Genomic DNA, 55,281 nt, shown 5'->3' with positions numbered 1-55,281 from the left:
CTGCAGGGGCTGGGAGATCTGGTCGGGGTGGCTCCAGCCGGCGTTGCCCGCGTCCAGGTAGACCTTGGTGGACTTCAGTGACTTGAGCTTGGTGACGGCGTAGTCGAGGAGGGCGTAGCGCTCCTCCTGGAAGTCGGGCTGGGTGCAGCCGTCCACCAGGTGCAGTACGGCGTCCGGTTCGAGGATGACCATCGTGGGGCGGTCGGCGATGCCCTGGGCCACCGCGTCGATCCAGGCGCGGTAGGTGTCGCCGTCGGCGGCGCCGCCCTGGGAGTACTGGCCGCAGTCGCGGTGCGGGATGTTGTAGAGGACGAGCAGGGCCGTGCGGCCGGCCTTGTCGGCGGCCTCGGTGAAGCCCTGGGCCTCCTGCTCGGGGTTCTCCGGGCCGATCCACTCGCCGGTCGGATGCTCGGCGATCTTGCGGATCTGCTCGGCGTCGGAGTCCTTGCCGGACTTGGCGTACGCGGCGACCTGGCGGGCCGCGTTGCCGTCCGGGTTGACCCAGAACGGGTCGGCCTCCTTGGGCTGCTGGGTGATCCTCGCGCCGGCGTCCTTGTCCTTGTCGCCCGACGAGGAACATCCCGCGACCAGCAGTGCCGCCCCCAGCACCGCCGCGGAAGCCCTCACCACTGCTGAAGGGGCGCGCCGGCCTCGGGAAGCCGAATGCGCGGAGGCCCTCATGCCGTACATCCAACTCCCCCTTGGGTGCCACGGTCTCAAGTCTCAATCCTGACATACGCCCCGCACCGCCCACGAGGCCGCCCGAGCCTTGTCGGCGAGCTGTTACAGCACGGATGGTGGGGGTACGCGCGCGTCTGCACAGGGGGCGGGCGGTGGCGAAGGGGGGCGCGCGGTCATGCACCACTCCACCCGGGAACTCCGGTTGGCGGCGGCACTGGTGGAGGCGGGAGACACCGTCGTGGACGGCTTCGACCCGGAGCGGTATCTACGGCGGCTCGCGGACCGGTGCGTGGAGTTGCTGACCGCGCGGGCGGCCGGGGTGATGTACGTCGACGGAGGCCGGAGCGTCTCGCTCACGGGGTCCAGCGGCCATGAGGAGATGGCGCTGGAGCTGTTGCGGGCCCAGCACGACGGCGGCCCCTGCCTCGACAGCTACGCCTCCGGCCGGCCGGTCGCGCCGGTCTCCATCCGGGCGGCCCGGTCGGCCTCCCGCTGGCCGGAGTTCACGGAACGCGCCCTCAGGCACGACGTCGTCACCACCTACGCCGTCCCCCTGCGCCGGCACGACCAACTGCTGGGCGCGCTCAATGTGTTCGTGCCCACCCTGCCCGAGGACGAGCCGTCCGACGGCGGCACCGACCTCCAGCTCGCCCAGCTGCTCGCCGACGCCGGCGCCCTCGGCCTGCGCAATCACCTCACCTACGTCGGCTGCCGCACCGTGACGGGCCAGCTGCAGCAGGCCCTGGCCAGCAGGGTCCGGATCGAGCAGGCGAAGGGCATGCTCGCCGAGCGCTGGCGCGTCCCCGCGGACCACGCCTTCGTCGCGCTGCGCTCCTACGCCCGCCGGCGCCAACTGCCCCTGGACCAGGTCGTGCAGTCGGTGATCGCGCGGGTCGCGGACGACGCGGAACTGCGCCGGGAGGCGCCGGGGCCCGTGTGAAGGCCCGCACGGGCCGCTTTCAGCAGGGCGTATGACGGAGAGCCACCGCGGGGGAACCTGGCGTCGAACGGCCTCTAGGCTCAAGCGCTCATCCGTTCTAGGGTGGGCTCAGACGACCCCAGCCCCCGGTCGGAGACCACCTCACCGTGTACAGGCCTCCCGCGCCGGTCGCCGGGTTACTCCCGCAGCCCGTGCGCGCGCGGTTGAGGACCAGCCCGGTCGACGGCTTCCGGGGGAGCGGGCCGTCGACCGGGCCAGGTGCCCTCGGTCCATGGATCCCGTTCCCGGAGCGGTCGGCTCTCACCGCCCGGTGCCGGTCAGATACGCCGACACGACCACGTTCGCCGTGTAGCTGCGGCTGGCCCGGTCGAAGGTGCCGCCGCAGGTGATCAGCCGCAGCTCGGCACGGCCCGGCCTGCGCTGTCCGTAGGCGTGCCGGGCGTCGAAGTGGTCGCGGCGGAGGACCTCGACGTCGTCGACCGTGAACTCGGCGACCTTGCCGTCGTCCCGGATCACCCGGATCGTCTCGCCCGGCCTGAGGACGCTGAGCTTGTAGAAGACGGCGGGCCGGGTCTCGGTGTCGACGTGCCCCACCATGAGCGCGGGCCCGGCGGCTCCGGGCTTCGCGCCGGACGCGTACCACCCCACCACCCCCGCCTGGTCGAACGGCGGCGGATCGATCGCGCCCTGCCGGTCCAGACCCCGCCCCACCACCGGCGCCTGCACCCCGAGCTCGGGAATGTCCAGCCGCAGCGGCGACGCGTCCCCCAACGGCCGTGCCGCGGGCGGAAGTCGGGGCGGCCGACCGACGGCCGCCATGTCCCCGGTGGCCGGGCCGGATATCCCCTGCCGCCCATCGGTGACCTCCCGCCCCCACAACCACAGCCCGAGCAGCAACACGGCCCAGGCGAGCCCTGTCAGCAGCCGGCCGGAGAGCGCGGGGCGCCCCTGATCAGGAAGACGGTCCTCCACGGTCAGCCCCCCACCGGAGGCAGAGAGCACCGAGGCAGAGCGCACCGCCCCACACCGCCACGATCGACACCCACCCCAGCAGCCGGCTCGCCCCCTCCACCGAAGCGCCCCAGCCCCGGACGGAAGACAGGACCGGGAGACCGGCACACCTCACCCTCGTCGAACCCCTGCCGAAGCCCGCCAACCACCCCGAAAACCCGCCCCGCGCCCCCGCCACCCCGCCCAGAACGCCCAACCAGACCACAAGCCCGACCCGCCCCTCCCCCATCGGCGCCCGCCCAAAGACGGACACCCGGTCTACGGCACCACGAGCGAGACAGCACGCCCCAGCCGCCCGGCCGAAGGCAAACGGCCCTTGCACGGCACCCCGAGCCGACCGCCACCACCCGGCCGACCCGCCGAAGGCAGACAGCCCCTCCACGGCACCGCGAGCCGACCGACATCGCCCGGCCGCCCGGCCGAAGGCAAACGGCCCGCGCACGGCACCCCGAGCCGACCGCCACCACCCGGTCAACCCGCCGAAGGCAGACAGCCCCTCCACGGCACCGCGAGCCGACTGCCATCCCCCGGCCGCCCGGCCGAAGGCAAACGGCCCGCGCACGGCACCGCGAGCCGACCGTCACCACCCGGCCGACCCGCCGAAGGCAGGCAGACCCTTCACGGCACCCCGAGGCGGCCGGTGTCACCCGGTCGGCTCGGCGGAGGTGCTGGGGGGTGGTCGGTGTGGTGGGGATCATTTGGGGTCGCGTCTGCGGCGGCCGCCCAGGAGGGCCACGGCGACCGCGGCGACTCCGGCTAGGACCAGGCCCGTCACCGCGTGTGCCGTGCCGGGGGCGGCGGAGCGGGTGTCCACGGACGCGAAGTGGGCGGTGCCGCCGCCACCCGCGTGGACGGGGGCGACGGGGGAGGCGGCCGGGGTGACGGGGGCGGCGGACTGCGTGCCCTGGGCCACCACCGTGATCCGGCCCTTGATCTCGAAGTCGGCGCAGGTGATCTTCACGTCGTAGGAGCCCGGCTCGGCGGTGGAACGGACCCGGGTCTCCCCGGCGAGCGTGCCGCCGGTGCCCGCGAGATGCGCGTCCGCGACGAACGCCGAGGAGACGGCGGTGGCGGTCCTGCCGGAGCAGCCGGCCACCCGCAGGGCGACATCGGCGCCGGCGGCGGGGGACGTCGGGGTCACCGAGACACTGCCGCCGCCTCCATCCGCCGCGTGAGCCGTCGGGGTGAGCGCGCAGGCGCCCAGGAGCCCTGCGCAGAGAGTGAGGCGTAGTGAGCCCATCGTGAAACCTCCAGTCACCTGGAGACTCCCCCGGCGGCCCGGACCCCGCATCCCCAGCGGGGCCCGCACTGCTCCAAACGGGTCCGGAAAGGTTTCGCCGCGATCCGTCCCGCTCGCGTACCCGCGGGGACGGCCCCGCTCAGACGAGGTCGACCAGATCCGCGATCGAGTCGACGATGTGGGACGGGCGGTAGGGGAAGTCCTCGACCTGGTCCGGCCGGGTGAGCCCGGTCAGGACCAGGAAGGTCTGCATCCCGGCCTCCATGCCCGCCAGTACGTCGGTGTCCATACGGTCACCGATCATCGCGCTGGTCTCGGAGTGCGCCCCGATGGCGTTCAGCCCCGTCCGCATCATCAGCGGGTTGGGCTTGCCCGCGAAGTACGGCTTCTTGCCGGTCGCCTTGGTGATCAGCGCGGCCACCGCGCCGGTCGCCGGGAGCGGACCCTCGTGGGAGGGGCCGGTCTCGTCCGGGTTGGTGGCGATGAAACGGGCACCGTTCTGGATCAGCCGTACCGCCTGGGTCATGGCCTCGAAGGAGTACGTCCGGGTCTCGCCGAGGACGACATAGTCCGGCTCGTGGTCGGTGAGGATGTACCCGATGTCGTGCAGGGCGGTGGTGAGACCCGCCTCGCCGATGACATAGGCGCTGCCTCCCGGCCGCTGGTCGTCCAGGAACTGCGCGGTCGCGAGCGCCGAGGTCCAGATGGACTCGACCGGCACGTCCAGGCCCATACGGCGCAGCCGGGCGTGCAGATCACGGGGGGTGTAGATCGAGTTGTTGGTGAGGACCAGGAAGGGCCGCCCCGACTCGCGCAGCTTCTTCAGGAAGGCGTCGGCGCCGGGGATCGGTACGCCCTCGTGGATGAGCACACCGTCCATGTCGGTGAGCCACGACTCGATGGGCCTGCGTTCTGCCATGTGCGGGATCTCCTGCCGTACGCATGTACGCGGTGCTGCGTCGCCCCCAGCCTAGACAGTGCCGGAATCCTGGGGGAATGGCCGTCTCAGCGGCGCCCGCGCGAGCGCCGGACGAGCAGCAGCGCGCCGCCGGTGGCGAGGAGGACGGCGGCGGTGGCGGCGAGGGCCGCGCGCGGGGTGTCGAGGCCGGTCCTGGCGAGTTCGTCCGCGAAGGGCAGGGTGTCACGGCCGCGACGGGGCGGTGCCGTGCCGGTGCCGGGCTCGGCGGACGGCTCGTCGCCGATGGTGAAGCGGTAGTCGCCGGACTGGCCGACCCAGTCGCCGTCGTCGTCGTGCCGCTGGACGACGGCCGCGTTGGCGGTGACCTCGTTCGGTACGGCGTCCGGGGTGAAGGCGAGACGGACCTTGACGGTGAGGGTGGTGCCGGGGCGGACGGTGAATCCCGGGAAGCCGTCGTCGAAGGGGCCGACGAGTTCGGCCTCGTCCGTCGTCCGGAACCGTACGGGGTGGGCGCGTCCGTCGCCGCCGCCCCGGCCGTCGTAGAACTCCAGGCGTGGCTGGGCGGGTTTCAGCGCGCGCTTGCCGTCGACGAGGACGACGACGGGGTGGATGGCCGTGCAGGTGCGGGTGGTGGTGTTGGTGAGGTCGAGATACCAGGTGCGGTATCCGCCGCCGGACTCGTAGCTGTCGGGGGCGTCGTGGATGCGGGTGGTGAGGGGGAAGCGGGGGCCTTCGGAGCAGTCGGGTGCGGCGGACGCCGGGCTCGCGGTGGGAAGGAGGGCGGCTGCTGCGAGGCAGAGGGACAGGGGCGTGGGCAGTAGTCGCATGAACACATGACCATGCCGGGTGCGGGCGCGGGCGCGGGGACGCCCCTCCGTACGGCTCCCGAAGTCCCCTCGATCAGCGCACGCGCGTGGGGCCGGCTCAGCCGTCGGTACGTCCGAACACCGGTCCGAGCACCAGCTGTGCCGCCCCTTCGGCGATCTCGCCCGAGGCGACCCGCACGGGGACGGGTTCCTGGCCCGCGCGCCGGGCCCATTCGTCGAGTACGGCGGCCACGCCCCGTACGAACGTCTCCGGCGCGGTGGCGACGGTACGGCCGCCGAGCAGGACGAGGTCCACGTCGAGCAGCGCGACGAGGTTGCCGGCGCCGACGCCGAGCACCCGGGCGGCCTCGGCGAGATCGCCCCGGGCGACGGCCGCCAGGCACAGCGCCTCCACGCACCCCCGGTTCCCGCAGCCGCACGGCGGCCCGTCCAACCGCACGACCTGATGCCCGAACTCCCCGGCCCCCGTCCGGGCTCCCCGATGCACGGCGCCCCCGATGACGAGCCCGGCGCCGAGGCCCGTACCGACGTGCAGATAGGCGAAGGAACCTCCCTCGCCGCCGACCGCCAGCCCCAGCGCCGCCGCGTTGGTGTCCTTGTCGACGACCACCGGGACACCCAGGCGATCGGCGAGGGCGTCCCGCAGCGGGAAGCCCTCCCACTCGGGGAAGCGGGTGACGCGGTGCAGGACGCCGTGGGTGTGGTCGAGGGGGCCGGGGAGGGCGACACCGACGCCGAGGAGGGACGGCACGGAGGCGAGCGGGGCGACGGGGGACGGGGTGGGCGCGAGGTCCGCGGAGGGAGGGGCCTCGGCGGTGGGGCCGGCCGTCACCGACGCTCCGGCGCCCGGCCGGTCGGGTCCGCCGGCCGACGGTCCCGCGGGTCCGCCCAGCCCGGCGCCCACCAGCCCCGCCACCTCCTCGGCGACCGCCTCCACCACCGCCGCCACGCCCAGATCCGCCGACGCCCGCTGCTCCCCCACGACGGCTCCGGTCAGGTCCACGAGCACCGTCCGCAGTCCGTCGCGGTCCAGGTGGACGCCGATCGCGTGGCCCGCCTCCGGGACCAGCCGCAGGACCGTGCGGGGCTTGCCGCCCGTCGACGCCCGGTGGCCCGCCTCCGTCGCGAGGCCGTCGGCGCGCAGGCGGGCGGTGATCTTGCTGACCGCCTGCGGGGTGAGTCCGGTGCGCTCGGCGATTTCCAGGCGGCTGATTCCGTCCGCTCCGGCCGTGCGCAGCAGGTCGAGGACGAGTGCGGTGTTGTGGCTGCGGAGGGCGAGGAGGTTCACGCCTCAATTCTCTCTCCGGCGCTTGCACTTTGGCAACGGTGTTGCGAAAGTGGGAGGTATGACTGGTACGACTGCCACTCCTCGCCGTGTCGGGCTCGTCGGGTACGGGCTCGCCGGGTCCGTCTTCCACGCGCCGCTGATCGCCGCCACCGAGGGCCTGGTCCTCGACACCGTGGTCACCTCGAACCCCGAGCGCCAGGAGCAGGCCCGCGCCGAGTTCCCGGACGTACGGCTCGCCGCCACCCCCGACGAGCTGTTCGCCCGCGCCGACGGCCTCGACCTCGTCGTCATCGCGTCGCCCAACAGGACGCATGTCCCGCTCGCCACCACCGCCCTCGAGGCCGGTCTCCCGGTCGTCGTCGACAAGCCGGTCGCCGGCACCGCCGCCGAGGCCCGCGAGCTCGCCGCCCTCGCCGAGAGCCGCGGCCTGCTCCTGTCCGTCTTCCAGAACCGCCGCTGGGACAACGACTTCCTGACTCTGCGCAAACTGCTCGCCGAGGGCGAGTTGGGTGACGTATGGCGCTTCGAATCACGGTTCGAGCGGTGGCGGCCAGAGCTCAAGGGCGGCTGGCGCGAGTCCGGCGATCCGGCAGAGATCGGAGGTCTCCTCTACGACCTCGGCAGCCATGTCGTCGACCAGGCCCTGACCCTGTTCGGCCCGGTCACCACCGTCTACGCGGAGTCGGTCGTGCGCCGCCCCGGCGCCGAGACCGACGACGACACCTTCATCGCCCTGGCCCACGCCAACGGCGTCCGCTCCCATCTCTACGCCTCCGCGACGGCCGCCCAACTCGGCCCGCGCTTCCGGGTGCTGGGCTCGAAGGCCGGTTATGTGAAGTACGGCCTCGACCCTCAGGAGGCGGCCCTGCGGGAGGGCGGGCGCCCGGGCGAGGGGTGGGGAGGGGAGGCCGAGTCGGAGTGGGGCCGTATCGGCGCCGGAGAGTCTCCCCTCACGGGCGGCGGCACCGCCGTCCCCACCCTGCCCGGGGACTACCCCGCGTACTATGCGGCCGTGACCAGGGCCCTCAACGACGACGGTCCCAACCCGGTGACCGCTCTCGAAGCGGCCGCCGCCCTCGACGTGCTCGAGGCGGCCGGCCGTTCGGCCCGCGACGGAGTGGCGGTGACGCTGTGACACACAACACCGGGATCACCCCGAAGTTCCACCCGGAGATCACTCCCCCGCTGGAGGAACTGGAGGCACAGGAACGGCGCCTGGTCTTCCGCCAGTTCACCCACGAGGACGCCTGGGCGCTGGGCTCGCTGCTGGTGGAGCTGGCGCGGGAGCGTCAGGCCCCGGTCGCCGTCGACATCCGCCGCGCCGGACAGCAGCTCTTCCACGCCGCGCTGCCCGGCTCCACCCCCGACAACGATGCCTGGATCGACCGCAAGCGCCGGGTCGTCGAGCGCTACGGCGAGGCCTCCTATCTGGTCGGCGCCCGCTTCCGCGCCAAGGGCACGACCTTCGAGGACTCCTCCCGTCTCGACCCCGACGTGTACGCGGCCCACGGCGGCTCCTTCCCGATCACCGTGGAGGGCGTCGGCGTGATCGGCACGGTCACCGTGAGCGGGCTGCCGCAGCTCCAGGACCACCGGTTCGTGGTGGAGGCGCTGGAGGAGTTCCTCGCGAAGGGCTGAGCCACGCTCACGGTATTCACACGTTTCCGGGGACTATCCCGAGGCGCCCTCCGGTTGGCACCGCTGTACACCGCACAGCATCCGACCGGAGGGACCGAACCCGTGAGTGACGCCATGAAACAGTCCGTCGGCCGCTACGGCATCTGGAGCGCCGGTCTGCGCGCGGAGGACCCCGCGCGCCGCACCGAACTCGCCGAGGCCGCCGCCGAGCTGGAACAGCTCGGCTACGGCGCCGTCTGGCTGGGCGGCAGCAGCGCGGCGCGGCACGCCGTGCCCCTCGTCGAGGCGACCTCGAAGCTCACCGTCGGCACCAGCATCCAGTCCATCTGGCAGTACGAGGCGGCCGAGAGCGCGGCGGCCTACGCCGAGGTGGAGGCCGCCCACCCCGGGCGCTTCGTCCTGGGGCTCGGCGTCAGCCACGCCAAGATCGCGGAGCAGTACCGCCGCCCGTACTCGGCGCTGGTCGCCTATCTCGACGCCCTCGACGCGGCCGGTGTCCCCGCGGACCGCCGGGTACTGGCCGCCCTGGGCCCGCGGAGCCTGGAGCTGGCCCGCGACCGCTCGGCGGGCTCGGTCCCGTATCTGGTCACCGCCGAGCAGACGGCCGCGGCCCGCGAGATCCTGGGCGAATCCCCGCTCCTGGCCCCCGAGTTGAAGGTGGTCCTGGAGACGGACCCGGCCAGGGCGCGCGCGGTGGCCCGGGACACCCTGGCCATCTATCTCACCCTGCCGAACTACACCAACAACTTCCTCCGCAACGGCTTCACCGAGGAGGACCTGGCCGACGGGGGCAGTGACCGGCTCGTGGACGCGGTCTTCGCGTGGGGCACCGAGGACACGGTCCGGGCCCGGGTCACGGAGTTCCTGGACGCGGGCGCGGACCATGTGGCCCTGCAGCTGCTCGACGACGGGGCGCGGGACACCCTTCCCCTGCCGGGGTGGCGCAGGCTCGCGGAGCTGCTCATCTGACCGCGCGCCTCACAGTCGGCTCGTTCCGGGGGGCTCGTAGCCCGTTCTGAGGAAGTCCTGCAGACACAGTGCCGCGAACGCCGAGGACAGGAACTTCCACTCCGGGGACTGGCGGGCGTCGCCGAAGTCGCTGATGCCGCGGAAGATCAGCCAGCGCCGGTCTCCGACGGCCTTGACGAAGCCGTAGGACTCCATGTCGGCCGCGCGGATCGTCTCGTCGTGCCGTTCCCGGAGCGCGGGCAGGGACGTGCCGTCCCTCAGGACCTGCTCACCGGTGGCGATCGTCGCGTGGACGGTGTGCACCTCGGGCACGTGCCCGGGGGGCAGCGGAGCCGGGCGCTGGTGGCCGGGCAGGCCGTCGACGAACTCCGTCACCCGCGCCGGGAAGTCCGATCTGCGGGGGTCGTAGTAGAAGAGCCCGTACCCGAACGGGTGGCGGCCGTGCTCGCTCTCGGGGCGCGGCTGCCACACGTCCGGGTCGGCGTAGCGGCCGGGCTCGTAGTACAGGACACGGTCGCTGACGACGACGTCCCCCAGCTCCACCTCGCCGCGGATGCCGGCCGCGGTGCCGAGGAGGAAGACCGCCTGCGGGGTGAAGCGTTCGACGAGGGCGTGGACGGGCCGGCCCACGCGTACCTGTCCGGCCTGCCCGGCCGCCGTGACGACGACCGTGAGGCGGCGCGCGGGCTGGTTGCTGTTGGCGATCTCCGCAACGTAGAAGCGCTGGCCGTCCTCGGAGGTCTCGAAGACGGTGCCGTCCAGGCCGAACACCGCGAGAGCCGCGTCGAGTTCCTCCCGGATGACGGTCACGACACCGACGTCGGCCCGCACCTTCTCGGCGACCGGCGCCGGCATCCGGCGCAGCGGAGCGGACGGGTCGGCGGGCAGGAAGCCCTCCACCACCATCCGGTCGAGCATCGCCTTGTACTCCTCGGGCAGGCGTGGGGCCTTGGAGGCGTAGTCGGCCATCAGCAGGCTGCGTTTCATGTCGCCGGTGCCATCGGGGGTGACGTCCTCCGAGTCCCACTGCGCCCTTCTGGCGTGCAGGAGGTGGACCAGGGTGCGGCAGGCGTCCTCGGCGCTCTCCTCGGGTGTCATCGCACGCTCCTCGCCGCCCGGATCCGGTAGAGCGGGTGGACGGGCAGTCCGCCGAGGTCGCTCTCCTCGGAGAAGTCGACGATGGGGATGAAGGCGCGGGGCTCGACATCGTGCAGCTGCAGGATGGTGCGCATGGTGCGGGCCGTGCTGCCGGAGACACGGGCCCCGTCGAGGATCACCACCTTGCCGCCCCGGCTGCGCAGATGGCGCAACTGCCGTCGCCACAGGTGCTTCTGCGTCTCGCGCAGGTGCTGGGAACGCTGGTCGTCGTCGAGGGTGGTGTGGTAGCCCAGCACCTCGCTCGGGATACGGATCACCGTGGGCCGGTCCTCCATGAGTGTGGCCAGCCGGTCCACCACGGACCGGATGGGGGACTCGTCGGGGCAGACGACGACCACGCCCGACGGGAATCCCAGCGCGTCCAGCAGCGTCATGACCTTGCCGGCCACCCAGCCGCCGTGTTCCTCGAACACCTCCTTGAGATCGGGCGCGTAGAGGAACCGCCGTCCCGAGGGCGGCGGGGCGATCCCCTCGAAGCGCCAGGCGGAGGCCAGGAAGACGTCCCAGGCGTCGTAGGTGCGCAGGGTGGGGCCGTCGCGCAGCGGATCGGTGTGCGGCAGGCCGATGGCGCACTGCTCGCACTCCTCCCGGAGTCTGCTCTGCCGGTCGCACACCATCGCCCCGCCCAGCGGGACCGGCGACTTCGCCAGGGTCAGCCCGGACTGCGAACTGGTGATCATCACGGCCCAGGCGCGGGGCGCGAGGTCGACTCCCTGAGCGCGCAGGGCACGGATGACGTTGTCGTAGGTGGCGGTCCGGTCGACCACGGAGAAGAACGGCACGACCGTCTCGTCGATGTCCGCGGGGTCCATCGGACGGGTCCCCGTGGCGTCGAGGATCCGTCCCTCGGGGTCGAGGCGGCCGAAGCGGCAGCCCCGGGCGGCCGCGAGGCCCGCGACGACCTCGTGCAGCCCGGTCTTCTGCCAGTCCCTGCTGACCAGGAACAGCTTGCGGTCGGGGACCCGTGGCTCGATGACCCGGGTCAGCCAGTCGTCGGCGAGCCGGCCGATCTCGGGGACGGCGTTCTCGACGTCGAAGAAGTACCGGCGGCAGCGCGCGCCGCCGTGTCCCGAGACGCCGTAGTGACCGAGTCTGCGGACGACCTTCGCCGACAGCGGGGACTCCTCGGGCTCGGAGCGCGCCTGCCGCTCGCGGTACCCGCCCGCGAACCCGGGGTCGGGGGCCTCGCCGCGGACGACCTCGCACTGTCCGTCGTTGGCCAGCACGATCAGCCGGCCGGTGCCGGGCGCGGTGTCGTCCCGCGAGCGGAGTTCGAGCCAGAACCCGGAGCTGTCCGGTGGGAGCCGGGGCAGCATGACGACCAGGGAGCGGTCGGCGGCGTCCTTGTGCCAACCGCAGGTCAGCCGGGCGACGTTGAACAGCAGCGGTTCACCCAGCAGGTGGTACGGGTTCTCCGCCAGGTCGACGATCAGGAGCTGCGGGCCCTCGCCGACCGGGAGATACCGGCGGAGGTAGGAGCCTGGATCGGGGGCGGGGGAGCTGAGTTCCTCCGGGGTGACGTAGACGGTCTCCTCCGCCGTCGGTTCCGACGCAGCGGGCCCCGCCAGCCGTTCGCCCAACCAGCGGTACAGCTCGGCGCGTTCGGCGGAGATCGGTTCGGGGATGTCCCGGCCCACGGCGATCTTCCGCGCGGTGACGGTCACGGTGGCCTCAGGCATCGCGCACCGGCAGCCGTGCGGAGACCAGACAGCCCTGCTGGTCCGGGAGTCGGGGCCCGGAGGCGAGATCGATCCGGTACCCGCCGAGCGGGTCCGCGGAGACCTCCAGACGGTGCCGTCCGGAGTCGATGCGCAGCACGCCACGGAAGGTGTCGACCACGCTCTTGTAGAGGCTGTATATGCGGTGGCTGCCCCACCCCCCTTCCGCGGGGTCGGGGTCGTACGGGCTGCTCCTCACCACGCTCGCCAGGAGCAGTTCGGCGTCGTCGGTGTCGGGCAGCGGCCGGCGCCGGGCGTGGTAGCTCTCCATCTGCCGGCCGGCGCGGTGCACCCGGAACACCTCCCGCGCGAGCGGTCCGGTGCCTATGGCCTTCCGTAACCAGTACGGCTGCAGATCACCGTCGTCCCATTCGCTGATGGTGAGCACACCGGTGCCGTCCGCGCTGCCGGGCAGTTCGAGCTGGGCCCCGATGAGCGCGACGCTCGCGTGGGAGCGCTGCGGGACGCCCGAGACCATCTCCTGCACGAGCACCCGCAGGACGTCGGCGGCGGGGCCCGCCAGGACGCTCTCCAGCAGCCGCATCAGGGCGTGTCCGCCCCAGTGCGACACCTCGTCCGGGAGCATCCGCTGCCGGGTGCCGGGGTCGGTCAGCGGGTAGGGGCGCAGGCCGAAGCAGTGCTGGGCGCTGAGATAGGCGTGCACGGAGGCGCGCGGGCTGTGCGAGCCCTCGCCGGCGGCGTGGGCCGGCCACTCCTCGCCGAAGTAGGCGTGGTCCTCGGCCAGGACGACGTGCTGGAAGGGGGTACGGGTGACGGCGGAGACGGCGTCGGGAAAGCGCCAGAGCCGCAGCTGGTGCCGTGCCACCGCGGCCACCGGCAGGCGTAATCGGGTCGGGTGTCCCGATCGCGCGCGGGCCGCCATCGCCGACAGCAGCTGCTGGAGGGCGACCACGTCGAACGACCGCGCGGGCGCGAGATCGACGAGGACGGGCTCCCCCAGCAGTCCGAAGGACACCATCCCGACGAGCGCCGGATCCAGCGCCGACGTCGACACATGTCCACCGAGACGCAGTGCCGGCATGTCCACCGCGTCCGGTGCTCCCCGTTGTGACATGCCGCGAGGGTGAAGCCTCGGTGCGGCCCCTGGCAATACCCGTGCAGCGGGCAATTGCCAAGGACCCTCACATATCAACTGCCTCGCGGCTACGCGTCCTTGAGTTCCTGCCGCTGGCGCCCCAGCCCGTCGATCTCCAGCTCCACCACGTCCCCGGCCCGCAGGAACGGCTTCGGCTCGGGCTGCCCCAGCGCGACCCCGGCCGGCGTACCGGTGTTGATGACGTCACCCGGGTACAGGGTCATGAACTGGCTGACGTAACGCACGACTTCGGCCACCGGGAAGATCTGCTCGGCCGTGGTGCCGTTCTGCTTCAGCTCGCCGTTGACCCACAGCCGCAGCGACAGGCTCTGCGGGTCGCCGACCTCGTCGGCCGTCACCAGCCACGGCCCGAGCGGGTTGAACGTCTCGCAGTTCTTGCCCTTGTCCCAGGTCCCGCCGCGCTCGATCTGGAACTCCCGCTCGGACACGTCGTGCGCCACCGCGTACCCCGCGACATGCCCGAGCGCGGCCTCGGCCGACTCGACGTAGCGCGCCGTACGTCCGATGACGACCGCGAGTTCGACCTCCCAGTCGGTCTTCGTCGACCCGCGGGGCACCAGCACCGTGTCGTGCGGCCCTACGACCGTGTCGGCGGCCTTGAAGAAGATCACCGGCTCGGCCGGCGGCTCGGCGCCGGTCTCGCGCGCGTGGTCGTGGTAGTTCAGCCCGATGCACACGATCTTGCCGATCCGCGCGAGCGGCGGTCCGACCCGGAGCCCGGCGGCGTCCAGCACGGGCAGTTCACCGGACTCGGCGGCGGCCCGGACCCGGCCGAGCGCGGCGTCGTCGGCGAGCAGCGCCCCGTCGATGTCGGCCACGACACCGGAGAGGTCCCGCAGCACTCCCTCGGCGTCCAGCAGCGCGGGCGTCTCCGCTCCCGCCGTACCGACTCGCAGCAGCTTCATGATCAGTGTCTCCCTAGATCTCGGGCGGTCCTCCGAAGGGTGCAGCCATCGGATGACTGGTCGATCCTCCAAGGTCGACGTCCGCTCCGCAATACCCGGTTCACGGACTGGACCCCCCACCCGCCCCCACCGACGACGACACCCCCACCCCACACCTCCGACACCGGGCACCTGACACCCGGCACTCGGCCCCCCGGCCCCCGGGTCGCACCTCCGGCACTCGGCCCCCTGCACCCGGGCCTGCGGCTCGCTGCTCGCCCGGCTCCCGTCTCCCGGGGCGCGGGGCGCGGGGCGCTCGGCTTCCGGGTCGCGGCTCGCTGCTCGCTCAGCTCCCGACTCCCGGGGCGCGGGGCGCGGATCGCTCGGCTCCCGGGTCGCCCGGCTACCTTGTCGCGGGTCGCACCTCCGGCACTCGGCTCCCAGCACCCGGCTCGCAGGGCGCGGCTCGCGGCTCGCACCTCCGGCACCCGGCTCCCAACACCCGGCACTCGGCTCGCGGGGGGGGCGCGGGTCCCGGCTCCCAGCACTCGGCACCCGGGTCGCGGGGCGCATCTCCGGCACCCGGCATCCGCCACCCAGCCCCCGTGACGCCCGGTCCGGCTACTCCGTCGAGTCCACCGCCAGCGGCTCCAGTAGGCGTTTCGGCCTGAGCAGGGCCCGGCTCACCGGGTCCGCGGGGTCGCGGCTGAGGCCCGGCCCCGGCTCCATCACGACGTCCTCGGGACGTACGAGGGTTCCACAGGCGCCGCATTCGCCGTACGGCCCGAGTTCGGTGCCGCAGGCGGCGTGCCGGAAGTAGCGCAGCTGGGTCTCGGTGAAGTGCTCGCGGCCCCAGTGGCCGAGCGAGCGCAGCGTGGGCCACAGGGCGATACCGCGTTCGGTGACGACGTACTCGTCGCGCGGCGGCGACTCCTGGTAGCGGCGCTTCTCGAGGATCCCCTCGGTGGTCAGCGTCTGGAGGCGGGCGGCGAGGACCGCGCGCGGGATGCCGAGGTGGACGAGGAAGTCGTTGTAGCGGCGGACGCCGTAGAGGGCGTCACGGATGACAAGGAGGGTCCAGCGCTCGCCGATGATCTCCAGCGCGCGGGCGAGGGAGCACTCCTGCGTCGCGTAGTCCTTGCCCAGTGCCATGAGCCCACTCTAACTATTTTCCCTTGGTTGGTTCAATGACCGAACTCACGGTGCTACGGTTCGGGACATGACTAGGTTCAATGAACGAACCCTCACAGAAGCCCAGGCACCGCGGACCACGGCGTCGGAACCGAAGCCGGAGGCACCTCCCCGTCAGCGCCTCACCCTCGCCCTGACCAGCGCCGCGACGGCCGTGACGCTGATGACGTACACCGCGCCGGTCGTCACCCTCCGCGACACGGCCCTCGCCCTGCACACACCGCTCTCCGCGCAGGCATGGCTCATCAACGGCACCCCGCTGGGCCTCGCCGCCGTCCTCCTGGTCGCCGGCAGCCTGGCCGACGACTACGGCCGCCGCCGGATCTTCCTCGCCGGCACCCTCACGCTCGGCCTCACCACGGCCCTCGGCGCGCTGGCGTCCTCGACCCTGCAGTTCACCCTGGCCCGCATCGCCCAGGGCGCGGCGAGCGCGGCGATCCTCGCCAGCAGCCTGGGCCTGCTGGTGCACGCCTTCCCGACCCCGCGCGGTCGCCTGCACGCGACCGGTGTGTGGGGCGCCTTCGTCAGCGGCGGTATCGCGGCGGGACCGCTGCTGGCGGGCGCGCTGCCGGACTGGCGGGCGGCGTACGCCGTCCTGGGCGGGGCCGCGTTGCTGGTGGCGGCCGTGTCGACGCGCACGCTGACCGAGTCCCGCTCACCGAGGGGCGGCCGGCCCGACATCCTGGGCGCGCTGACCTTCGGCCTGGCGCTGGTCTCCCTGGTCGCCGCGCTGACACTGGGCCGTGACGGCTGGCTGCGCGCGGAGGTGGGCCTGCTGTTCCTGGCGACGGTGGTGCTGATGGCGGTGTTCGTCCTGATCGAGCAGCGCACGGCCACCCCCATGATCGACCTGAGCCTGCTGCGCCGTCCGGGCTTCCTCGCGTCGTCCGCCGGCGGTCTGTTCACGGGCCTCGCGGTGATCGGCCTCTTCAGCTTCCTGCCGGTCCTGTTCCAGCAGGTACTGGGGATGACACCGATGGACACGGCATGGCTGTTCCTGCTCTGGTCGGGCCTGTCCTTCACGGTCGCCCTGCAGGCCAAGCGCCTGGCGGGCCGTGTCTCGTCCCGCCACCAACTGGCCGTCGGCTTCGCCCTGCACGCGGCCGGCGTGCTCACCATGCTCGGCGCGATCGACTCGGGCTCCTGGCACCGCCTGCTGCCCGGCCTGGTCCTCGGCGGAATCGGCAGCGGCCTGCTCAACGCCGCCCTCCCCCTCCTCTCGGTCGAATCGGTCCCGCCGACCCGAGCAGCCATGGGCTCCGGCGCCCAGCAGACCTTCCGCTACATCGGCTCCTGCGCCGGCGTGGCCCTGACGATCGCCATCGTCACGTCCTCCCCCCACGGCCTGGGCCACGGCGCGAACATCGCCCTGTGGGTGTCCGCGGGCCTGGCACTGCTGGCCGCCGCGGCGGTGGTGGTCCTGCGGGAGCGGGCGTGACGAAGGGGCGGACACCTCAACTCCGTCGGCAGGGACGGGCACTTCACCCTCGGGGTCGCACCAACACCAGCTTGCCCCACACCACCAGCCGATACCTCGATGTGAACTCCGGAGTGCACGTGGTGAGCGTGATGTAGTGACCCGGCTCGCTGTACCCGTACGACGGCTTGACGATCGAGCGGGGGATCGGCCGTACGACCCCCGAGTCGCGGGACGAGGTCTGCGGCAACGTCCTGTCGACGACGTAGGTGTAGGTCGCGCGGCTCGTCTCCACCTCGATGACGTCCTTCGCCCGCAGCCGGTTGATGTACCGGAAGGGCTCGCCGTGGGTGTTCCGGTGGCCCGCGAGGGCGAAGTTGCCCGCCTGGCCCGGCTGTTGGGTGCCGATGTAGTGGCCGACGTACCCCTTGTTCAGCACGTTCCGCTTGCTGACGCCCTCCGCGACGGGAGCCCGGAGGCCGAGCCGGGGGATGATGATGACGGCGTAGGCCTGCGACCAGGAGGGGGCGGGCTCCCGGGCGGCGGCGGATCGACCGGTAGGCGTACGAGAGCCGGTGGCACCGTCGCTGCCGCCACCACCGCTGCCGGCCGACGGCGCCGAGGCGGCCGTATCCGAGTCCCCGCCCGAACCCGCGCCCCCGCCGGAGCCCCCACTCCCCCACTCCCGCTCCAGCGCCTCCACCTTGCGCTCGGCTCCCCGCTGGGCCTCGCGGTTCGTCCACCACAGCTGGTGCACGACGAGAAGCAGCAGCACCACACCCGCGGTGACCAGCACCTCGCCCCCGGTCCACAGCGCGCGCCGCCGCCGGTCCGACCGCCGCCGGCCGCGGTGCTGCACGACAGGAACACGCATCCGCGGCTCCTCCCTCCCGCCCGCCGGGCGTCAGGTCGCCCGCACCATAAGGGCCCGGCCTTCAAGTCACCACCTCCATGCCCTGTTCGACACTTCGTACATAGGTTTTAGAAAGGGGTGTCGCAACTCTCGACAACCCCACGCGCCACACCCGATGCTTCGTCGTGGCATGAACGGGACACGCCACTTACGGAGAAGAAACCATGATCCGACGCAGAACCCTGCTGACGGCGGCGGGCGGCACCCTCCTGGGCAGCGCTCTGGCGACCGGCACCGCACGCGCGGACGCCACGATCGCCGTCAACCCCTCGACGTCGTACGGCACCTGGGAGGGCTGGGGCACCTCCCTCGCCTGGTGGGCCAATGTCTTCGGCGCCCGGGACGACTTCGCCGACATCTTCTTCACCACCAAGTCGACGACGTACAACGGCACTTCGCTCCCCGGCCTGGGCCTGAACATCGCCCGCTACAACCTGGGCGCGTGCAGCTGGAACACGGTCAGCGGCTCCAGCATGGTCGCCTCCGCCAACATCCCCGCGTTCAAGCAGATCGAGGGCTACTGGCAGGACTGGAACAACGAGGACCCGACGTCCTCGGCCTGGAAGTGGACGGCGGACGCCACCCAGCGCGCGATGCTGACGAAGGCGGTGGCCCGCGGCGCGACCACCGAGCTCTTCGCCAACTCCCCCATGTGGTGGATGTGTCTGAACCACAACCCCTCGGGCGCCTCCGACGGCGGCAACAACCTCCAGTCCTGGAACTACCGCCAGCACGCCTCCCACCTGGCCTCCGTGGCCCTGTACGCCAAGAACAACTGGGGCGTGAACTTCGCGACGGTCGAGGCCTTCAACGAGCCCTCGTCCTCGTGGTGGACGGCGACCGGCACCCAGGAGGGCTGCCACATCGACTCGACCGTCCAGTCCGCCGTACTGCCGTACCTGCGCAGCGAGTTGGACAGCCGGGGCCTGACCAGCACCAAGATCTCCGCCTCCGACGAGACGAGCTACGACCTCGCCCGCACCACCTGGAACTCCTTCTCCTCCACGACCAAGGGGTACGTCAACCGGGTCAACGTCCATGGCTACCAGGGCTCGGGCGGCCGTAGAGACCTCCTGTACACGGACGTGGTGACGACGGCGGGCAAGGCACTCTGGAACTCCGAGACCGGCGACAACGACGGCACCGGCTACACCCTCGCCTTCAACCTCCTCTACGACTTCTGCTGGCTGCACCCCACCGCCTGGGTCTACTGGCAGGTCATGGACCCGTCGACCAACTGGGCGATGATCGCGTACGACCAGAACACGCTCGCGGCGGGCGCCGTGCAGACGAAGTACTACACGATGGCCCAGTTCAGCCGTCATATCCGCCCGGGGATGAAGATCCTGAACACGGGCGTGAGCAACGCGGTCGCGGCCTACGACTCCTCCGCCAGGCGTCTGGTGATCGTGGCGCTGAACACCTCCACGTCGGCCCAGACCTTCACCTTCAACCTCTCCAACTTCACCACCGTGACGGGCGGTTCGGGCGGCCTGGTCCCGCGCTGGAACACGGTGACGACGGGCGGGGACCTGTACAGGTCGTACTCGGACACCTACTTGAGCGGAAAGTCGGTCGCGGTGTCGATCGCGGGGAAGGCGGTGCAGACCTTGCAGATCGACGGAGTGACGATCTGAGGCGACGAGCCGCGGGAAGCGGTGCGACCAGCCCGTCGGCGCCATCCGCGCCGTCCGCGCCATCCGCGCCGTCCGCGCGCCTGCCGGCCGGGCTGGTCGCCCTGGCGCTCGGCGGTTTCGGAATCGGTCTGACCGAGTTCGTGATCGCCGGGCTGCTCCCGCAGGTGGCCCGGAGCCTCGCCGTCTCCGAGGCCGCCGCGGGCCGCCTGATCTCCGGCTACGCGCTGACGGTCGCGATCGGCGCGATGGCGGTGACGGCGGCGACGGCCCGCCTGCCCCGCAAGCCTGTCCTGACGGGCCTGGTCGCCCTGTTCGTCGTGGGCAACCTGCTGTCGGCCATCGCCCCCGACTACCCGCTGATGATGCTGGGCCGGATCGTCGCCGCCCTCTGCCACGGCACGTTCTTCGGCATCGGCTCCCTGGTGGCCCGCCGCATGGTCGCGCCGGAACGGGCCGCCCGGGCGGTCGCGGTGATGTTCGCGGGCCTGACGGTGGCCAACGTCCTGGGCGTCCCCTTCGGCGCCCTGGTCGGCGAACGGTGGGGCTGGCGAGCGACGTTCTGGGCGATCACCGGGATCGGGGTACTGGCGTTGATCGCCGTCGCGGCACTGGTGCCGGGGTGGGCGGGGACGGTGGAGAAGGGGGCGGGGGGAGGCCTGTTCTCCCAGGCACGGGCCCTGCGCTCGCGCCAGGTCTGGCTGACCCTGGCCGCGACCGCCCTCTCCTACGGCGGCATGTTCGGCGCCTTCAGCTACCTCGCGTACACCCTCACCGAGGTCACCGGCTTCAGGGACACGGACGTCCCCTGGCTCCTGGTGGTCTACGGCACGGGCCTGGTGGCCGGCAACCTCATCGGCGGCAGAGCGGCGGACCGCGACCGGGACACCTCCCTGCTGGTGTTCCTGACCGCGCTGGCGGCGGTCCTGCTCGCGTTCGGACTGCTGGCGAGGAGCCCGGTGGCGGCCGTGATCCTGGTGTGGTTGCTGGGCGTCTTCGGCTTCGCACCGGTCCCGGGCCTGATCACACGGGTGACGGACGCGGCGGGCGGAGCCCCCCTGGCGGCGAGCGCGAACGTATCGGCGTCGAACGTGGGAAACGCGTTGGGCGCCTGGCTGGGCGGAACGGCGATCAGCGCGGGCCTCGGCTACACGGCACCCCTCTATGTGGGCGCGGGGACAGTCCTGACCGGCCTGGGAACGATGGTGGCAGCGGCCCGCCGGTCCTCGCCCTGAGTCCGGCGGCCGCGGCCCCGTCCCGGCCTCTTCGCCTCCGCCCTCTTCTCCTGCACTGATGGGCAGTACGGTTTCCCTCATGCGCCCCGACACGCCTGCCGAGAACGTCGACCACACCGCCGAAGCGGCCCGCCTGGAGCGAACCGCCGGCCTGTACCCCGAGGACGCCGAGGCCCTGCTCCTCCAGGCCGCGGCCCACCTGGAGCTGTCCGGCGACCGCCCCGCCGCGACCACCCTCTACGACCGCCTGCTCTCGTCATCGACGCCCTTGGAGAACCCGTATCTGGTACGGGCCCTCAAGGCCTCCAACCTCTGGGAGTACGGCCACGAGGCCGAGGCCCGAGCGATCATCGAGGGCGTACGGGCGGGCCTCCCGCGCGACCCGGCCCCCTGGGTGATCGTGGCGGAGTCCCTGGAGGCGCACGACGAGCTGGAGGCGGCGCAGGAGACGTTCACAGAAGGCGCCCGTCTGCTCCTGACAGACGTCCCCGAGCCGCCGTACTCCACGCATCCGCTGCTCTTCGGCCGTCACCGCGTGCGCCGCATGCTGGGCGCCGCCCACGACGACTGGGACGTCCTCGCGGACACCCTGCACTCCTCGCCGGTGTCCCTGGACGAGCTGCACGACCCCAAGCGCGTCTGGTCGTTGGGCTCGGACAACCCGGCGGAACTGGCGGCGGAGATCTCCCGCCTGCGCGCGGAGCTCGGTACTTACCGCGAGGCGCTGTCCCGCCCGTTCCCGGTGGCGGTACTGCACTGGCCGGCGGCCGAGCTGGCGGAACTCCTGTCGGCGTACCCGACGCTGGCGGCGGAGTACCAGTCGCACGAGGAGCACCTCGCCACGATAGAGGCGTCGCTACGAGAACTCGCCGCCTCCGGCACCGCGAACCTGGGCATCGTCACGGGCACGGTCCCGTCGTACGAGGCGTTCGCGGCCTCGGAACTGACCTCACCCGCGGAGCCGGAACTGCTCCCCCAGTACGCGACGACCCTGGCGGCACGGGGCCGTGCGGTGGAGTGGCCGCCGCAGCGGGGGACGGCGTGCTGGTGCGGTTCGGGCGAGGTGTACGAGGGGTGCCACGGGGCGTAGGCCCCTGTCCGTCCCTGAGGCCGCCCGTCATCCGCCGTTCTCGTCGAACCGGCGACGGGCGGTCTCGATGTGCCCGAAGAACTGATGGGTCCACACGCACATCCCGTCGACGGTGGCCCGCAGCCCCTCCCCCGCCTCGGTGAGCCGGTACTCGACGCGGGGCGGCACGGTGGGATACACCCGCCGATCGACCAGGCCGTTCCGCTCCAGCATGCGCAGATTCTGGGTGAGCATCTTGTGGCTGACGCCCTGGACCTGATTCCGCAACTCGCTGAAACGCAGGGTGCCTTCGCCGAGGGCCTCGATGATCAGCAGCGCCCACTTGTTGGCGACATCGGAGAAGATCTCCCGGGCGAGCGAGTCGGCCCGCCGGAGATCGGCGTCTTCCTGCTTGGTCACCATATGGTTCCCCAGTCACTAAAAAGTGCGTTCTTCCATGTCAAGGCTAACTCTCTTACGGTTCCTGAGTAACCAGAAGAAACCAAGTAACCAAGAACCCAAGCAGCCCAAGCAGCCCAAGCAACCCAGGAACCAAGGAACCGAAGGCCACGGACATGCCCATCACCCTGACCAACCCCGAGACGCTCCCCGCCATCGACGTCTACCACCAGGTGTCGATAGCGACCGGCTCAAGGCTCGTCTTCATAGCCGGCCAGGTGGCCTGGGACGCCACCGGAACCACCGTCGGAGTCGGCGACCTGTCCGCCCAGGTCGAACAGTGCTACCTCAACGTCGACACGGCCCTGACCAAGGCCGGCGCGACCTTCGCCGACGTAGCGAAGCTCACCTTCTACGTCCCCGACTGGACCCCCGACAAGATGCCGGCCCTCCTGGAGGGCATCTCCCGAGCATCCGCCCACCTGGGCCTCACACCGACCCCACCGACCACCCTGATCGGGGTGGCCGCACTGGACACCCCAGAACACCTGGTGGAAATCGAGGCGACGGCTGTGATCGCCTGAACGTCCGCACCGGAAGAAAGGCCAGCCAGCAATTGCCCGCACCCACGGCTGCACTCACGGCTGCACTCACCGAGTTCATCCGGGCCTACGAACGGGCCACCAACAGCCACGACACCGCTCAGCTGATCCCGCTGATAGCTCCCGAGGCCGTCTATTGGTTCACCGACGGCTCGCACCGCGGCCGTGAAGCCGTCCTCTCCGCCATCGCCAGGACCTTCGCCACCATCCGCGACGAGATCTACCGGATCGACGACCTGGAATGGATCGCCCACAGCGACGAGCACGCCGTATGCCGATACCGGTTCACCTGGACCGGAACCATCGACGGCGAGCCGAGATCAGGGAGCGGTCGCGGCACCAACGTGCTCGTCAACAACGCCGGAACCTGGCAGATGCTTCACGAACACCTCAGCACATGACCAGACGGCAGCGCCGAGCACACCGACCTGACGACGACGTCGCCGACCATTCCGGCGCCGAACCACTGCCGTACGGCGTCGTCGTCGCCCAACATCGTTCCGCTGCCTGCGCCAGGCGGTCACATGACGGGCGGTTCAGCGAGGAGTACGACGCGATCGGCGTCAACATCGAAGCCGAGCACGGGATGGCCGTAGTCGCCCTCCGGATCCATCAGCACCGGCTTGCCCAGCCGCCGGCCGATGTCGCGAAAGAAGCGGCAGAGGATGTCGAGACGCTCCTGCCCCTGAAGCTCGCGCAGATCCACATCGAAGTCGATCTCGTCGGCCGCGGAGAAACGGAAGATCGCCAGTACGTCGGTCGACGGCCAGACCCGCAGCTCGGGATACTCGGCACCGGCTGGACGGGAGAGCACGGTCCGCGCCGAGGGCACGGGCAGCACGACCTGGCCTTCGGCGTACTCACACCTCCAGCCGCGTTCAGCGACCAGGTCGAGCAGCGCCTGCCAGTCCTCGACCGACGTACCCGGGACACGCACGTCGGGCAGCACACCCCTCAGGTCAGTGTCGAAGAAGTACGCAACATCAGCCCACAGCAGATCAGCCACCCCACCATGCTGCCTTCATCCGGGGTGCTGTGTCTTGAGACGGCAATACCGACGGCACAGCGGCTGCAGGTTGCCCGGCACGGCCCGCCGAACAACCACCCTTCAGCAGAAGCGCTTCGATTGTCGGTCACTCGCCCACTCCGACAAGGAAGACGCGGCCCCAACCTGGAAGAAGACCTACGGCCACCACCCCCTGACGGCCTTCGTCGACCACGGACCGGGCTGAACCGGAAAGCCCGTTGCTGCCCTCCTCAGACCGGGAGACGCAGGCTCGAACATGGCAGCCGACCACAACAGCACCACCCAACTCGCCCTGGCTCAACTGCCGAAGCACTACCGACGGGGGGCGGCAGATCCTCATCCCTGCCCCCGGCCGTAGAACCCGGCGCCCAGCCGACGGGACAACGGGACCGCCGACGTGCCCAACATCAGCTTCGGAAAACGAAAGGGGCCACCGACTCCGTCGGCGGGTCCTCGCGAATGATCAAGGCTAGGCTCTGTTGCGTGTCCGAAGATCCGGTGTGGCAACCTCCAGAAGGCTCTTGGGCTTCCTCCGCAGCTCGCCGTCGCAACATGCAGGCGATCCGCAGCCGTGACACCAAGCCCGAGAAGCTGATTCGACGGCTGGTTCATGCTCAGGGACTTCGGTACCGCGTCGCGGCACGCCCCCTGCCAGATCTTCGCCGGACAGCAGACATGGTCTTCCGTCCGGCAAAAGTGGCCGTCTTCATTGACGGTTGCTATTGGCACGGATGCCCTGAGCACTACGTCCCGCCGAAAACGAACTCTGGCTACTGGTCGGACAAAGTCCTACGCAACGTCAAGCGCGATCGCGACACGGACCAACGCCTCCAGGAGGCGGGATGGCTGGTCCTTCGCTTCTGGGAACACGAAGCAGCGGAAGAGTGCTCCATCGCCGTCTGTAAGGCTGTATCCGAGAGAAGGGCACGACAAGAGAAGAGCTCGTCCTGACGCAGGTGTCCCCAGCCAGCACACTGAGTCGAATACTCCCGACGGGGATGTAAGGGTCCAGGACACCGTCCCTTTCTTCCTCCCCTACGCTGTCGTTAGCGAGCACAACGGCTTGAGCGGCATCTGTGGGGGATGTCTCCTCGGAGGGCTCGTTTCGAGGCACAGCGGGTGCGGGCGATCGATCCGCGACCGCGCGGACACTGGGGGCAAGGTGGCGGTCGAGCGCACAAACCGCGACGTCCGGACGCTCATCACGCAGGTCGCAGCTGGAGAGATCATGCTCCCTGAGATCCAGCGTGGGTACGTATGGAAGGCATCGCAGGTCGCCAGACTCATCGAGTCGCTGTATCGCGGATACCCGGCCGGCTCGCTTCTCTTCTGGAAGACCGGCCAGCTCGCCGAAACCCGAGGCGCCGCGATCGGCATGCCACAAGCTCTACCTAGCGTCATGCCTCTGTATCTGCTCGACGGCCAACAACGACTCACCTCGCTCTTCCGCGTCCTCACCGATCATCCGGACGCCCAGGTCGTCTTCAACATCGAGACAGAAGCCTTCCAGAACCAGAGTGCCGCCACTCGCCGCAACAAGAAATGGATCAAGGTCTACGACGTTGTCGGCCCCGAGTCCGACATGTTCGCGATCCATGGCGAGCTGAAGGAAGCCGGGCTAGCCATTCCCGACTCCGAGCTCGGGCGTCGCCTGAACTCGCTTCAGAAGATCACCCAGCGCGACTTCCACATGGAGGTACTGCACGACTTCGAGTACGAGGAAGTCGCTGACATCTTCGTCCGCGTGAACAGTGGGGGTCGGGCCCTCAAGACCACCGATCTTGCACTCGCAACGCTCTCCGCGCGAACCCCCGGCTTCCTGGGACAGTTGGAAGCAGAATCAGCTCGCTGGGCCGAGCGCGGGTACGGGGCACTCGACGTCAACTTCCTCATAAAGGCTCTGACCTTGAGTCTGTCGACCACGGGCAAGCGACTCGCATCCGTGGCCAAGTTGACCGCTGCCAGCACGGAGACAGTCGAAGCCGGATGGGCACAGGTCCAACGAGGACTCGCCCGGGTCGTACCTCTACTTCAGGAGAGGCTCCTGATCCCAACTACGGCGCTGGTGCCGTCACTCGCCGCAATGTATGCGCTGATCCTCTACTACGGACGGAGCCCGGAAGGAGCGGAGATCGCCGACGAGATAGAAGACGGTCTGTTGTATTGGTTCCTGGCCGCTACTGCCCGCAACCGCTACGGCGGCGCTTCGGACACAGCGCTGACACAGGACATCAGAATGCTCGATGCTGAGAACCCCGTAGCAGCACTGCTCTCCAACCTTGGTATCCGGGAAGATGGCATCTCCGTAACCGCCAGCGACCTGGCAGGTCGGAACCATCAAAGTCCTTACCTGATGTTCTGTTACCTCACCGCTGCCCATGCCGGCGCCACCGACTGGTGGGATGGTGGGCCGATCTCGGGAGGAGTAGACAGATCTGGCAAGCCGCAGTACAGCCTCGTGCATCCTGCCACGAAACTGCGTGCGCACGGCAGCAAGTACTCCTCGGCAGAGATCAACGAACTCGCGAACATTGTGTTCGTCTCGGAGCAGACGGCGAAGAACATCATCGGTAACCGTTCCCCGGATGCCTACATGCCGAGCGTCGGCGCCAGCGACCGCGCCGCGCACGCGATCCCTAACGACTCGGCCGCGCTCCAAACGGGAGGTTACCGGCAGTTCCTTGCCGCCCGCAGGACTCTGCTGGCGGAGCGGATCACCGCACTCCTCGACGAGTATCGGCCCGATTTCCTGACCAAGGACACCAGGGCAGCGGCGCCCCGAACATCGCAGTCGCTCGTACTCGCCGGATATACCGGAGCCGGCCGGAGCGTTCTGACGGCGGAAGCGGAAGCAGACGGGCAGTACTGGGTCGGCTGGATCGACCCCACGGACTTCGAAGCAGCACTCGACGCCGCCGCAACCGGCCTCGCCAGCGACGTGCCCGTCGGCGACGAAACAGCCCCGCTACGCGTTGACGACGAAGGCAGTGTGACTTTCGGTCTCGGGCCCTTCACCATCCGAGGTTCACTCGACCAATGGCGGACAGCCGTCAAGGATGCCTTCGAGCAAGCGCAGGCCCTGTCAGAGTGCCCGGAGCCCAACGACGATCAATGGCCCGCGGAACCCGCGGAGTTCTTGCTCTCGGACGCTGGAGTGCAGCGCTAAGGCACGGGCTGTCCCCTGAGCACCGCGGGTGCCTTCTCCGCGAGCATCGGAGCGACGCTCGGAATGCCTGGCACAGGTACCTCGGGGGGTACGTCGAGCCGACATGATTCCCAGCGCCCCCTCGGCGTGCGGTCTGAGGGAACATTTTCCGCAATCCAACCCTTCGGCACTGCGGCAACTGACCTCAGCTTCAATTCCGGGGTGAGTCGGACAGTCACGAGTTCCCAGGCAGGATCACGCAGCATGGTCTCGTATTCGTTGCGCGAGATATACACGGTGAGGCGTCCCACGCGCACCGTGGTCTTCACTTCCAGATGGGCGGAGTGCTGATAGGCGTCCACAAAGATGTCGTAGCCGTAGCCGTCGGACCATGCGGCCACATGCTCAACACGCCCTTCCGCCGACTCGGACAACAACTTGAGGAGCGCTAGTTCACCCGCTGACCCAATCCGTGATCGTTGTTCAGTGTCTACCTTCCCCCACACGGTATTCACTTGGGCATAGGCTTCGTCCGGAGTGAGGCCAAGAGTCTCGGCCGTACGCAGAGCGTCTTCGGGGAGTTCGTCTGGCCTGCGCACGAGCAGGTCAGCGTCTTGGAACCATGGCACTCCGCTGCGGGCCATCGCAGCGTCAAAGACTCTGCAGTTCAAAGGCGCACCGCTATGCGCTTCGGCCAGAAGCCCTGTTTCCCGGATCCAGGTGTACGCCGCGTCGTACTGGGTTGGAGTGATATCGCTGAAGTCCCCATGCGTAGTGAACAGAGCACGGACTCGCGCGACTCCGCTGGCTGGCAGTCGCTCCAGCCAGCGAACGGCCGCACGCAGCACAGGCTCAGGCGGCACGGGCACGGAGGTGACCCATCAACGCCTGAAGATCCCGGTGATCCAAGCCGCCGCCAATGGCGGGTACTTCCTCAAGATCGGCCAATTGCTGGACAGCCGGATCGTCGAGGATTCCCCCCATGAACTTCAGTTTGTCGCTTAGCCGTTGGTCGACGATTTCGTCGATTGTGCCCTCTGAAGCAAGCACAGTGATCCGTGTCTCTGTCTCCGGAGCAAGACCAAGGCGGTGAATCCGGTCGAGGCTCTGGAGGAAGCGGCCGGCCGCGAAGTCTCGATCTACGTAAACCGCATCATGGCAGTGATGGTGAAGGCTGATGCCCTCGCCTAGGGTGCCCGGGTTGGACAGGAGGACCATGCAGTCGGGGTCGTACCGGAAGCGTCCGATCGCTGCCTCACGGTCTGCGTCATCCATGGCCCCGTAGACCAGGGCAGGCGAGAACTCGCTCAGCATGCGCTCCAACGTGTTGAGGCTCCGTACAAATGTGGACCAGACGAGGGTCTTACGTCCTTGGGCCGCGTTGCGGCTGATGATGGCCAGAACCTCACGGTACTTGGGCGACATCTCGTAGTTCGGAAGATCTCGCATCAATTCAAAGAGCGGCGTGCCCTCGGGGACAGAGAGCGGAGGCACTTGGTAGGACAGCGGTTCATGACGTGTGGTGCCAACGGCGAGCAGTGCCGGACTAGTCGCCGCCATCAGCATGTAGACGATGACCTTGCCGAGAGCGAGGAAGTCACCCTCGGAACCAGCAGCGCGGGCGGAAAACCGCCCGACAAGTGCCTCGTAGACCTCCTGATGAAGGGGTGGCATCGGCACAGGCGTCAGGTTCGTCGACACGGGTGGCAGATCAAGTTCGCCCTTGGTGGTGCGAGTGAACAAGGGACGAAGAACCTGGCTCGCCGTGGCGAGATCTCCGCCAGCTACAGCCTGAATCACCTTCTGGCGCCCGTGGCCGGGCCATACGAAGCCGAAGAGGTTCTCCAGATCCTTCACACCATTCGGAGCTGGCGTCCCTGTGAGGATCAGCCGGTGTCTGCTGCGGGGCCCCAGGGCGAGGCAAGCAGCACCATCCGTGCCGTCAGCCCCGCGCTTCATTCGGTGGGCTTCGTCAAGCAGGAGCATGGACGGCCGCGCAGCCAACCACTGGCCAAGTTCATTCACGACCCCGTCCTGACGCAAGCGCTCGTAGTTCACGATAAGCGCGTCAGCACCTGGATCCGCGTTCTTGGAGAACACGTCCATGCTCAGAGGCTCGCTCAAGCACTTCTGGTTCTCGTACTTCCAAGACTCGTAGCAGGATTTCGGCCCAACAATGAGAAGTCGCTCGATGCCTTTGTTCCGCCGCAAACTATGGAAAACGGCAAGGCCCACTCGGGTCTTGCCCGCGCCCGGCACTGAGAAATTGGCGCCGTGACGCAGAGACAACAACTTCGCGATGTCACGGCGCTGGAACGCCGTGAGATCCGCTACCCAGTCCTGGCCAAGCAATGTGCCGACTTCATCAGGATCGACCTCTCCCTCTGAGCCTGCCGCCGGATCAAGACGCTTTGCGACGGTCTGCGCATCGATTGCGGAGTCTCTGGCCAGCGCCGCCAGTTGAGGATCCCAAGCGACACTTTTGGGTTCCGGCCAACTAGCGAGCGCCACCAAGTTCGTCAGGAGGTCATCAATCTCAACCTCCACCGTTCCTGGTGAGCGCTGGACACTGCTCTGGAAACGAAGAGCCAGTCGCCGGAGCTCAGTTTCGTAGTCAGCTCCAGCTCGAAGACGCGCTCGTGTTACGCCATCGCCGAAGCCAATCTCCAGGCTGGGTGCTGAAGACAGCTCCCCCATCAGTTCTCCCGAGTCGCGTCGAGCAGCCAGGCGACCCCGTCACCAGGAGAGGTGAACGTACGCCCTGCCTGCTTGGCGAGACGGGCAAGGCTGCTCTTCAGCGTAAGGAGCGCATCGTCAAAGGCGTCTTCGTCGAGCGCACGCTTGGCCCTGGCTTCGGCGAACTCCGCAGCGCACTGATTGATGTAGTCAGCCGCGTCGGTGAGGCGCGCAGGCACAGCCACCTGGCGCTTATGGAGCTCGGCATTCGCCCCTGCCATCTTCACGGCAACATCGAACGTCTTACGGGCTGTCTTGATGAGCGCATCGGCCTGAGTCACAGTCGCGGCGTCCAGTTTGTCACCGGCCTGCGCGGCGGCCTTCGCCTGAAGCAAGGCATCGGTCAGGGCACGGGTGGTCTTCACCGCCGCCGTAGCGTCGGGGATCGCTACGCCTTCGAGGCCGGGAATCGACACAGCGGCCGACTCCTGAACCGCAGGCCTCAGTTCGTTCGGCAGACGCTCTTCGAGGTAGCGGCTGTGGAAGTCAGACTCTGCGAGGCGGACCGTGGTCTTGGCATAGTTCAGCACCACCATAGCCAGACGCGACTCCTTGAGCTGTTCGGCAGCGTCCGGGTCAGTTTTGGCGAGCTTGGTGTAGTCGCGATGAAGCTCGCGCAGCTTCTCCTGGTGGTCCTCAAAGTCGACTAGCCGCAGAACAGCACCGTTTGCGGTCTGACTACGGTCAATAGCGTCGTTAATCAACTGATAGACCCAACGGTCCTGTTGAAGCGTGGTCTTCTTGATGTTGAAGTCACGAGCGACGTCCTCCTCGCGACGGCCGTCTGCGAGCTCGTCCTCGATCGCGATGAGACGGTTGATGTACGAGTACTCACGACGCTTGTCGCGGCGAAGCTGCAGCGCGAGTTCGACACTGTTGATATCGCGGCGAGACGTATCTGGGGGGAGCACGCCCACTCGGATATCCCGGATGCCCAGGTCCTTGAGGGCGGCACAGCGGGTGTTCCCATCGACGAGGATGCCGTCTGGGCTGATGATGCCGGGCTCCCGCTGGCCGACGTCATCCAGCTCGTCTTGTAGAGCCACGTAGTCCGGGTCGGTCTGGTTAGGGTTCGAGGGCCGGCACCGCAACAAGTCATGCAGATACGTTTGTGCGGGTTCGCTCCATGGCTCTTCCTCCAGAACCCGGTTGCGCTCAGGGTCCAGCGTGCGCTGCGCGCGGATGCGGTGTGTGTCGGGGTTGAAGTAGAGCATGTCGACCGGCATGGAGATCACGTGCAGGTGCTTCTGCTCACCGCGCCACTCCACGGTGATCTTCGCACCGTCTTCGGCCACGGCCTGTTTCAGCCGTTCGTCCACCAGCGAGCGAATCCTCTCACCCTCGGGCGGGACGCCGAACTTCACAGCCATAACCAGAGCCTCCATGCGACCAGACGCAGCGTGTCCCAGCATCATGGCAGGACCCGCTGACAGTGGGTGCACCGATAATCCACAATCAACATCTCGATCACTTGGAGAACGGAGCACGAAGTGACGCTGCCCGCGTGGGACGACCCTGAACTTAAGGCCGGAACAATGGTCCGTGGAGCTTTGTGGCTCGTCCAAGTGGTCAGTGAGGGAGGGGTCTTCAACAAGGAGCAGATCCGTAAGGCCTTCCCGGGGATCTCGCAGGCTGACCGCCGCATACGAGACCTCCGCGACTACGGCTGGGTCCTGTTGACCAACACCGATGATGCAACGCTTACCGCCGAAGATCAGCGCTTCGTCAAGGCTGGTGTCGCAGTCTGGGATCCCGCTGCCCGGCGTGCCGCGGCCCCGCAGAAGGCCATCTCCAACAAGGAGAAGCAGGCGGTCATGGCCCGTGATGACTACATGTGCACCGTTTGTGGCATCTCAGGTGGTGAAGCGTACGTCGACGACTCGAACCAGACCGCAGTGCTCTCCGTGACCCGTCGCGAGACCATCCTCCCGGATGGCCAGGAACGGATCCTGCTGGCTACAGAGTGCAAGCGATGTCGGGCAGGGAGTGTCGGCCAACCTGCCCGCGCTGATGAAGCCGTGGCCGATATCAAGGCACTCGATGCCGGCGAACGGCGCCGACTCCTGCGGTGGATTGAGCGCGGCCGAAGGGGTACCACAGCCCTGGACCGAGCCTGGAACACTTACCGTCGGCTGCCGCCCGATGCCCGCGACCAGGTGCGAGGAGCGCTGGAGAACTGATCACGGCCAAGCGGACTCCCGGTCACGTGAGGCATGCGGGGTTCATGCGCGTCAATGAGTCACCGTAGACTTCCCACTCTCACCCGGCTCGCCGTCCCAATCTGGGTGACGCCGTCGAAGATCGACGACTAGGGTGCTACTGCGGGAGCCATGTTCCATTGGGTGACCGCTGTGCTAGTGAGCCGAGCTCAGAGAACCTCGGCCCCGCGCTGACTCACTCGGCGCGCCTGAAAGGAGATCGAATGGCGACATCAGAGCGCGCCAGTGGGCTCGAAGTCGTCGAGATCTGCGCAGGCGCCGGAGGCCAGACTCTCGGTCTGGAACGGGCCGGATTTCGCCACCGTGTCGCCGTCGAACTGGATGAGAACGCCGCGGTCACACTGCGCCGCAATCTGCACGAGGTACTGGGCTACGGCGAGCAGGAGGCAACCGACACCGTGAAGGTCGGCGACGTTGCTGATCCCGAAACATGGCAGCCCGCCGAACATAAAGAAGTTGACCTCCTCGCGGGAGGTGTGCCGTGCCCACCGTTCAGCATCGCGGGGAAACAGCTCGGCGCCAATGACGAGCGCGACCTCTTTGCCTGGGCGGTGGAACTCTGCGGGGAGATCCAGCCGAAGGCTCTCCTGTTGGAGAACGTGCGGGGACTCAGCGCGAACCGTTTCACGGCCTACCGGCAGCACGTCCTGGATCGACTTCACGAGCACGGATACATTGGCGACTGGAAACTTCTTCACGCTAATGAATTCGGCGTCTCCCAGCTCCGACCGCGCTTTGTGCTAGTGGCCCTCAAGCGCGAATTCGCTGAATACTGGGAATGGCCGACACCCTGCGAGCAAGAGCCACCCTCTGTGGGGGAGCTCCTGAAAGACCTGATGGCAAGCAGAGGCTGGGAAGAAGACCAAGTCGAAGCGTGGGTCAAGAGGGCTGATGGCATCGCGCCAACAATCGTTGGCGGTTCCAAGAAACATGGCGGTGCGGACCTCGGTCCGACGCGCGCCAAGCGGGCATGGGCACAGCTAGGTGTGGACGCCATGGGCGTGGCCAACAATGCACCGGAGAAAGGGTGGCGAGCACCAGAAGGCGTCCCCGGGCCGAAATTGACGACTGCCATGGTCGCCCGCATCCAGGGCTGGCATGATATTGAGCCGCCAGAGAGCGGTAGCTCAGCTGCAGATGATGAGTTCAGGTGGCGGTTCCACGGGCGTAAGACCTCTGTGTACCGACAGATCGGTAATGCCTTCCCTCCACCAGTCGCCAAGGCTCTTGGAGTGGCCATTAGGAAGGCTATTCGCCAGGAGGGCGAGCGGCAGACACTCGTGGAGAACACGGATCGGGTATTGGATCCGGTGTACAAGCTGCTCCGTGGCCTTGACCGTCCTCTGACCGTCGATCAAATTTTGACGAAACTTGCCAGCAGCGGCACGGTCCTTGACCAGCCAGATGTCGAGCGGCGCCTGAATCACCTCAGTCACGACTTTGCGGTGAAGATGACGACTCGTTCCAACGGTGCCGTCGCATACAGCCTGGGCGAGTTCAAGGCCTTCATCGGCCAGGATGACCACCAGCGCCACGACTTGTTCACCCAGCACCGGGCCAAGATCAGCTAAGGCGTGGGACTTGGACTGGCACCACCCCGAGAGAGTGCGGGCAGGGCGTGGTCACCTGTCCCCTTCCAGATCGGCTCCGTTACGCTCGCGAAGCCCCCATAACTCCCGATCATTCGACCCATAGAAGCGAACCGCTCCGGCCCGTACCAATAGTTGCCGAAGGGCGTTTCCATCAAATCCGCCCACTCGGCGCTCGATCACATCGAATGACCGCTTAGGCTGAGCACTGCGCAGCAGTTCACGAATGGCTTCCTCGGCCATGAACTGCGTGCGAAGTTCAGTCCTTAAACGATCTTGCTGTAGCTCAAGGGCTGAGTCGAATTGACGACTCTGCTGATCAATGTCGTGCCGGAATCGATCAGTTTGCGATGACACATCCGCCTGGATCCTGAGTCTTGCCGCAACGTACGAGAGGACCCCAGTGAACAGCGCTGCCACCGCTGACACGACGGCGGCAAACAACTTGTCATCCATCAGCCGGACCCTTCATATCGGCATACTTGCCCGTCCCCAGCTCACCAGGTTGCAGCACCAGGCGTGACCAGAAGCGCACAAGCAGGCTCTGCCCCCGGCCTCGTTCACTCTGCATACGTAGCAGCCACTCCGCGTCTGGCGTAGTCATCACAAGCAGGGTCCGACCTGCAACCGCCCGAACGTAGCCGGATGCATGAGTCGCGCAGGCGAGCAACCCGGACGGTACGGCGGCGACATGGGCGCGCGACCGGACTGGATGGACTGCGGTGTGACGAGAACTTCGCCGACGGATGCCCGTCACAACAGCGGCTCCAGCATCGCCCACTGAGCCTCTGTCAGATCTCCCGAGCCGCGAAACGTGATCACCGCGCGACCTTGATCCACTTCTCAAACACGCTAGCGTCGCCCGGCATTCTCCCGCTTCTCCTTCGTCGAACAGAGCTGCCGCTCCCGCCCCTCCTCATCGGTTGCGCGCCAGGCAGCTCGCAGGCGGCGAAGGGCAGCAATGGCCTTCTCGGCCTTGGCGGACAGAACAGGAACCTGGTCGAGGACGTAGTTCACCACGACGATGACCCCGCCGAACGCCGACAACGCTGCAGCGGCCCAGCCAACGTGTTCCATCAGTATCGCCTTACCCCCTCAGCCTGCCGTAAGGTTTCTGCCAGACGTTGCCGAACGCTGACGGCACCCTGATCCGACAGTGCCGACGGTACACTAGTTCGAGCCGTCACCGCCACGGGTTGGGACGGCAGCTCAGAGAGCCATGCCGAACAGGAGGAAACGATGAATGAGGAGCGCCCCGTGCGGCGATCGTCGAAGGTGAAGGTTGCAGAGTTTCTGGCGGCTGTAGGTGAAGGCAACGTCTTCACGAAACTCCAGCTCTTCGACGGCGTCCCTGGCGTTGCTCAGGCAGATCGTCGTATGCGTGACCTACGGGAACTGGGCTGGCGAATCGACAACTACAAGACCGACCCCCACCTCCAGCCTGACGAATACCGGCTGTCGGAGATCGGAACCCGCATCGACCTGGGGGAGCAACCGAAGGAGTCTCCGCGCCCGCGCATACCTGCTGTCCGTCGGCGTGAAGCCTTGGAACGGGCGGGCTTCGCCTGCCAGACATGCGGCATGTCGGCCGGCGAGCCTTACCCTGACGATGAGGGCCAACGGGCGGTGCTCAGCGTTCACTTCCTTGACCCGACACCGCCGGTAGACACCGAACTGTCGAACCTCCGCGTGGAGTGCCAACGGTGCAATGCCGGGTCTCAGGGCAGCGGAAGAGCGGTGCCAGTGCCGGACAACGTGCTGACGCGAGCGTTCGGCCTCAGCAGCCGCGAAGAAAAGCGTCGGCTGTACCTGCTCATGAAGTCCGGCCATCGAGAGCGAGACGAGGTTGACCTGATCTTTGGCGACTGGCTGCGGCTAGGTCGCGACGACAAGGTGAAGGTCATGCTGCAACTGGCAGGCGCATTGATCGAGGAAGACTGACCTCTAGCCGCTGTCAGTCACTCATCGGAGCGAGCCGAGGGCAACCACCTCGAAGGGCCCAGATGCTGAAGCACTCCGCCACGAGCCCAACTCCAGCATCCAGCCCACTACAAGGTGGCCGGTCAAGCCGCGCCCGCCTCCGCCTCGTAGTGCATCTGAGCACGATCGAGAAAATCGTCCGGATCATGGCCGCGGGCCGCAGTCCAGTGGAGCAAGTCGGCGATCAGCGCGATCGCCGACTCCTCAAGGTCGGCCAGCCGTCCCCTGCTCCGAAAGGCAACGCCCCCGCTGACTCCTTGGTAATTCTCGAGCGCTTCGGCGGCCCGCTCGATCCGCCGGCAGGTACTTCCACCTCCGGTCGAGATCTCACACCACACTGCTTTGCCCACCGCAGTGAGCACTGTGCCCCAGTCCACTGCCAGCGCCGCAAGCAGGTGCAGGCCGCGCCCGCACTCCGCATCGCAATCCGCCGCCTTCCGGGACGGCACCGCACGACTCCTGTCGTGCACTTCGAGACGAAGCCGCTCACCGCGCCACTCCAGGATCAGAGTCGCTGATACGCCCTCCCCGACATGCTTGACGACGTTCGTCGCCAACTCGGTGACCAGCAACTCCGCTTCATCGACGGATACAGGCACGCCCCATCGGCTCAGCTGCGCAACCGCGGCCCTCCGCAACAAGCGCACTTCCGCTGCCGCCGCTTCGAAAGGCAATACACAGCGGAGTTGGGGTTCGGTGACTTCACAGTCAGGCATCAGGACCGCTCCTCCCTCCCAAGCTACGCACCTGCCGCGCATGCCGTGTTCGTACGGCTGCACTGCGTAGCGATCTGCGAGTGAGCATGGCACAGAGAAGTCTCACTGTGTAACTTCTCACGAGAATCGATCGAGTGAACCTGATGGTGAATCCCGCCGGTCGCTACCTAGCCTGAGGGGATCTCCGGGCCTGGTGCCCGACGCACGGACAAGGAGCCTGATGCCCGAACGGACGACAACCCGACGCCGCCAACTAGGCGCGATGATGCGCAAGTTGCGTGCCCGCAAGGGGCTGACGCTTGAGGAGGCAGGACAGCTGGTTGGGGTGTCCAAGGCGACGGTCAGCCGGTACGAGACTCAGGCCGGACCGGTCAAGTGGATCGTGATTGACGCTCTGTGCCGCGAGTACGGAGCAACTGACGCCGAACGCAAGGCCGTTGTGACGCTCGCCAAGGACGCAAAGCAGCAGGGCTGGTGGAGCTTCTTCTCCGACTCCATCCCCGAGAGCCTGAACTTGCTGCTCACGCTTGAGGACGAAGCCGTACGCGAGAATCACTTCTCCTGCGTCTACGTTCCTGGTCTGCTGCAGACGCGCGCGTACAGCACCGCGCTGCAGAAGGCCAACGAAGTCCCGCTGGAAGCCACCGAGATCGAGCGGCTGGTCGACATCCGGATGAAGCGGCAGGAGATCCTCACCCGCCCGAGGCCGTTGCAGCTGTGGGCGATCCTCGACGAGTCCGTGATCCGGCGTGTGGTCGGGTCACCACAGACGATGCGAGAGCAGCTTGACCGGTTGCTCGAAGCGAACGAGTCGCCTCATATAACGCTCCAGGTACTGCCCTTCTCCAAGGGAGCCCATGCCGCCGCGCTTGGGAGCTTCGTCATCATCGGCGGAACCGAGCAGGCACTCGACGTCGTGTACGTCGACTTCCACGCCGGTTCCCTCTTCCTGGAGAAAGATGAGGAACTGGAGCGATACAGACTTGCGTTCGAGTACCTGCGGGCGCAAGCGTTGGACATGGAGACCTCCTCCGCCATGATCCATCACGCCCGCAAGGAGCTGTGAATGTCCCTCGGCCCTCAGCCCATACCGGAATCCGCATGGTTCAAGTCGTCATACAGTGGCGGAAATGCGACGGAATGCCTTGAGGCCGCCGTAACCCCCTCCAGTGTCCTAGTCCGGGACTCCAAGCTCGCGAAGAGTCCTGTCGTCGTGGTCCGAGCCGAGGCCTGGCGTTGCCTGGTAAACGGCCTGCCGAAAGAGGGCCCACTGCTTCGCTGACACCGCCAAGCAGGCGTCAGGGCAGGCCCCCCGTGCCACCGCCCAGCAGAGCAAGCCCCTCCAGGGGTAAGCTGGTGCCAAGCCGCACGGGAGTGTTCTTGGTCACACTTGAATCGCCTCCGTGCGGCCTTCTGCATACCCGGCCCCTTGTCGATCTTGAGGGTAAACCGGGCGGGCGCACGCACCCCCGGCCCATAGAATGGCCGTCGTGACCGACAACACTCAGCGCCCCGCAAGCGGGCCGAACAGCGCCCCCGAACTGCCGACCCAGTACACGCCGGCCGACGTAGAGGGGACGCTGTACGAGCGCTGGGTAGAGCGCGGTTACTTCGAGGCGGACGCGAAGAGCGACAAGCCCGCGTACACCATCGTCATCCCGCCGCCGAACGTCACTGGTTCCCTCCACCTGGGCCACGCCTTCGAGCACACGCTGATCGATGCCCTCACCCGCCGCAAGCGCATGCAGGGCTACGAGACGTTGTGGCAGCCCGGCATGGACCACGCCGGTATCGCCACCCAGAACGTCGTCGAGCGGGAACTCGCCAAGGAGGGCAAGTCCCGTCACGACCTGGGCCGTGAGGCGTTCGTCGAGCGGGTCTGGCAGTGGAAGGCCGAGTCCGGCGGCCAGATCGCCGGCCAGATGCGGCGCCTGGGCAACGGCGTCGCGTGGAGCCGCGACCGCTTCACCATGGACGAGGGCCTGTCCCGTGCCGTCCAGACCGTCTTCAAGAAGATGTTCGACGACGGCCTGATCTACCGCGCCGAGCGCATCATCAACTGGTGTCCGCGCTGCCTGACGGCCATCTCGGACATCGAGGTCGACTACCAGGACGACGACGGTGAGCTCGTCTCCATCAAGTACGGCGAGGGGGACGACACGGTCGTCGTCGCCACCACGCGTGCGGAGACCATGCTTGGTGACACCGCCGTCGCCGTTCACCCTGACGACGAGCGCTACAAGCACCTCGTCGGCCGACGCATCAAGCTGCCGCTGACGGGCCGTACGATTCCCGTCGTCGCCGACACACACGTCGACCCTGAGTTCGGCACCGGTGCCGTCAAGGTCACGCCCGCCCATGACCCCAACGACTTCGCCATCGGCCAGCGACACGGCCTGGAATCGCTGACCGTCATGGACGAGCGCGGTGTCATCACCGTCCACGGGCCGTTCGAGGGGCTCGACCGTTTCGAGGCGCGCTCCGCGATCGTCGCCGCCCTGCGGGCCGACGGCCGGATCGTCGCCGAGAAGCGGCCGTACGTCCACTCGGTCGGCCACTGCTCGCGCTGCAAGACGACGCTGGAACCGCGACTGTCGCTGCAGTGGTGGGTGAAGGTCGAGCCTCTCGCCAAAGCCGCAGGAGACGCGGTCCGCGACGGTCGGGTGAACATCCATCCCGCCGACCTGTCGCAGCGCTACTTCGACTGGGTCGACAACCTCAACGACTGGTGCATCTCACGGCAGTTGTGGTGGGGCCACCGCATCCCGGTCTGGCACGGCCCGAACGGCGAGACGGTGTGCGTCGGACCCGACGAGCAGCCGCCGAGCGGCGAGGGCTGGGAGCAGGACACTGACGTCCTGGACACCTGGTTCTCGTCCGGCCTGTGGCCCTTCTCCACACTGGGCTGGCCCGAGGAGACCGCGGATCTGGCCAAGTTCTATCCGAACTCGGTCATGGTCACCGGGTACGACCTGATGTTCTTCTGGGTCGCCCGGATGATGATGTTCGGCCTGTACGCGATGGACGGCGAAATCCCGTTCCACACCATCGCCTTCCATGGCATGGTCCGTGACGAGCACGGCAAGAAGATGTCGAAGTCGTTCGGCAACACGGTCAATCCGCTGGACTGGATGGACAAGTACGGCTCCGACGCTCTGCGGTTCACGCTCGCGCGCGGCGCCAACCCCGGTACCGACGTGCCGATCGGCGAGGACTGGGTCCAGGCGTCCCGGAACTTCGCCAACAAGATCTGGAACGCGACACGGTTCGCGATGATGAACGGCGCCACGATCGAGGGCGAGCTGCCCCCGGCCGAACAGCTCTCAGCCACCGACCGCTGGATCCTGTCCCGGCTGAACACTGTCGTGGCCGAGGCGGACGCGTACTACGACGACTACCAGTTCGCGAAGCTCGCCGATGCCCTGTACCACTTCGCGTGGGACGAGGTCTTCGACTGGTACGTCGAGCTGTCCAAGACGACGTTCATGGCCGGCGGCGACGCGGCCAGGGTCTCGGCACGCGTCCTGGGCGAGGTCCTGGACGTCACGCTGCGCCTGCTCCACCCGATCGTTCCCTTCGTGACAGAGACTCTGTGGACCACGCTCACCGCCCGTGAGTCCGTCGTAATCGCCGACTGGCCGACGGACAGCGGGTTCCGCGATGCCGCGGCCGAGGCGGAGATCGAGAGCCTCCAGCAGGTGATCACCGAGGTTCGTCGCTTCCGCTCGGACCAGGGCCTGCAGCCCGGTCAGAAGGTCCCGGCGCGCCTTGACCTGTCGGGTACGCAGCTCGCTGCCCACGAGGCCGCAATCCGCCAGCTGCTCCGGCTCCAGCCCGAGGGTGACGGCTTCAGCGCCACGGCGACCCTCCCGGTCGTCGGCGCCACGGTCGCGCTCGACCTGTCCGGCACGATCGACGTCGCGGCCGAGCGGAAGCGGCTGGCCAAGGACCTTGCCACGGCCGAGAAGGAGAAGGCCCAGGCGGAGGCCAAGCTCGGCAACGAGGCGTTCTTGGCGAAGGCGCCGGACAACGTGGTCGAGAAGATCCGCACCCGTCTCGCGAAGGCCGAAGAGGACATCGTCCGGCTGCAGAACCAGATCAACAGCCTGCCGCCCGCCTAGCAGCCAGACCAGCGGGGAAGCCCCGGACGCATCGTCCGGGGCTCCTTTCATATGGCGGGCACCGCTACGGAATTCCCAAGCCCTCGAAGGGGCTGGACAGGGAGAACTGCCTCTGGCTTGCGACCGTCAGGGCTTGTTCGAGGTCGAACTCGGCCATCCGGATCAGGTCGATGAGCCGGGAAGGCTTCGAGGCGAGGACAAGTCGCGTGATGTCCTCGGCCGTGTCATCGCGGTTGAAGTGGTGCCGAAACAGGTCGAGGTTCTTCTCCACCACCAGCAGGGTCATCTCGAACTCGGAGAACTCGGCGTTGGAGACCCGTCCTGTACGCGAGTGGACCCGGTATTCGTGCAGCGGGCCCGCGATGCACAGGATGTGGTTGGCCTTGCCTCTGCGAAACCGTCCGGCGAGGAGGTTCACGGCGAACGCCCAGTCCCCCCACTTGCGCACGTCCGGGTCGTAGAGACCGCCGTGGATGGCGTCGTCTCGGCGATAGACGATCGAGGTGGGCACGTGGTGCTTGCGCAGGACCAGTTCCTCGCGGCACGGGTAGGAGGAGATGGTGAGTCCGTCGAAGTCGCCGATCATCCGGGACATGGTGTGGGCGAAAGCCACGTGTGGATGCGTCTTGAGTAGCTTGACGGCTCGGTCCGGGTAACTGCCGACCTTGACCAGCTCAGGGGCCGTGGAGAGCCGGTCGTCGGCGTCGAGCTGCATCACGTACTCGAAGGACGCAGCGTTGATGCCGGCGTTCCTGGCGGCATGGTGTCCACTGTGCTCCTGGCGGACGATGCGAACCTCGGCGCGCTCGGCGCACAGTGCGATGGCACGGAGAGTGGGCTGATGGTCGGAGCCGTCATCCACGATCACGAGTTCGTACGGGAACATGTGGGGCTGCTGGATCAGGGACTCCACGGCTTCCACGAGGTAGTCCCCCGAGTTGAAGCAGGGGATGACGAAGCTGATCCCCTCGGGCGTACTCGACTTCACGACCTTCTCCCTGTCTCTGATCCGGCTGCCTGGTTGACGGCGATGACGGTGGCTCGGGTCGCCTCGAAGCAGTTACGCCCGGTTCGGCTGTCCTGTTCCGCGTGCTTGGACCAGAGCAACGTGAGGTTCCAACCGTCGTAGATCCGCTCGATGACGCGTCGGAAGGTGTCGGAGGAGTAGTCGGCCTCCCCCTCGATCCGCAGCGGTCGGCCGTCCGCGGATGTGCGGGTGATGCCTGTGAACACTTCGAGGTAGTGGCAGTTCGGCCCACGCGCGTGAGTGACCGCGCTCGTAAGAAGGGACTCGACGTCGCGTCTCGCGAGGTAGTGCAGGACGTCCTTGGCGACGATGACCCCGAAGTTCTGGTCGATGGTGAAGTTCTCGGCGAGGCACTCCCGAATTTCGATTCGGTGGGCCCAATCTCCCGCGCCATGGGTGCGCTGAAGAAGCGAGTCGCTGGGGATCTGATCGACGGCTACGACGCGGAATCCTGCGCGCGCTAAGGCGATGGTGTAGGTCCCGGCCCCATATCCCAGATCCAGTGCGGTGCGTGGAGTCCCGTCTCCGATGGACTCCAGGATCGTGTTGAACCGCTCCGTTGTGGCGGCCTGAAGGTTCTCCGCGGTGTTACGGCCTCGCAGGATCGCATCCAGGTAGAAGGCATGCACGGATGCCCTCGAAACTGGCTGATTCATGAGGAACTCCTCTGTTGCCTGGTTGATTTGGAGCAGACGGTGCCTAGAAGGGCACCGCGGTCGGGCGCCCAGGGGTGAGCACCGACGAGGCGAGCGCTTCAGTGACCTGCATGGGCCGCAGGTGGCTCGCGAGGGAGCTGCGTTGCTCAGAGCCGCGAAGCCAGTGCTCCATGAGCCGGCGGTTGCTGTCGCTGTGGAACAGCCCGTCGAACGACTCCTCTGACACGTAGTGCTCGCCGGGGAAAAGCGCGGCGTTGGCGCGTGTGGTCACACGGGCGAATGCGTCGATCCCATCCGCACTGACACCGCGGGGGATGTCGTAGCAGTGAACGTGGGTGGAGAAGAGCGTCGACAGCTGGGCTTCCAGATCGACGCTCGACGTCCGGCCGTTGACGTTGTAAAGACCGTCCGGGAGTTCTGCCCAGTCACGGATGGACGGCGTGGTCTGTTCGAAGGACAAGGTCCCGAGCGAGATGGTCCTCCCCGTCACGGCGTCCACGAGGCGGAGCGCGGAGGTCACGTCGGTCTCGCCGAAACGGAAGCCCTGGTCCGAGTCCGCTGACCACAGTGCGTCGGCATCGTGGAACCTGCGGGCGATGGGCTGGGAGAGGCGCATGTACTGGTCGCTCGGGAAGGCGCCGAAGGCACTGACTTCCAGCTTGAGTTGACGCTCGGGGAAGAGCTCCGCGTTGAGCGACAGGATCTGGGTCGCGAGATCCACGTAGTGGTACGCGCCGTGCATCATCATCCCGTAGCCGTACTTGTACGGGTGATCATCGCGGCTCTCGAACTCGCGCTGGAGATTCCACACCCCGCCGGCAGCCCGGAGATGGAAGGACGTCAGGGGCGCCTCCCACCGCTCCATCCGGTCCCTCAGTGAGGCTACGACCTTCTGGTTGTAGATCGGGTGGTACCGGCTCAGCGTCATCACCGAATGCTCCGCTGGAGAATCGGCGGCAACACCGATGAGCTCCTCCATGGTCTTCGTGATGTACGACGGCTTGAACCGGCCGTCGACGACTGGAGCCAACACGGGCTTCTCGACCAGCGAGTTGATGTGGTTCTCCACGCAGAACCTGAGGTATGCCTCGTGAGCCCGTACTTCCGTGGCGATGTACACCTTGGCCGGTACGCCGGGTACTCGCAGGCGTTCGACAGCGGCCGCGATGAGCTCTTGCGGCGTCTCCCGCACTCGGTCGCCGGAATCCGGCAGGTAAACGACTCCGCGCGGCTTCACACTCGCCGCCTGTATGCGCCTTTCGATTTCCGTCCGCTGTGACTCCAGGTCGATGACGGAATAGGAGCCGATGTGGCCGGACTTGATGGCATCGCGAATGCACGGCAGGTACTTGTTGGCGACGATCTCATCGAAACCGATCACGATGAGCTGATGCATGGGTATCACGAGAACACCTTCCTGCTGGCCGAAACCGAATGAATGCCTTGGCCGCTTTTGGGCGCACGCCAGTAGGGGCTGAATTGCGTGAGGCGTGACTGGCCCGAGCTCAACGGCTGGGAGTTCTTTGACTGCAGCCCAGCTCTTCCGGAGCTGCTGCTCAGGGGATGAGGGTTCCGCCCTGTGCCACTGGCCTCAGTGGCACAGGCAGCCTGTTCACAGCCTCAGCCCCGACAGAAAGCTCGCGAGGGACACCGTGACCGTGACCCACTTTGAGCCCACCGCCACGGTATGAGAAGACGATCACTGTGGCGAGGATCAGCAGGACTGCAACATCGACAGTCATTTCGGAGCCTCATTCGATCCCGTACGGGTACTGGAGACCGAGGCGGGTATACGGCGACCGCGTCGGTGTGACCATGACAGCGTTCCTGGCGCGCCCGGAGTATCACGAGCCGTTGCCGGAGCCGTTCATCACGGGCTCATGGCCTGTTGGTCTGACTTTTCAACATCCGCTTACACACGCGCTCATGAGAGGCTGACCTAGGCTCCGGATCATGACCAGAGATGGGCAGGCGGTAGGCGCGGTGGGGAAGAGTCGGCCGGGCTGGCGCCCGGACAGGTTGAGGCAGCAGCGCGAAGCCCACGGCCTGACGCTGGAGGGCGCGGGCGAGCAGCTGCGTGAGGTGGCGCGGGCCGCTGGACTCGCAGTGCCGGCTGCCAACTTTCAGACGCTGTGGCAGCACGAGCAGGGTGAGATATATCCCGGGCCGCACTACCGTCGCGCGTACTGCCTTTTGTATCGCGCGACCGAGCCCGAACTCGGCTTCCGTAATGCCCTGCCTGACGAGGCCAGAAAGCTCAGGTTCACCGCGTCGAACGAGCCGCACAACGGGGCCCACGTGCTGGCCGTGGAGCGCGCGTTGCTTCAGCTCTCGCCGGGAACGGAGGAAACCGACGGGCAGGGGGTACAGCAGCGGATCCTCGACGCCTGGAAGCGCCGTCACACCGGCGGCGACCCGAACAAGCCGACACTGCTGATGGTTGGTGGCTACGCCGGCAGCGGCAAGTCGGAGTTCGCTCGCTTCATATCCCAGCTGACTGGTTGGCCCGTTCTCGACAAGGACCCGATCACGCGTCCCCTCGTCGAACGCCTCCTCATGGAGATGGGCAGCGACCCCAATGACCGGCACACCGACCTCTACCGGGAGAAGGTTCGCCCGCTGGAGTACCAGTGCCTGCTGGAGACCGCATACGCGAACATCGACTGCGCGATCAGCACGGTGCTGAGTGCACCATTCGTCTCCGAGAGCACCGACCCTCGATGGATGGGCCGGCTGATCAATCGCTGCGAAGCGCGCGGCGTCACCGTGGCTGTCGTCTGGATTCAGTGCGACCTCGACACGATGCACGAGTACATCACCTTCCGGTCCGCCGCCCGAGACACCTGGAAACTCCAGAACTGGGACGCATACGCCGCCGGAATCGACCTCGAACTGCGGCCCGTGGTGCCGCATTTGGTCGTCGACAACCGGCTCGGCGCCGCGATATCGCTCACCGACCAGGTGCGCCAGGTCTTCGGCACGGTGTTCCAGTGAGGCAAGGCATCCTGCTGTACGGGCCGCCGGCGGCAGGCAAGGACACGATCACGGCAGCACTGTCCGAACTCGACGAGCGGTACGTGCCATTCACCCGTCTGAAGGTCGGGACCGGGAAAAGCCAGGGCTACCGCATGGGCACACCGGAGCAGCTGGCCACCCTGGAGGCACGCGGCGACGTGATCTACCGCAACGACCGGTACGGCAACACCTATGTTGTCGACCGCCATGGCCTCGACCAGGTCATGGCGGGTGGCAGGACTCCCGTCGTCCACCTGGGCCAGATGGAGGGGGTGGAGCAGGTAACCGCCCTGTTCCCGGCGCACTGGGTGCGCGTACTGCTGTGGTGCTCGAAGGAGGCCACCGCCCGACGCTCACCGCAGCGAGGAGACACCGACACGGCTGCTCGCCTTGCCGCGTGGGACGCCACTCGGGCCGATCTTGCAGGTCATCCACAGGCTCAATGGGAGTTGCGAGTGGACACGGATGTGACGGCGCCTCGTGAGGCCGCACAGAGGATCGACGACATCGTTTGCGCCACGTCACCTCGTTCCTGACGGCTGCGCGGTCAGCGACCCGGCGCTCGCTCCCCACTCGACTCGGGTGGTTCAGTCACCTTCGACACGCAAGGCTTGCAATGCTTCAGCGATCTCCAGGTGTTCGTCCCTTCTGCTGTCCCATCGGGCAAGTGTCGCGGCGGCGGCGCGCATGAGTTCGTCAGGCAACCCGGCATCAGCGAGCAGAGCCGCCGCGTCTTCAACCTCCGGGCCCCAACGCCAGGCGCGGGCAGCGGTCTTGGGTATGTAGTCGGTCTCCACGAGGTAGCTGCGGGTCCGCTTGGCCGCGATCTCCAGTAGCTCGTCCGCGACACCGTACGAGTCCGCCGCTCCGTACGCGACGGCCGCCAGCACGCGGGAGACCTTCTGGTAGCTGCAGTACGCGAGCTTGAGTGCGGAAGCTTTCCCGATGCCTTCACCCAGAACGTGGGTCCGCACATCGGATCCGGCGAAGAGTTCAGCGATCCGCTCCGCCTGCTTGCGGGGGCCGGACAGATAGAGCGTCGGGTACTTGCCACCCACCGGAGGCGAGCCGACCACGGCGGCATCGATGACCAGCGTCGGGGCCAGACTCTCGGCGATGCGCTGCACGCGCGAAGGCGAGATGGCGTTCGCTTCGACATAGATCGTGCCCGCGCGGGCCCTACCGACCTCAGCCGCCTGGGCAGCAGTCTCCTCCGCCGCGGCGGGAGGACAAAGCGAGAACAGGACGTCGCAGCGGGAGACAAGCTCGGGCAGCGCCTCTGCTTGGAGGTCCGCGTGTTCGGCCCGGCGGTGGGTTGCGTCGCTGCGTCCGTCGGGGCACCACAGGACGACGTGGCCTCGGGCGCGCAGCTGGGCGCCGAAGGCCGATCCCATGCTGCCGGGGTGCAGCAGCCCGACGGTGTACGTCATGTCGTTGTCCTTGCCTGGCCGGAGGAGTGCAGTAGAAGCAGGTCGATGGCAGCGCGTACATGCGGCACAGTGTGGTCCGGACCGGGATCGTCCGGCGGCCAGTAACGTTGGTTCTCGACCCAGATGGTGCTCAGCCCCGCGGAGCGTCCACCGCCGATGTCGTTGACCGGGTTGTCGCCGACCATCCACCCGCCGTTGCCCAGCACGGTGCCGCAGCGCGCCGCAGCCAGGGCGAAGTGCCGGATCTGCGGTTTGCGTGCATCGGCCTCCCCAGAGACGAAGACACCGTCCGCCCGCTCGGCAATTCCGGTGGCCTGCAGTTTGGCGCACTGGATGTCCACCGCACCGTTGGTCGCTATCCCCACTCGCCAACCGGCGCCACGCAGCTCGTCCAAGCCGTCGAGGACCTCGGCTCGACACGACACCAATGCCGCCATGTCGGCGCAGTACGCGCGCCACAGCGGGCCTTGCCCCTGAGGAGTGGACACCTGTTCGTGTCGTTATGCGGCGAGTGTGATGGTAGCTGACCTCTGTTCGTAGGCGATCGGTGCCTGTTGTCCGTTCGCCGAGTGTCGTCGGCGGGTGTTGTAGCGGGTGGTCCAGCGGAAGACCGCCAGGCGGCAGGCACGGGCCCCGTCGTAGCGGCGAGCGCCCCGGAGCGTCTCGCGTTTGAGGGCCGCGTTGAACGACTCGGCGAGTGCGTTGTCCGCGCTCGTGCCGACTGCGCCCATGGACTGCCGCACCCCCAACTCGGCGCAGACGCCAGCGAATTCGCGAGAGGTGTACTGGGCTCCGTGATCGCTGTGGAACACGGCTCCGGCCAGGCTGCCGCGGGTGCGCCCGGCGGCCCTGAGCGCGTCGGTGACCAGTTCGGTGCGCATGTGGTCGGCGATCGACCAGCCCACCAGGCGGCGCGAGAAGCAGTCGATCACCGTCGCCAGATACAGGAACTCGCCGTCGCCCACCGGCAGGTAGGTGATGTCGCCGACGTATTTGGTGTTCGGCACGCTCGCGGTGAAGTCGCGCCGGAACAGATCGGCCACCGGTGTGGCGGACGGTTCGGGCACGGTGGTGACCTGGCGCCTGCGCAGCCGCAGCCCGGCGATGCCGAACTTCCGCATCACCCGCCCGACGCGCTTGTGGTTCACACGCTCGCCCTCATCGCGCAGCTCGGCGGTGATCCGGGGGCGACCGTAGGTGCCGTCCCACTCCGCGTGCACGGCCCGGATCCGCTCGGCAAGCACGGCATCGGCCCGCTCGCGCGCGGCGCGGGCCTCGCGGCCGGCCCGCCACTTGTAGAAGCTGGAGCGAGCCACCTCCAGCACCTGGCACAACCGCTTCACGCCCCAGGCGTGGTGGTGGTCCTCAATGAACTGGCAGCGGTTCACCAGGTCATCTCTTGTGCGAAAAACTTCGTCGCCTTGCGCAGGATGTCACGCTCGGTGGCCAGTTTCTGCATGTCCTTGCGCACCGCCGCCAGCTCCCGGCGCAGGGCCTCGTTCTCGGCCTGAAGCTCCTCGGCCGTCGGCGGGGAATCCACCGTGTTCTTCTCCGTGCTCGTGCTCGTCGTGCTACCCCCGCCATGGCGGGCCCGCTCGGCCCGGACCCAGTTACGCAGCGTCTCCCGGCTGATTCCCAGATCCTTGCCGATGCCCTCGAAGGTGTGGCTCGGGTCCGACAGGTACAGCGCGACAGCGTCCGCCTTGAACTCGGGCGAGTAGACCTTCATCACCATAAGAGATCCCTCCTACCCGGCCCCTGCCGGGGCCGGGCTCAGAGGTGTCCACCACTCGGGGACAGGTCCCAGCTCCACAGTCGACATGGACAGCCGGTACCGGTTGCGGATCAAATCAAAGGTGGACGGATAAGCCCTCTCGGCAACCATGCCCAAGATGTACTTCTGCTCCTCGCCCTCCAGACCATGCCGCGTGGCGAACTCGACGGCCCATTCAGCGAGCGTCTTCTGTCGGTCCACGAGGGTGTTGTCCAGGTCGAAGAGAACAAGCAACCGCATATCCCGCACCTTAGTTCGCCTCACCCCCCCTCGTCCGCAACGATCCTCTCCCAGTACGCCTCACCCGCAACCGCATCCGCCACCGACGCATGAATCTCGAACACCTTGTCCAGCCCAGTGATGCGGAAGATCCGGAGAATGCGGTCCGAGGCGATGACCAGGCGGAACGAGCCGTCCCGCGTACGCAGGCGGTTCTGGGCGCCGATCAGGGCTCCTAAGCCCGTCGAGTCCAGGAACTCCACCTCGCGGAGGTCGGCGATGATGTGTGATGCGCCGGCGTCGACGAGTTCGAGGATCGCCTCGCGCAGCTTCGGTGCGGTGTAGACGTCGATCTCGCCGCCGACCCTCAGCACGGCTCCGTCCTTCCCCGCGGTCACGGGTTCCAGGTGAAAGTCCTGCACTGCTGCCTCCGTTGCTCGGAATCATCGACAGGCGTACGTCGCCACACGTCACTCGCGCCATCTCGCGCACCATCCCGCGTCATCGCTTGAAGTGACAGCGAAAGCCCTGCAATGACGGTAGGAGCCCGTGCAGCGTCCGTCAATCCTGGGATTAATCTGTCATTCTGGGGAATGACACGGCGGCAACGGTGAAGAGAGGGCGGCATGAGAGTCGAGGAAGCCATCGGGCGGCAGATCGCGCGGTTGCGGGAGGCCCGGCGGATGTCGCTCGCCGAGTTGGGTGAGGCGGTGGGCCGGTATCTGGGCAGGCCGTGGAGTCGGCAGGCGGTTCACCAGGCCGAGCGCGGGCGTCGCTCGTTCACGGCGACCGAGCTGACCGCCCTCGCGCTGGCCCTCGACACCTCGATTCCGGCGCTGCTCGTCGCGGACAGCGGCGAGGAACCGATCGAACTGCCCGGCAGAGCCGTCTCCCCCGAGGAGTACCGCGCGGTTCTCCTGCACGCGGACAAGGACATCCCGTTGGACGGCGTGGAGGAGTTGATCGTCGCTCTGCATGACATCGAACAGGTGCTGTCCCGGCCCGTCCTGGTCCGGCTGGCGAAGATCGGACGGGTGGCCGAGCAGTTCGACGCCGCTCAGGGAACGGACGGCACCAGACCGGCCGAACCGCCGGCCGCGCCGCCCGAGGACCCGCGGTGAAGCCCGGCTACCACAGAGGTTTACCCGGACATCAACCACCCGTTTGACGCCCTCCCCGCTGCTCCGAGTCCACACTCCTGACGTCGGCCAAGCGGCCGCGACGGGTGGGAAACGGGAGGGCGGGCAAGATGACCAGTCACAAAGACAGGGCCGAGGCGCGGACATGGGCGAGGACCGGATCCGGTGCGGGCAGGAGCGTACAGTCCGGCCGAAGGGTGCTACGGCGTGGGCTGCTCGCGACGGCGCTCATCGTCGGCACGCTGTGCGGCGCGACCACGGCCGGTATGACCGGACCGGCAGCCGCCGCCCCGGGCATGCCCACCGCTCCCGCCGCGAACAAGTGCGCCCACAAGGAGACCTTCCAGAACTTCAGCGGTCTCAGGTACATGAACGACGCGGGCTACGGCGGCAAGGGCTCCTGGGTGATCACTTCGCAGACCTCGGGAAGCCCTCAGAAGAACGAGGTGTGGTGCATCGAGAAGGCGGCCCAGGGCGGCGTCTACTTCCACCCTTCGTTCAACACGAGCCTGTGCATGGACGTCCCGGGCGGCAAGTACAAGAGCGGGGTCGGCCTGGTGATCTGGACCTGCAACGGCCGTAAGAACCAGCGCTTCAGCACCTACACCACAAACAACCGGTACCCCGGAACCGGCGGACTGTTCATCAACCCGGTCGCCAACAGTTCGATCTACGTGAACCTCACGGGCAGCGGCTACGACACGCAGGTGAAGCTCGGCGGACCGAAGTACCCGGAAAGCCTCTGGGAGTGAGCATGAGGGGGCGGAGCACCACACCCCCGTTCAGGGCATGTCCAGTTGGGGCAGGCGGAAGAAGCCGGCTATCGCCTCCACCGTCCGCTCCTCGTCGTCCTCCCGGTCCAGGTCCGCCTCCGGCCCGACCAGACGCGCCTCCGCGAGCGCGGGCCGCAGCAGGTCCGGGTCCTCGCCCCACGGGTCCCGTAGGTTCTCGAAGCTGAAGCCGGTGATCAGCCGGCCGTCGCGGTAGTACGAGAACCACGGGCCGTGGGCCTTCGCGACACACGGCTCGGTCACGAAGACGGCGAGTTCGCCGCCGGCCGCACACAGCGGGCCGTAGTCGGCCTCGCTGTAGTCGTCGTCGTTCCAGCCGAACAGGTCGTGCAGGATGACGCTCCAGTCGGAGCCCTTGCCGTACGCGAGGGGTACGCGGCGCTGGCCCAGGAGGCCCTGGGTGAGGGTGTCCGTGGTCAGGCCGCGGAAGAAGACGACGTTGGTCTCCTCGTGGTGCGGCAGAGCGCGGTGGATCCAGTGGGGTCGCGATGGCGATTGCGTCATGTCCGAACCGTAGAAGACACCACTGACATCGAGGTCGCGCCACCCACGCATCGCGCGGTTGTCGCCGCCCCTCGGGCTCCTCTTGCCGCAGCCTCTCGGGGGCCCCTTGCCGCAGCCCCTCGGGCGCCCCTTGCCGCATCCCCTCGGGGCGCCCCTCTCGGCGTGCCAAGTGGCGGCTCTATCCGCGCCGACCGCCCGGGTCCACCCTCCCCCACTGCCCCCGATGGATCACATCCCCCATCCCCCGCCGCCGTTCCGCGATCCGGGCGCTCTGTGCGGGCGCGTCCTCCGCGCGGTATCCGACGGTGATTCCGCCGATCGGGTCGTACTCCTCCGGCACCCCGAACTCCGCCCGGAACGGCTGGAGATGTTCCGGCATGATGCCGAAGAAGCAGGCACCGAGGCCCTCGTCGACGGCGGTCAGCAGCATCAGCAGGGCCGCCATGCCGGTGTCGATGTGCCAGTACGGGGCGGGCCAGCGCGCCTCGGCGCGGTCCTCCCACCCTTTGTCCGGCTCGGCGTAACGCGCCAGATAGGCGGCCTTGTGAGCCAGCGGTACGACGACCAGCGGAGCGTCCTGCATGGTCGGCGTCTTCTCGACCCGGGTGGGGACGAACGGCCAGAAGCGGGCGCGGTCGGCCGGGTCGGTGAGGGCGAGAAACGCCCAGCCCTGGGAGAAGCCGGCCGAGGGCGCTCGTAGGGCGGAGGCGAGGATGCGCTCGATCACCTCCGGGGCCAGGGGCTTGTCGGAGTAGTGCCGGATCATGCGGCGACGACGGACCACCTCGGAGAATTCCATGTCAGCCGATGCTGCCATCAACTCCGGATACTTCCCATCAACGTGCGTACGAGGAGGGGTCGTTCAGCCGCTGAAGCAGTTCCAGCAACGCGGCCCGGTCCGGCTCCCCCAGCCCCGCGAAGCACTCCGCCAGGACCTCGTCCGCCACCGCGTGCCCCGCCTCCAGCACTCGCTCCCCGGCCGCGGTGAGGTGATGCTCGATCCGCCGCCCCCGTCCCGGCCGCCGGTCGACCAGACTCTGCCCGGCCAGCCGCCCCACCAGGGTCCCGAAGGCCTGCTCGGTCTGGAAGGTGGCGGCGGCCAGCTCGCGCGCCGAGGCGCCGGGGCTACGGCTGATCGCGCGCAGGGCGTCCCACTGCGCGAGGGTCGTCCCGACCGTCGCCAACGCGCCGTCCAGCGCCCGGTGTTGGCGGTACTGGGCCTGCTTCACCGCGCGGCCGAGAAGCTGGAGCTGAATATGCGGGTCGCCGTGCATGAACCCAGTCTACCTCCACAACACAACTAGCTTATATAAAGATGTTTAGTTACACTCCCTCCATGACCACTACCCCCGCCACCGCCCGCACCGCGTCCACGACCACACCCACGCCCCGCCGCCCCGTCCTCGTCCTGCACGGCGGCGGAGGCCCCGCCACCGTCGCCGGCCTGGTCCAGCACCTCACCCGGCCCGACACCCAGGTGCTGGCCCCGGTCCACCCCGGCTGGGACGGCACCCCGCTCCCCGACTGGTGCACCGGCATCGACGACCTCGCCCTCACCTACCTCCACCTCCTGGAGGACGAGAACCTCACGGACGTACTCGTCATCGGCTCCTCGCTCGGCGGATGGATCGCCGCGGAGATGGCCGTACGGGACACCGCGCACCGCATCAGCGGACTGGTCCTGATCAATGCCGTAGGGGTGTACGTCGACTCCGAGCCGATCACCGACTTCTTCGCCCTCGACCCACGCGCCGCCGCCGAGCACTCGTGGCACGACCCGGACCGCTACCACATCGACCCGACGACCCTCCCCGCCGCCGAACTCGCCCGCCGCCAGGGCAACATGACCACGATGCGCACCCTCGCCGGCGACCCGAACATGCACGACCCGAAGCTGCTGCACCGGCTGGGCCGGGTACGGCAGCCCGCCCTCCTCGTGTGGGGAGAGAGCGACCGGATCGTCACCCCGGCCTACGGCGCCGCGTACGCGAAGGCCTTCGGCGACGGCCGGCTGGAAGTCGTCCCCGAGGCGGGTCACCTTCCGCACATCGAGCGGCCCGAGGCGACGTACGACCTGATCGACACCCATCTGCGCCGGACGGCCCCCCTCCCCCTTCCGTGACCGTGCGGCGCCGGCATTAGCCTCGGAGCAGCTCATTCGGTTCACAGGTGTGGAGGCAGACATGGCCAGGGTTCCCAGTGCGGTGGTCGCCGCGACCGGGCTCGTCGGTGGGTACGGCGTGGCCCGCTGGACCAGGAAGCGGCAGCTGGGCGGGGCGGTGCTGGCCGTCGCCGGGGCCGCGGCCGCTCAGCAGTGGCGGGAGCGGGCGAGCGGGAAGGCGGCCGGGGCGCTGACGGTCGCGTATGTCGCCGCGTTCGCGGGATCGCATCCGCTGGCGAAGAAGGTGGGCGCCTGGCCGGCGGTGTTCGGGGTGGCCGGGGCGGTCGCGGCGGCGTCGTGGGCGGTGGCCGACCGCAGGGCCTGAAGGGACCCGCCGGGTGGCCGTGTTTTCGTTATCGGGCCGGCGCAGGTCCGTCTCCTGAGCATGCATACGACACGACGGATCAGCCGCCGCACCCTGCTCAAGGCGACGGGCGCCGCGGCCGGAGCCGTAGGCATCGCCACCGCCACCGGGGCCGGCCCCGCCCACGCGGCGGGCGGCACCTTCGCGCACCCCGGTCTTCTGCACACCGGCGCCGACCTGGCCCGGATGGCGAGCAAGGTGAAGGCGGGCGCCGCTCCCTACACCGCCGGGTACGCGAAGCTGACCGCCAACCGGCATGCGCAGAGCGGCTGGAGGCCCAACCCGCAACCGGTCGTCTACCGCGGCGCGGGCAGCCCGCAGAACTACGCCGTCCTCTACAACGACCTCCACGCCGCGTACCAGAACGCCCTGCGTTACCACGTCAGCGGCGAGGCCGCCCACGCCGACACCGCCGTGGCGATCCTCAACGCATGGTCCGCGAAGCTGAGTTCACTCCAGGGATCGGCCGACCGCTTTCTCGCCGCCGGTCTCTACGGCTACCAGGCCACCAACGCCGCCGAACTGGTCCGCACCCACCCCGACTTCGCCCTCTCCCGCTTCCAGGAGATGCTCACGAAGGTCTTCTCGCCCCTCAGCGACGACTTCCTCGTCCACCACAACAACGCGGTCGTCACCAACTACTGGACCAACTGGGACCTCGCCGCCATGGCCTGCGTCCTCGCCACCGGCATCTTCTGCGACGACCGGGCCCAAGTCGCCCGCGCCGTCGACTACTTCAAGCACGGAGCGGGCCTCGGCTCGATCAAGAACGCGATTCCCGTCGTGTACGACGACGGACTCGGCGAATGGCTGGAGGCCGGCCGCGACCAGGGGCACGCGCTGCTCGGCGTCGGGCTCATGGGCACGTTCTGCGAGATGGCGTGGAACCAGGGGATCGACCTGTACGGCTACGACGACAGCCGGTTCCTCAAGGGGGCGCAGTATGTCGCCAAGTGGGCCATGGGCGGAGGAGTTCCCTACACCGCCAACACCCGTCGCAAGGGAGCGATCGGGGGGTGGTCCGGCTCCGAGACGGCCGGCGCGGCGGCTTCCGTGGATCCCGCCATGACGCGGCCCATCTGGGCGATGATCGCCAACCACTACACCAAGCGGCGGGGGCTGTCGGCGACGTATCTCACCCGGATCGCCGCCAAGTCCGCGCCCGAGGGTGGGGGTGGGGACTACGGGCCCAACAGCGGGGGCTACGACCAACTCGGCTTCGGCACACTGGCGTTCACCCGGGACAGGACGCCGCGGGCAGCCGCGCCCGCTCCTTCCAGCGCGGCGCCTTCAACCACACCCGCGTCGGGCGCCGTATCGGCCCCACCCTCAGGGTCCGACCTTGCGGCCACGGGTTCCGGCGAGGTCGTCGGCTGGGCCGCGGCCGCGGGGATCACGAGCGTCGCGGGAGGGTTGCTTCTGCTGCGGCGACGGGCTGGGGGGCGGTCGTAGGGCGGGTGCGGCGCCGTCGTGGCCGGTCGCGCAGTTCCCCGCGCCCCTGAAAAACATGCCGGCGCCCGGCGTTGCCATGGGCCGTCGGCCTCGTGCATCACAGTGCGGCGCCGTCGTGGCTGGTCGCGCAGTTCCCCGCGCCCCTGAAAGGCGTGCCGGTGGGCGGCGTTGCCATGTGCCGTCGGTCCTGCGCGCCTGAAAGGCAGGGCGTGCAGGCGCCCTCGGGCAGAAGGCCATGTGGGCTTGGGCGTCGTGCAGGCGCGTACGGCGGGGAGGGGACGGGACGGGGGGTGTCCGCCCGCAGCGGCGGGCGTCCGGCGCCGGTGCGTTCTCGAGCTGGCAGTGGCGCCCGACCGAGGACGGATA

Annotated in this window: 56 protein-coding genes and 1 pseudogene (1 of these 57 only partly in view); 26 read left to right on the top strand and 31 right to left on the bottom strand. The window is 68.2% G+C overall.

Going from position 1 to position 55,281, the window contains the following annotated elements; translation table 11 throughout:
* A protein-coding gene (locus ABZT17_RS28175; protein ID WP_356352626.1) for a glycoside hydrolase family 6 protein crosses the window boundary here: on the bottom strand, window positions 1–690 show its 5' portion. 363 nt of this gene lie to the left of the window's left edge; the window shows 690 of its 1,053 coding nt (coding positions 1–690); its start codon is at window positions 688–690; the stop codon falls past the left edge of the window.
* A gap of 166 nt (window positions 691–856) precedes the next feature.
* Here ABZT17_RS28175 and ABZT17_RS28170 point away from each other — a divergent pair, with 166 nt between their 5' ends.
* Window positions 857–1,621 (top strand): GAF and ANTAR domain-containing protein, encoded by a 765-nt coding sequence (locus tag ABZT17_RS28170; RefSeq protein WP_356352624.1) that lies wholly within the window; start codon window positions 857–859, stop codon window positions 1,619–1,621.
* 300 nt (window positions 1,622–1,921) lie between these two features.
* On the opposite strand, the gene ABZT17_RS28165 is transcribed toward ABZT17_RS28170, so the two are convergent.
* The 5 genes from ABZT17_RS28165 to ABZT17_RS28145 form a co-directional block, all read right to left on the bottom strand.
* Entirely contained in the window at window positions 1,922–2,599 is a 678-nt protein-coding gene (locus ABZT17_RS28165; protein WP_356352637.1) for a class F sortase, read from the bottom strand.
* Window positions 2,600–3,326: 727 nt separating this feature from the next.
* Window positions 3,327–3,872 carry a hypothetical protein gene (locus ABZT17_RS28160; protein ID WP_356352622.1) on the bottom strand — a complete coding sequence of 182 codons (546 nt, stop codon included), beginning with the start codon at window positions 3,870–3,872 and terminating at the stop codon, window positions 3,327–3,329.
* Window positions 3,873–4,011: 139 nt separating this feature from the next.
* Window positions 4,012–4,791 (bottom strand): HAD-IIA family hydrolase, encoded by a 780-nt coding sequence (locus ABZT17_RS28155; protein ID WP_356352621.1) that lies wholly within the window; start codon window positions 4,789–4,791, stop codon window positions 4,012–4,014.
* 86 nt (window positions 4,792–4,877) lie between these two features.
* The gene (locus ABZT17_RS28150; RefSeq protein ID WP_356352619.1) at window positions 4,878–5,624 is read right to left on the bottom strand and encodes a hypothetical protein; all 747 of its coding nucleotides are present in this window, start codon (window positions 5,622–5,624) and stop codon (window positions 4,878–4,880) included.
* Between the two features lie 91 nt (window positions 5,625–5,715).
* Window positions 5,716–6,906, bottom strand: a complete 1,191-nt coding sequence (locus ABZT17_RS28145) for an ROK family transcriptional regulator (protein WP_356352617.1) — start codon at window positions 6,904–6,906, stop codon at window positions 5,716–5,718.
* A gap of 58 nt (window positions 6,907–6,964) precedes the next feature.
* Here ABZT17_RS28145 and ABZT17_RS28140 point away from each other — a divergent pair, with 58 nt between their 5' ends.
* From ABZT17_RS28140 to ABZT17_RS28130, 3 genes are all read left to right on the top strand, one after another.
* Window positions 6,965–8,041 (top strand): Gfo/Idh/MocA family oxidoreductase, encoded by a 1,077-nt coding sequence (locus ABZT17_RS28140; RefSeq protein ID WP_356352615.1) that lies wholly within the window; start codon window positions 6,965–6,967, stop codon window positions 8,039–8,041.
* A complete protein-coding gene (locus tag ABZT17_RS28135; RefSeq protein WP_356352613.1) occupies window positions 8,038–8,544 on the top strand; it encodes a heme-degrading domain-containing protein in 507 nt (168 codons plus the stop codon). Before ABZT17_RS28140 ends, ABZT17_RS28135 begins: the two co-directional genes overlap by 4 nt.
* A 102-nt stretch (window positions 8,545–8,646) precedes the next feature.
* Window positions 8,647–9,513 (top strand): LLM class F420-dependent oxidoreductase, encoded by an 867-nt coding sequence (locus ABZT17_RS28130; RefSeq protein WP_356352611.1) that lies wholly within the window; start codon window positions 8,647–8,649, stop codon window positions 9,511–9,513.
* A gap of 9 nt (window positions 9,514–9,522) precedes the next feature.
* Here ABZT17_RS28130 and ABZT17_RS28125 read toward each other — a convergent pair whose 3' ends face one another.
* The 5 genes from ABZT17_RS28125 to ABZT17_RS28105 form a co-directional block, all read right to left on the bottom strand.
* Complete coding sequence (locus ABZT17_RS28125; RefSeq protein ID WP_356352609.1) at window positions 9,523–10,611, bottom strand: hypothetical protein; 1,089 nt, start codon at window positions 10,609–10,611, stop codon at window positions 9,523–9,525.
* Entirely contained in the window at window positions 10,608–12,350 is a 1,743-nt protein-coding gene (locus ABZT17_RS28120; RefSeq protein ID WP_356352608.1) for a hypothetical protein, read from the bottom strand. The genes ABZT17_RS28125 and ABZT17_RS28120 overlap by 4 nt, the downstream gene beginning before the upstream one ends.
* Window positions 12,343–13,464, bottom strand: a complete 1,122-nt coding sequence (locus tag ABZT17_RS28115; RefSeq protein WP_356352606.1) for a hypothetical protein — start codon at window positions 13,462–13,464, stop codon at window positions 12,343–12,345. The genes ABZT17_RS28120 and ABZT17_RS28115 overlap by 8 nt, the downstream gene beginning before the upstream one ends.
* An 89-nt stretch (window positions 13,465–13,553) precedes the next feature.
* Window positions 13,554–14,411, bottom strand: a complete 858-nt coding sequence (locus tag ABZT17_RS28110; RefSeq protein ID WP_356352605.1) for a fumarylacetoacetate hydrolase family protein — start codon at window positions 14,409–14,411, stop codon at window positions 13,554–13,556.
* 600 nt (window positions 14,412–15,011) lie between these two features.
* Complete coding sequence (locus tag ABZT17_RS28105) at window positions 15,012–15,542, bottom strand: helix-turn-helix domain-containing protein (protein ID WP_356352603.1); 531 nt, start codon at window positions 15,540–15,542, stop codon at window positions 15,012–15,014.
* 67 nt (window positions 15,543–15,609) lie between these two features.
* Between ABZT17_RS28105 and ABZT17_RS28100 the strand changes: the two genes are divergently transcribed.
* Entirely contained in the window at window positions 15,610–17,019 is a 1,410-nt protein-coding gene (locus ABZT17_RS28100; RefSeq protein WP_356352601.1) for an MFS transporter, read from the top strand.
* A 43-nt stretch (window positions 17,020–17,062) separates the two neighbouring features.
* On the opposite strand, the gene ABZT17_RS28095 is transcribed toward ABZT17_RS28100, so the two are convergent.
* Complete coding sequence (locus ABZT17_RS28095; RefSeq protein WP_356352599.1) at window positions 17,063–17,872, bottom strand: class E sortase; 810 nt, start codon at window positions 17,870–17,872, stop codon at window positions 17,063–17,065.
* 203 nt (window positions 17,873–18,075) lie between these two features.
* Here ABZT17_RS28095 and ABZT17_RS28090 point away from each other — a divergent pair, with 203 nt between their 5' ends.
* The 3 genes from ABZT17_RS28090 to ABZT17_RS28080 all read left to right on the top strand — a co-directional run bounded on the left by ABZT17_RS28090 (window position 18,076) and on the right by ABZT17_RS28080 (window position 21,870).
* Window positions 18,076–19,548 (top strand): beta-1,6-galactanase, encoded by a 1,473-nt coding sequence (locus tag ABZT17_RS28090; protein WP_356352597.1) that lies wholly within the window; start codon window positions 18,076–18,078, stop codon window positions 19,546–19,548.
* 80 nt (window positions 19,549–19,628) lie between these two features.
* The gene (locus ABZT17_RS28085) at window positions 19,629–20,780 is read left to right on the top strand and encodes an MFS transporter (RefSeq protein ID WP_356352636.1); all 1,152 of its coding nucleotides are present in this window, start codon (window positions 19,629–19,631) and stop codon (window positions 20,778–20,780) included.
* Between the two features lie 79 nt (window positions 20,781–20,859).
* Window positions 20,860–21,870 carry a hypothetical protein gene (locus ABZT17_RS28080; protein WP_356352595.1) on the top strand — a complete coding sequence of 337 codons (1,011 nt, stop codon included), beginning with the start codon at window positions 20,860–20,862 and terminating at the stop codon, window positions 21,868–21,870.
* Between the two features lie 27 nt (window positions 21,871–21,897).
* On the opposite strand, the gene ABZT17_RS28075 is transcribed toward ABZT17_RS28080, so the two are convergent.
* Window positions 21,898–22,272 (bottom strand): helix-turn-helix domain-containing protein, encoded by a 375-nt coding sequence (locus ABZT17_RS28075; RefSeq protein ID WP_356352593.1) that lies wholly within the window; start codon window positions 22,270–22,272, stop codon window positions 21,898–21,900.
* A 152-nt stretch (window positions 22,273–22,424) separates the two neighbouring features.
* Here ABZT17_RS28075 and ABZT17_RS28070 point away from each other — a divergent pair, with 152 nt between their 5' ends.
* Together ABZT17_RS28070 and ABZT17_RS28065 are read left to right on the top strand one after the other, a co-directional pair.
* Window positions 22,425–22,832 carry a RidA family protein gene (locus tag ABZT17_RS28070; protein WP_356352591.1) on the top strand — a complete coding sequence of 136 codons (408 nt, stop codon included), beginning with the start codon at window positions 22,425–22,427 and terminating at the stop codon, window positions 22,830–22,832.
* A 32-nt stretch (window positions 22,833–22,864) separates the two neighbouring features.
* Window positions 22,865–23,251 carry a nuclear transport factor 2 family protein gene (locus tag ABZT17_RS28065; RefSeq protein ID WP_356352589.1) on the top strand — a complete coding sequence of 129 codons (387 nt, stop codon included), beginning with the start codon at window positions 22,865–22,867 and terminating at the stop codon, window positions 23,249–23,251.
* Window positions 23,252–23,370: 119 nt separating this feature from the next.
* Here the strand turns inward: ABZT17_RS28065 and ABZT17_RS28060 are convergent, their stop codons facing one another.
* The gene (locus tag ABZT17_RS28060) at window positions 23,371–23,856 is read right to left on the bottom strand and encodes a hypothetical protein (protein WP_356352587.1); all 486 of its coding nucleotides are present in this window, start codon (window positions 23,854–23,856) and stop codon (window positions 23,371–23,373) included.
* Window positions 23,857–23,986: 130 nt separating this feature from the next.
* Here ABZT17_RS28060 and ABZT17_RS28055 point away from each other — a divergent pair.
* The 3 genes and pseudogenes from ABZT17_RS28055 to ABZT17_RS28045 all read left to right on the top strand — a co-directional run.
* A pseudogene (locus tag ABZT17_RS28055) lies at window positions 23,987–24,184 on the top strand (transposase); the annotation flags it as partial.
* Window positions 24,185–24,336: 152 nt separating this feature from the next.
* A complete protein-coding gene (locus tag ABZT17_RS28050; RefSeq protein ID WP_356352586.1) occupies window positions 24,337–24,828 on the top strand; it encodes a very short patch repair endonuclease in 492 nt (163 codons plus the stop codon).
* A 211-nt stretch (window positions 24,829–25,039) separates the two neighbouring features.
* On the top strand, window positions 25,040–27,043 hold the full coding sequence (locus ABZT17_RS28045) for a DUF262 domain-containing protein (protein WP_356352584.1): 2,004 nt from the start codon (window positions 25,040–25,042) through the stop codon (window positions 27,041–27,043).
* Here the strand turns inward: ABZT17_RS28045 and ABZT17_RS28040 are convergent.
* Genes ABZT17_RS28040 through ABZT17_RS28030 form a run of 3 tightly spaced genes read right to left on the bottom strand, consistent with a single transcriptional unit; the run spans window position 27,040 to window position 31,128 of the window.
* Window positions 27,040–27,870 carry a DUF3883 domain-containing protein gene (locus tag ABZT17_RS28040; protein ID WP_356352582.1) on the bottom strand — a complete coding sequence of 277 codons (831 nt, stop codon included), beginning with the start codon at window positions 27,868–27,870 and terminating at the stop codon, window positions 27,040–27,042. The two genes, ABZT17_RS28045 and ABZT17_RS28040, sit on opposite strands and share 4 nt — an antisense overlap.
* A 4-nt stretch (window positions 27,871–27,874) precedes the next feature.
* A complete protein-coding gene (locus tag ABZT17_RS28035) occupies window positions 27,875–29,719 on the bottom strand; it encodes a DEAD/DEAH box helicase (RefSeq protein WP_356352580.1) in 1,845 nt (614 codons plus the stop codon).
* The gene (locus tag ABZT17_RS28030; RefSeq protein ID WP_356352578.1) at window positions 29,719–31,128 is read right to left on the bottom strand and encodes a transcriptional regulator; all 1,410 of its coding nucleotides are present in this window, start codon (window positions 31,126–31,128) and stop codon (window positions 29,719–29,721) included. The genes ABZT17_RS28035 and ABZT17_RS28030 overlap by 1 nt, the downstream gene beginning before the upstream one ends.
* A 120-nt stretch (window positions 31,129–31,248) precedes the next feature.
* On the opposite strand from ABZT17_RS28030, the gene ABZT17_RS28025 reads away from it, so the two are divergent.
* Both ABZT17_RS28025 and dcm read left to right on the top strand, forming a co-directional pair.
* The gene (locus ABZT17_RS28025; protein WP_356352576.1) at window positions 31,249–31,938 is read left to right on the top strand and encodes a hypothetical protein; all 690 of its coding nucleotides are present in this window, start codon (window positions 31,249–31,251) and stop codon (window positions 31,936–31,938) included.
* Between the two features lie 242 nt (window positions 31,939–32,180).
* Window positions 32,181–33,548 carry a DNA (cytosine-5-)-methyltransferase gene (gene dcm, locus ABZT17_RS28020; RefSeq protein WP_356352574.1) on the top strand — a complete coding sequence of 456 codons (1,368 nt, stop codon included), beginning with the start codon at window positions 32,181–32,183 and terminating at the stop codon, window positions 33,546–33,548.
* Window positions 33,549–33,599: 51 nt separating this feature from the next.
* On the opposite strand, the gene ABZT17_RS28015 is transcribed toward dcm, so the two are convergent.
* On the bottom strand, window positions 33,600–34,022 hold the full coding sequence (locus ABZT17_RS28015) for a hypothetical protein (protein ID WP_356352572.1): 423 nt from the start codon (window positions 34,020–34,022) through the stop codon (window positions 33,600–33,602).
* 396 nt (window positions 34,023–34,418) lie between these two features.
* On the bottom strand, window positions 34,419–34,643 hold the full coding sequence (locus ABZT17_RS28010; protein WP_356352570.1) for a hypothetical protein: 225 nt from the start codon (window positions 34,641–34,643) through the stop codon (window positions 34,419–34,421).
* Window positions 34,644–34,805: 162 nt separating this feature from the next.
* On the opposite strand from ABZT17_RS28010, the gene ABZT17_RS28005 reads away from it, so the two are divergent.
* Entirely contained in the window at window positions 34,806–35,507 is a 702-nt protein-coding gene (locus ABZT17_RS28005; protein ID WP_356352568.1) for a hypothetical protein, read from the top strand.
* A gap of 122 nt (window positions 35,508–35,629) precedes the next feature.
* Here ABZT17_RS28005 and ABZT17_RS28000 read toward each other — a convergent pair whose 3' ends face one another.
* Window positions 35,630–36,262: an ATP-binding protein gene (locus tag ABZT17_RS28000; protein ID WP_356352566.1), complete on the bottom strand. Its 633-nt coding sequence runs from the start codon at window positions 36,260–36,262 to the stop codon at window positions 35,630–35,632.
* 220 nt (window positions 36,263–36,482) lie between these two features.
* Here ABZT17_RS28000 and ABZT17_RS27995 point away from each other — a divergent pair, with 220 nt between their 5' ends.
* The 3 genes from ABZT17_RS27995 (at window position 36,483) to ABZT17_RS27985 (ending at window position 40,383) form a co-directional block, all read left to right on the top strand.
* Window positions 36,483–37,328 (top strand): helix-turn-helix transcriptional regulator, encoded by an 846-nt coding sequence (locus tag ABZT17_RS27995; RefSeq protein ID WP_356352564.1) that lies wholly within the window; start codon window positions 36,483–36,485, stop codon window positions 37,326–37,328.
* Window positions 37,329–37,544 carry a DUF397 domain-containing protein gene (locus ABZT17_RS27990; protein ID WP_356352563.1) on the top strand — a complete coding sequence of 72 codons (216 nt, stop codon included), beginning with the start codon at window positions 37,329–37,331 and terminating at the stop codon, window positions 37,542–37,544.
* Between the two features lie 208 nt (window positions 37,545–37,752).
* Window positions 37,753–40,383, top strand: coding sequence for a valine--tRNA ligase (locus ABZT17_RS27985; protein WP_356352561.1), 2,631 nt, complete (start codon window positions 37,753–37,755; stop codon window positions 40,381–40,383).
* Window positions 40,384–40,447: 64 nt separating this feature from the next.
* Here the strand turns inward: ABZT17_RS27985 and ABZT17_RS27980 are convergent, their stop codons facing one another.
* The 3 genes from ABZT17_RS27980 to ABZT17_RS27970 form a co-directional block, all read right to left on the bottom strand.
* Window positions 40,448–41,371, bottom strand: a complete 924-nt coding sequence (locus tag ABZT17_RS27980; RefSeq protein ID WP_356352560.1) for a glycosyltransferase family A protein — start codon at window positions 41,369–41,371, stop codon at window positions 40,448–40,450.
* Window positions 41,368–42,039: a class I SAM-dependent methyltransferase gene (locus ABZT17_RS27975; protein WP_356352558.1), complete on the bottom strand. Its 672-nt coding sequence runs from the start codon at window positions 42,037–42,039 to the stop codon at window positions 41,368–41,370. Before ABZT17_RS27975 ends, ABZT17_RS27980 begins: the two co-directional genes overlap by 4 nt.
* Before the next feature lie 70 nt (window positions 42,040–42,109).
* Complete coding sequence (locus ABZT17_RS27970; RefSeq protein WP_356352556.1) at window positions 42,110–43,462, bottom strand: hypothetical protein; 1,353 nt, start codon at window positions 43,460–43,462, stop codon at window positions 42,110–42,112.
* Between the two features lie 557 nt (window positions 43,463–44,019).
* Here ABZT17_RS27970 and ABZT17_RS27965 point away from each other — a divergent pair.
* Both ABZT17_RS27965 and ABZT17_RS27960 read left to right on the top strand, forming a co-directional pair.
* A complete protein-coding gene (locus ABZT17_RS27965) occupies window positions 44,020–45,060 on the top strand; it encodes an AAA family ATPase (protein WP_356352554.1) in 1,041 nt (346 codons plus the stop codon).
* Window positions 45,057–45,617, top strand: a complete 561-nt coding sequence (locus tag ABZT17_RS27960; protein WP_356352552.1) for a guanylate kinase — start codon at window positions 45,057–45,059, stop codon at window positions 45,615–45,617. The genes ABZT17_RS27965 and ABZT17_RS27960 overlap by 4 nt, the downstream gene beginning before the upstream one ends.
* 51 nt (window positions 45,618–45,668) lie before the next feature.
* On the opposite strand, the gene ABZT17_RS27955 is transcribed toward ABZT17_RS27960, so the two are convergent.
* From ABZT17_RS27955 to ABZT17_RS27935, 5 genes are all read right to left on the bottom strand, one after another.
* Window positions 45,669–46,511 (bottom strand): DUF1932 domain-containing protein, encoded by an 843-nt coding sequence (locus ABZT17_RS27955; protein ID WP_356352550.1) that lies wholly within the window; start codon window positions 46,509–46,511, stop codon window positions 45,669–45,671.
* Window positions 46,508–46,999 carry an HAD family hydrolase gene (locus ABZT17_RS27950; protein ID WP_356352548.1) on the bottom strand — a complete coding sequence of 164 codons (492 nt, stop codon included), beginning with the start codon at window positions 46,997–46,999 and terminating at the stop codon, window positions 46,508–46,510. Before ABZT17_RS27950 ends, ABZT17_RS27955 begins: the two co-directional genes overlap by 4 nt.
* A 12-nt stretch (window positions 47,000–47,011) precedes the next feature.
* A protein-coding gene (locus tag ABZT17_RS27945; protein WP_356352546.1) for an IS3 family transposase occupies window positions 47,012–48,246 on the bottom strand; the annotation gives its coding sequence in 2 pieces (ribosomal slippage) (window positions 47,012–47,922 and window positions 47,922–48,246; 1,236 coding nt in all).
* 12 nt (window positions 48,247–48,258) lie between these two features.
* A complete protein-coding gene (locus ABZT17_RS27940; protein ID WP_356352544.1) occupies window positions 48,259–48,525 on the bottom strand; it encodes a hypothetical protein in 267 nt (88 codons plus the stop codon).
* A 20-nt stretch (window positions 48,526–48,545) separates the two neighbouring features.
* On the bottom strand, window positions 48,546–48,911 hold the full coding sequence (locus tag ABZT17_RS27935) for an STAS domain-containing protein (RefSeq protein WP_356352634.1): 366 nt from the start codon (window positions 48,909–48,911) through the stop codon (window positions 48,546–48,548).
* Window positions 48,912–49,130: 219 nt separating this feature from the next.
* Between ABZT17_RS27935 and ABZT17_RS27930 the strand changes: the two genes are divergently transcribed.
* A complete protein-coding gene (locus tag ABZT17_RS27930; protein WP_356352543.1) occupies window positions 49,131–49,625 on the top strand; it encodes a helix-turn-helix transcriptional regulator in 495 nt (164 codons plus the stop codon).
* 128 nt (window positions 49,626–49,753) lie between these two features.
* Window positions 49,754–50,395 carry a hypothetical protein gene (locus ABZT17_RS27925; protein ID WP_356352541.1) on the top strand — a complete coding sequence of 214 codons (642 nt, stop codon included), beginning with the start codon at window positions 49,754–49,756 and terminating at the stop codon, window positions 50,393–50,395.
* Window positions 50,396–50,425: 30 nt separating this feature from the next.
* On the opposite strand, the gene ABZT17_RS27920 is transcribed toward ABZT17_RS27925, so the two are convergent.
* From ABZT17_RS27920 to ABZT17_RS27910, 3 genes are all read right to left on the bottom strand, one after another.
* A complete protein-coding gene (locus tag ABZT17_RS27920) occupies window positions 50,426–50,938 on the bottom strand; it encodes a hypothetical protein (RefSeq protein WP_356352539.1) in 513 nt (170 codons plus the stop codon).
* 178 nt (window positions 50,939–51,116) lie between these two features.
* Entirely contained in the window at window positions 51,117–51,737 is a 621-nt protein-coding gene (locus tag ABZT17_RS27915) for a nitroreductase family protein (protein ID WP_356352537.1), read from the bottom strand.
* A gap of 37 nt (window positions 51,738–51,774) precedes the next feature.
* The gene (locus ABZT17_RS27910) at window positions 51,775–52,212 is read right to left on the bottom strand and encodes a MarR family winged helix-turn-helix transcriptional regulator (protein ID WP_356352535.1); all 438 of its coding nucleotides are present in this window, start codon (window positions 52,210–52,212) and stop codon (window positions 51,775–51,777) included.
* A 62-nt stretch (window positions 52,213–52,274) separates the two neighbouring features.
* Here ABZT17_RS27910 and ABZT17_RS27905 point away from each other — a divergent pair, with 62 nt between their 5' ends.
* From ABZT17_RS27905 to ABZT17_RS27895, 3 genes are all read left to right on the top strand, one after another.
* A complete protein-coding gene (locus tag ABZT17_RS27905) occupies window positions 52,275–53,060 on the top strand; it encodes an alpha/beta fold hydrolase (protein WP_356352533.1) in 786 nt (261 codons plus the stop codon).
* A gap of 61 nt (window positions 53,061–53,121) precedes the next feature.
* Window positions 53,122–53,424 carry a hypothetical protein gene (locus tag ABZT17_RS27900; RefSeq protein ID WP_356352531.1) on the top strand — a complete coding sequence of 101 codons (303 nt, stop codon included), beginning with the start codon at window positions 53,122–53,124 and terminating at the stop codon, window positions 53,422–53,424.
* Window positions 53,425–53,484: 60 nt separating this feature from the next.
* Window positions 53,485–54,915: an alginate lyase family protein gene (locus ABZT17_RS27895; protein ID WP_356352529.1), complete on the top strand. Its 1,431-nt coding sequence runs from the start codon at window positions 53,485–53,487 to the stop codon at window positions 54,913–54,915.
* The last annotated feature ends 366 nt before the right edge of the window (window positions 54,916–55,281 follow it).

The sequence above is a fragment of the Streptomyces sp. NPDC005648 genome (assembly GCF_040605395.1).
In the GTDB taxonomy this organism is placed as follows: Bacteria; Actinomycetota; Actinomycetes; order Streptomycetales; family Streptomycetaceae; genus Streptomyces.
The sequence above is the reverse complement of the archived record's forward strand: the minus strand, read 5'-3'. Positions and strand labels throughout refer to the sequence as shown.

Bases quoted from the DNA above. Each gene is read 5' to 3' on its own strand.
- ABZT17_RS28170 (WP_356352624.1), top strand. From the start codon at position 857: ATGCACCACTCCACCCGGGAACTCCGGTTGGCGGCGGCACTGGTGGAG.
- ABZT17_RS28160 (WP_356352622.1), bottom strand. From the start codon at position 3,872: ATGGGCTCACTACGCCTCACTCTCTGCGCAGGGCTCCTGGGCGCCTGC.
- ABZT17_RS28155 (WP_356352621.1), bottom strand. From the start codon at position 4,791: ATGGCAGAACGCAGGCCCATCGAGTCGTGGCTCACCGACATGGACGGT.
- ABZT17_RS28140 (WP_356352615.1), top strand. From the start codon at position 6,965: ATGACTGGTACGACTGCCACTCCTCGCCGTGTCGGGCTCGTCGGGTAC.
- ABZT17_RS28125 (WP_356352609.1), bottom strand. From the start codon at position 10,611: ATGACACCCGAGGAGAGCGCCGAGGACGCCTGCCGCACCCTGGTCCAC.
- ABZT17_RS28120 (WP_356352608.1), bottom strand. From the start codon at position 12,350: ATGCCTGAGGCCACCGTGACCGTCACCGCGCGGAAGATCGCCGTGGGC.
- ABZT17_RS28115 (WP_356352606.1), bottom strand. From the start codon at position 13,464: ATGTCACAACGGGGAGCACCGGACGCGGTGGACATGCCGGCACTGCGT.
- ABZT17_RS28110 (WP_356352605.1), bottom strand. From the start codon at position 14,411: ATGAAGCTGCTGCGAGTCGGTACGGCGGGAGCGGAGACGCCCGCGCTG.
- ABZT17_RS28105 (WP_356352603.1), bottom strand. From the start codon at position 15,542: ATGGCACTGGGCAAGGACTACGCGACGCAGGAGTGCTCCCTCGCCCGC.
- ABZT17_RS28100 (WP_356352601.1), top strand. From the start codon at position 15,610: ATGACTAGGTTCAATGAACGAACCCTCACAGAAGCCCAGGCACCGCGG.
- ABZT17_RS28095 (WP_356352599.1), bottom strand. From the start codon at position 17,872: ATGCGTGTTCCTGTCGTGCAGCACCGCGGCCGGCGGCGGTCGGACCGG.
- ABZT17_RS28090 (WP_356352597.1), top strand. From the start codon at position 18,076: ATGATCCGACGCAGAACCCTGCTGACGGCGGCGGGCGGCACCCTCCTG.
- ABZT17_RS28080 (WP_356352595.1), top strand. From the start codon at position 20,860: ATGCGCCCCGACACGCCTGCCGAGAACGTCGACCACACCGCCGAAGCG.
- ABZT17_RS28075 (WP_356352593.1), bottom strand. From the start codon at position 22,272: ATGGTGACCAAGCAGGAAGACGCCGATCTCCGGCGGGCCGACTCGCTC.
- ABZT17_RS28070 (WP_356352591.1), top strand. From the start codon at position 22,425: ATGCCCATCACCCTGACCAACCCCGAGACGCTCCCCGCCATCGACGTC.
- ABZT17_RS28050 (WP_356352586.1), top strand. From the start codon at position 24,337: ATGATCAAGGCTAGGCTCTGTTGCGTGTCCGAAGATCCGGTGTGGCAA.
- ABZT17_RS28035 (WP_356352580.1), bottom strand. From the start codon at position 29,719: ATGGGGGAGCTGTCTTCAGCACCCAGCCTGGAGATTGGCTTCGGCGAT.
- ABZT17_RS28030 (WP_356352578.1), bottom strand. From the start codon at position 31,128: ATGGCTGTGAAGTTCGGCGTCCCGCCCGAGGGTGAGAGGATTCGCTCG.
- dcm (WP_356352574.1), top strand. From the start codon at position 32,181: ATGGCGACATCAGAGCGCGCCAGTGGGCTCGAAGTCGTCGAGATCTGC.
- ABZT17_RS28015 (WP_356352572.1), bottom strand. From the start codon at position 34,022: ATGGATGACAAGTTGTTTGCCGCCGTCGTGTCAGCGGTGGCAGCGCTG.
- ABZT17_RS28010 (WP_356352570.1), bottom strand. From the start codon at position 34,643: ATGGAACACGTTGGCTGGGCCGCTGCAGCGTTGTCGGCGTTCGGCGGG.
- ABZT17_RS28005 (WP_356352568.1), top strand. From the start codon at position 34,806: ATGAATGAGGAGCGCCCCGTGCGGCGATCGTCGAAGGTGAAGGTTGCA.
- ABZT17_RS28000 (WP_356352566.1), bottom strand. From the start codon at position 36,262: ATGCCTGACTGTGAAGTCACCGAACCCCAACTCCGCTGTGTATTGCCT.
- ABZT17_RS27995 (WP_356352564.1), top strand. From the start codon at position 36,483: ATGCCCGAACGGACGACAACCCGACGCCGCCAACTAGGCGCGATGATG.
- ABZT17_RS27990 (WP_356352563.1), top strand. From the start codon at position 37,329: ATGTCCCTCGGCCCTCAGCCCATACCGGAATCCGCATGGTTCAAGTCG.
- ABZT17_RS27970 (WP_356352556.1), bottom strand. From the start codon at position 43,462: ATGCATCAGCTCATCGTGATCGGTTTCGATGAGATCGTCGCCAACAAG.
- ABZT17_RS27965 (WP_356352554.1), top strand. From the start codon at position 44,020: ATGACCAGAGATGGGCAGGCGGTAGGCGCGGTGGGGAAGAGTCGGCCG.
- ABZT17_RS27955 (WP_356352550.1), bottom strand. From the start codon at position 46,511: ATGACGTACACCGTCGGGCTGCTGCACCCCGGCAGCATGGGATCGGCC.
- ABZT17_RS27940 (WP_356352544.1), bottom strand. From the start codon at position 48,525: ATGCGGTTGCTTGTTCTCTTCGACCTGGACAACACCCTCGTGGACCGA.
- ABZT17_RS27930 (WP_356352543.1), top strand. From the start codon at position 49,131: ATGAGAGTCGAGGAAGCCATCGGGCGGCAGATCGCGCGGTTGCGGGAG.
- ABZT17_RS27925 (WP_356352541.1), top strand. From the start codon at position 49,754: ATGACCAGTCACAAAGACAGGGCCGAGGCGCGGACATGGGCGAGGACC.
- ABZT17_RS27920 (WP_356352539.1), bottom strand. From the start codon at position 50,938: ATGACGCAATCGCCATCGCGACCCCACTGGATCCACCGCGCTCTGCCG.
- ABZT17_RS27915 (WP_356352537.1), bottom strand. From the start codon at position 51,737: ATGGAATTCTCCGAGGTGGTCCGTCGTCGCCGCATGATCCGGCACTAC.
- ABZT17_RS27910 (WP_356352535.1), bottom strand. From the start codon at position 52,212: ATGCACGGCGACCCGCATATTCAGCTCCAGCTTCTCGGCCGCGCGGTG.
- ABZT17_RS27905 (WP_356352533.1), top strand. From the start codon at position 52,275: ATGACCACTACCCCCGCCACCGCCCGCACCGCGTCCACGACCACACCC.
- ABZT17_RS27900 (WP_356352531.1), top strand. From the start codon at position 53,122: ATGGCCAGGGTTCCCAGTGCGGTGGTCGCCGCGACCGGGCTCGTCGGT.
- ABZT17_RS27895 (WP_356352529.1), top strand. From the start codon at position 53,485: ATGCATACGACACGACGGATCAGCCGCCGCACCCTGCTCAAGGCGACG.